This window comes from Streptomyces sp. NPDC058470, assembly GCF_042721055.1.
In the GTDB taxonomy this organism is placed as follows: Bacteria; Actinomycetota; Actinomycetes; order Streptomycetales; family Streptomycetaceae; genus Streptomyces.
In genome coordinates this window covers 1-57,353 of sequence record NZ_JBHXMF010000024.1, presented here as the reverse complement: position 1 = coordinate 57,353, position 57,353 = coordinate 1, and the positions used below count along the sequence as shown (strand labels likewise).

Here is a 57,353-nt window from a genome sequence, read left to right as displayed (position 1 = left end):
AGGCGGAGCGACTCAAGACCCTCCCGACCGGCTTTCCCGGCCTGAGCTACGGCCTCGGCATCTTCAATTCCGGCGGCTGGATCGGCCACAACGGCTCCATCCCCGGCTACGAGACCGTGACTGTCTACCTGCCGTCGCAGCACGCCACCTTGGTACTCATGATCAACACAGACATCACCTACGAGGGCCAGGAGCCGTCCTCCCTACTCGCCCGAGCCATCACCCAAATCGTGACCCCGAACAACGTCTACGACCGCCCGCTTCCCACGCGCCAAGAGACCAGGACGCCCGGCCTGCCCTCTCTCTGAGTCGGCGCTTTCACCCGCTCTGCCACTCGACACTCGACGTGACATAGAGGGTGGCAGCATCGGGGGGCCGGTTAACGCGCTCGCGCACGCCCTTGCGTCGCGGATTGTCGCGTTGCGGCATCGTCAATCGGTCCGGGTGCGGAGGCTCCGCGTCAGAGTGGGGATCATCACCGTCGCAGGGACGAGGTGTAGCCCGAGGAGGACGGTGGTGGTGGCGGTGTCTGCCCCGGAGAGGAGGGGCGGGACCATCGAGATCGCGGTCAGCGACACGGCCGTCCACACGAATCGCTTGGCGGGGTGAGCGCTCCAACGAAGAAGAGCGACGGCAATGACGATGCCCATGACCGAGAAGAAGCCGGTCACCACGGCGAACCCGGACAACGGGATCCTCTCGCCACCATCGGGGACCTCGAATTCGATGCCAACGGCGTGGGCAAGCGTCGCGGCGAGGGTGGTGGCCACCATCGCTGCGAGCGTGGCGATGAAGCCGGTGCCGGCGAGCCCGCGGAGTCGGTGGGTGTGGCTGGTCCGGCCCGATGCCGGGCCTGCGACGACCCCGGTGTCAGTCGTGCTCTTCATGTCGTTCCTCCATCATTCGGTAACTGACGTACGGGTGTTCCAGGTCTTGAGGGTGGCGACAGCGCGTTCGCCGCGGCGGATCCGGGCGTGGCCTTGTTCACTTGTTCATGGCCTTCTGCCGGCGCGACAGCTTCGGCCGGTAGTGGTGCCGCTTGAACGGGATACGCAGGGAACCGTCGGCGCCTTGATACGCCTTGTCCGCGAAGGTCATCACGTCAGCGTTGGCCAACGCGGCGATGATGCCGTGGGGTTCGCGCAGCAGCCAGGTCGTGTGCCGAGCCGGGAAGTGCCGCCGACGCCCAGGTGAGGCCTCCGGCCGCATCCGCGATTACCTGCACGTGGCTCTGCTCACGAGGACCGACAGCAGAAGTTCATCGATTTCGACAGCAGATGGCGGTTCGAGGGGATTCGAAGAGTCTGGGTCTGATGACGCGGGACAGATCTCCGGCCTAAGGTGTGCCGGTGATCTTCAAGAGGAAGCGGGAGGCTTCGGGTTTCGCCGCCGAGGTGTCCGAGTTGGAGGAGGCGGTTGCCGCTCGCGACGGCGACCGCACCGGGCGGGCCTTCACCGCCGTGATGACCGGTGTGCAGTCGGCGTCGGACGCTGAACGCGTCCTGGCAGGGCCACGGTTGGCGGCGCTACTCCCCGCCTTCCCCCCTACCGGCCCGCGGTCGATGCTGGCGATGGCAGCCGGCTTCTGCGTCGAGTGCGGGGCCGATCCGGTGGCCTGCGCTGAGCCGATTCTTGGCAGCGTCCACCAGGACCTGCTCGACGCCCTGGAGTTCGCCCGCCGCTGGACCGCGGTCAGCGCGGCCGATGACGAACTGCCGCAGCCGGACGAGAAGATCATTGACGAGCCGTTGCTGGCCCGAGTCGGCGGCGAGGTGCACGAGGCCACGCGGCTGGCGCTGGCCTGGTGCTCGGTCGAGGAGTGGCAGCCGCCCGCGCTGGCCGTGCTGTGCCGCAGCGCCGAGGTGCGCCGTCGGCACGCATCCGCGATCCTCCCCGCCTGCCGCGACCTGGCGGCCCTTGAGCGGCACGACCTCAAATGCCTGGCCTACGCGCTGGCGGTTCTGGACGACGAGCCCCTTGTGGTGCTGCACAAGCCCACCGGGGCCGGGTTCGAGGTGCGCATCGGCGGCATCGGGGACAACTTTCAGTTGCACACGCTGCTCGCCCACGTTCTCGTCGGCGGCGGCCACGTGCCCGGCACTACGCCTTCGGCGGAGAGCGTCCGCCTGGCCATGGACCCCGAGCCCGCCCAGGGACGCAGCCGGACCGTCACGACCGGGGCATTCGAACTCCTCGCCCCGGACGGCGAGCGGATTTGGAACGAGGGGCTGCCCGACGACATCCCCGTGGTGGAGGGACGCCGCCTGATCGTGCTCGACGAGCCGTCATACCAGCGCAGTTGGAACGCCGACCGGTTCTTCCCGCATCTCCCGGGCACGGCCGAGCTGACCCGCGTCCTGACGGCAGGCGAGACGCGGACCTGGTTCGCCCGCACGTCGACCGGCAACGGGATCAGCCGGCCTTCCTGACTCGGTGGACCAGACCGTCATCGCTCCGGGCGGGCGGCTGGTGGCGCCGGAAGCCGGAGCGCGGACATGGCCCCCTCCATCGAACAAGGATTGCGCCAGGGCGCTGTCGGAACTGCTGAACGTTTGCTGTTGGTTCTCGTGAGCAGAACCAGCACATCGAGGACCTGCATCGTGAGGACGAGTAACGGCACCTGATCGTGTCCGAGGGCCTCTCGGATCAGCCCAGGGGCCTCGTCGTTTGCCCTGCCCGTCAAGCAGACCGTGTGGCTTGGGCCTGTTCAGACGCGAGCAGGTGCTCAAGACTCCTCCGCTCGCTGTCGAGCGCGGCGAGCATCCGCGTGTGAGTGTGTTCGAAGTCGGGCTCGACCTCGACGCCGAGGTCATGGCGCAGAGTGACCCGCAGCAGGTACACCCCGTCGGACAATGGGCCGCTGAACCAAGCTTTGGCCCGGTCGTACGACCCGTCCGGGTCAGGACTGCGCGGCAACTGCTTTACGACGGAGTACCCGACTCCGAGCGCCCTGTTGAGGGTCGAGGCCATCTGATGGACATGCTTCGGCAGCGCCATCTGTGCCAAAGAGTATTGCTCTGACCATGCTTCCTTGGCTGTGTCGAGGGCTGCCGGCTCGATGCTTTCACCGCGCTCGGCTGCTCGGACTGCGTCTCGGGCAGCGACCCGATAAGCGCGCGCCGTGGTGTTCAGACGGGCATAGAGATCCCGTCTGGCTTCCTGCGCTCGGTCGTGGCGGTCCTCTGCCCGTTCACGATCGGCACGCCGGGTTTGCTCCCGGGTGACGCGCTGACTGAGCACTGCCCCGCCCAGAGTTCCGCCCAGCGTTCCTCCGACGCTGATGAGCGCGACGGCAAGTGTGGTCACATCCACGAGATCCCCCAACTCGTCCAATCAACTGCCCGTGGGCAGCGGGTGAAGGTGGTCCGCCGGTCCCCAGCAACGCTCAGGCTCCCCACCCACGGCACGGCCCAAGACCGGGACGACGATAAACGAGAAGTGGACCCACCGGACTCCAACGAGTCTCATCAACTGCGGGAACGCTCCAAGATCCCGTCCACAGCTCGTCCACGGACCCCGACGTACGGCCGCTTCGGGCGGCATACGCCTACCCAAACGCCAAGACCCCGTCCCCAGCGAAAGCGCTGATGGCGGGGTCTTCGGGCATCTCATACAGGGTGCCCCCGGCAGGATTCGAACCTGCGCACACGGCTCCGGAGGCTAGGTGACGCCGTGCGCCACTTGGGCCCCTGAGCTGCGGGGGAGCGGTAGCCATGGGGCCTGCTGAGCAAGGTCATTACGTCCCTATTACGTGGGCGGCCTGTCGAGCGGTAGGGCGGCGCCGTATGGTCGGAGGCATGATCTCGGGCAGCGGCGGGGGCCAGGACGGCGGCACGGAGTTCACGGCGGAAGCCCTTGGGGCTGTCCTGCGCGAGGCGTGTGGGACAGCCGGACTGGACCCGGACGGCGCCGAGTTGCTGCGGCTCGGCTCCAACGCCGTGTACCGGTTATCTACGTCGCCGATCATCGTCCGCATTGCCCGTGACCCCGATGTCCTGGAGGACATGGATCGGGCAGTACGGGTTGCCCGGTGGCTGGAGGCGGAAGACCTTCCGGCTACTCGGGTGCCGGCCGGAGTCACGCAACCGCTGGTGGTGGGCGGCAGGATCGTGACCTTCTGGGAGAGCGTGCAAGAGCACGAGGAGTACGCCACGGTGGGTGAGCTCGCCGACCTGCTCCGCCGACTCCACTGGCTTGAGGAGCCCGAGTCCCTGAGGCTCCCGTACTTTGAGCCGCTCGCGAAGCTGTCGGGCTCTATGAGGCAGATGAATGGCGTCTCGGAGGAAGACCGCACGTTCCTGGAGGAGCGAGCGGCAAGACTGAACAAGGACTATGACCGGCTTGACTTCGTGCTCCCCTTCGGGATGATCCACGGGGACGGGAGCATAGGAAACGTCCTCCGCCACCGGGACGGTCACGCGGTGCTGATCGACCTCGACGGCTTCGCGCTGGCCCCGCGCGAGTGGGATCTGATCCAGACCGCGATGTTCTACGACCGGTACGGCTGGCACACGAAGGCTGAGTACGCAGAGTTCGTTCACCGATATGGCTTCGACCTGATGAACTGGCCTGGCTATGAGACCTTGGCGGATCTCCGCGAACTGATGATGGTTTCCTGGCTCGGCCACCAGGTCGGTACTAGCGAGCGTTCTGCGGGGGAGTTCACGCGGCGCGTGCGGTCGCTGCGAACTGGCGAGGGGCGAGACTCGTGGGGCCCCTTTTGAGGTGTGGTCAGCGGCTGAGCTGCGTCTCCGAAGCAACCCACAATCTGTGTTCCTGAGCCTGCTCCGTGAAGTCCCGCGAGATCGCGCTGTCACCGGTGGCAGCAAGGTTCTGCCGGAACTCGGCGAGATAGCTGACGCAACGGGCGGACTTGAGCTGTTCTCCGAGGTCGAGGGCATCGAGTGCGACGCGGCAGGCTTCCTCGGCTTCTCCTGCTCGTAGGTGGGCGTCGGCGAGAACCATGGTCGCGAAGAAGTCGCTTCGTACGTGGCTTCCGCTCATGGCGTTCTCTGCATGGGCCACGGCCCGGCGGGCGCTGTTCACGTCGCGGAAGCAGTGCGCAGCTTCGGCGGCAAGCTCGGCCTCGTCGAAGTAGCTGATCCACTCGGGCTCGTCATCGTTGTTCCGGCTCTCCAGGGCCCTCGTCGCCGCGCTCAACGCGGCTTCGCACGCGCCGACATCACCGGCTCGTGCCAGGGCGCGAGCCTCCATGGCGTGGAATTGGGCGCGCAAGGTGGGTGTGGCTACGGGCGAAATGCCCATGAGAGCGGCGCGAGCGAGGGTGGCGGCCTGCGTGTACCGACCCAGGAACGTCGCCTGGTGGCTCATGGCGGAAAGGATGCTGCCTGCCAGCCGGCGGTCATTGGCGTCCTGGGCCAACCGGAGTGCCTGGAGGAAATACCGCTGGGCCAGACCGTGGTGGCATGAGTCGTACGACATCCAACCGGCAAGGAGAGTCGCCTCAGCGACGGTGGAGAAGAGGGCCCTGCCCACCTGCTCGGTATACCGGCCGCGCAGCATCGGAACGACGTCGTTACTCAGATACTGGATCACTGCGTGCCGCGCGTGATCTCCGCCGAACTGGTCGTCGAGATGGGCGAACATGTCCGCGGTGGTCTTGACGGCTGCCACATCGCCAAGACCTACGCGTGCACCGTCAGTACGGGGCCGGGGAATCGTCGGCTCGGGCGCGACCAACCACCTCAGTGACGCTTCGCTCCACGCCGGCTCGGACGGCTCGGTCTGGAGCAATGGCTCGTACCCGTTGAGATCGGCTCGCCATAGCTGCCCGACGGTCTGAATCGCTGCATCCGGGCTGGCGGGATAGGCAGCGTCCAAGAGGGCCGAGTCGTGCGCACCACCGTGGTTCAGCCCGAGTTCCGCGGCGCTGATGCCGAAAGCGTCGCACAGAAGCGGTCCGTAGAAGTCGTCAGGGGAACTGTGTCCGTTCTCCCAACTGGCAATGCGGCGCTTGACGCTGGCGTCTGAAGGCAGTTGATGACCGCGACGGGCGGCGGCCTGGCGTAACTCGCGTACCAACCTCGGCTGACTCCAGCCTCGGCCCGTGCGAGCCTCACGTAAGTGGGCGCTGGTCGACTGCATCGAAGACGTGACCGCTCACTCCCTGCTCGTGCGCCGATACGACAACGTTCCCGCAACTGAATGTACGCGCTGGTTATTACTTATTGCAGGGAGTAGTCGGAGAACGTCCTTGGACGATAGGAGACGGGGGATGACGCGCCAGACGTTTGCACGTCATCCCCCGTCACCTCACGTCATCTGCCCTGGCCAGTGCCTCGGCCCCGAGTCTGGACGCACGGCGGCATCGCGGCCGCAACGCAGTCTGACTGAGGTGAGATGACGTGCAGAGGATGACCAGGAGGGGTGTCGAGTGGCTCTCGGCCGCAGCTGACGATCCGGTGATGTGCCGGGCGGTTTGGGAGGACGACCCTCGCACCCCGTGCATGTTGCCGACGGGGCGCCTCTTCGACGTGGTGACGATCGAGCAGCGCACAGGACTGGAGACCTTCGACCAACTCGTACGCCGGGGGCTGCCGTTCGGCCCGGTCGTGGTAGATCACAAGGCCCGACGAGTGGGCTTCCTACTCAACTCCCGGAGCCACGAGAGCTTCGCGCACTTCCTCGCACGGGAGATGCAGACTCCGCCCTCGTACCGCTACCTGAGCCTCGGCTCCGTCGTCGTTGTCCCAGGCCCCATGCCTCTGCCCGGCGACCGCTACCAGTGGCTCCGCGCACCAGTACGCCGCCCAGAGGCCAATCCGCTGCGCCCGGTCGCTCTGGCAACCATGCTCGTAGCCGCATCCGAACTGCTGGCACGCGCCGACCGGTACGGCGAGAAGTACCCCTCTCCGGCTGCCGTGGAGATGGTCACCGCTGAGAGGCCGGCTGCCGATGCGTGATGAACCACGCGATCACCAGGACGCCGCCCAGTGGTCCCCCTTGGACAGCGACGGTTGGTACGCAGCCCGAAACGCGACGACTGCCCTGCGAGACGTTCTGACCGTCGCGGGCATGGAGAAGGATTTTCCCTACCTGCGAGCCGACCTCAACGCCTTCGGACACGGACTGATCGAACTCGGGCGCGTGTCACCGGCAACGGCGGAGCGCCTGGCCGAACTCCTTCGACTCGCGTTGTCGTCCGGGACGGACGGCGGCAGCGAACGCAATGGAGTCCCCGAACTACGGACGCGAGAGGACTGACGCTATGACCGACCGGCGAGGAGTTGTTGCTAGGCGTGCCGAGGACCTGATGCCTGGTGTCCCCTACGTCCGCGGCTGGACGCAGGCCCGGCGCAGCGCCGACATACTGGCCTCGCAACTCACAGACCTGGGACTGGAGTCCGACTTTCCTGGACTCACGGCCGATGTGAACGTCTTCGGTGAAGGCCTGGTACGCCTCGGCACGATACGCCCGGAGGCGGCGCTACTCCTGGCCGAACTGATTGCGTTGGGACTTGCTGCGGAGGCGGCTCACGCTACGGCTCCGGCCTGTTCAACCGATCCCCGCCGACAAGCGTCTGTTGCCTGACTGTCGGCGACGCCTGACCAGCCCCGTGCCCCGGTCGTTGCGGTCCGAGCTGCTCCCGTGACTGGCCGGCTAGAGGCCCTGTACGACGCCGCTGCCCGGCGACCGTCGTACAGGGCATCTACTTGCGCAGGGCGCTCTGCGCCCCGGTTGGCCCTGCCGTCCGGCCGGGACCGGCGCCCCAGCGCCGCAGCCCGGACGAGCGGCAGAGCCAACCGACAGGTTGGATGAGCTATCCGTAAGGAGATAGCTGAACACCGCTTTAGGAGTTCGATCCGACCCCGCTCCAGCAGCTGCCATCCACTGGTGCGATGGCCGGACAGAGACGCTGGCGTACGCCTCCGTCCGGCGTCGTTGATGTCAGCCTTGGATGTCAGAGAACTTCTGATCCGTAGCTCCCCGACCACAGGCAAGCGCCGGCTGCCGATTAGGACTCGCGTCTGTTCGCCTCGCAACGCTTGAAGAGGTAGTAGCCCACGGTCTCCCCCTTGATCGCGACGTTCTGACCGGATGACATGAACTTGTCGCGGCTCTGCTGGCCTTGCTCTACGAAGACGAATGAGCCGTTCACCAGCTCCCACCCCTCTCGACACACGGCGTTGAGGACGACTACGGCATCCGCCGTTCGCTGTGTGGTCGCACTTCCAACCATGGCAACGATGATCGCTTGCTGGCTCACAATGTCGATTGAGCACTGATATACGAGGTCCCCCCGCTCAAAGCACTGGCGGGCTTGACCCACGGGTGTGGCCAGGAACGCCTGTCTCTCGCGTTCGAGCCGCTCGGCCTGCTGCTTCTCTTCCGCCTCCTGCCGCTTGCGTTCCTTCTCCGCCGCTGCCTGGGCCTGTTGCTCTGGGCTCTTCTTCGAGATGAATGCCATGCCGCTCCCGTTCAGGTGTAACGGCCGTCACGCTAGCTTGCAGAGTTGCTCGATGGGGGCAGTTGCGACAACTGGGCGGCAACGTGCGCGTTGCTCCTTAAGGAGACACAAGGGGCCCGCTGGGCCAATGCCCCAACAGGCTTTCCAACTGTGTTGGTGGTCATGACCGACTCGTCCGGGGCCGTTTACCTGCGTTCATGGGCGGCCGGCCGTGTGCTCCGCCCCGGCCTCCGGTCCCGCCTGAACGGTCGTTGACGGTGCCGAGTGAGACGGAAGCTGAGACGGGGACTGGGCCGGGCTTGATGGCATCATCGCTGCTGGAGGGGGTGTCATGGCTCTGGGGCCGTCGGGGGTGGCGACGGATCGTTGTGGGCGGCACGGTCTACCGCTGGCGGCTGCGTGGGAGCGACGTACTTCCAGGGCCTGTCCTGGTCGCCGTGCATGTTCGCGGTTGACCATACGGACGCCCCGGGCATGACGCTCGTGGTCACCACCGACCTGCCGCATCCGAGCAACTGGATCGGCCGCGAGGCAGAGCCCTTACTACCGTCCGCTGTTGCTGCGTCCGCTCGGCTCGCCTTGCGCGAGGTTGGACTTCGACGGCTCCCGGCTCCGACTTCCACCTCGACCGGTCTGCCAGCTTCACACCCTCATCCTGAAGGCGCTGGACAGGATCGGATCAAAAATTCTTGAGAACGAGGCTGACCAGGAAGGGAGCGGATCGGCCCGGTTAGTCGGGTGCAGGCGTCCGCAGCGCGGTCCGACCCAGTAAGTAGCTTCGGAGCCCCTGAGGTTGAGACGATCGAGGCATCAACGGAGGCCGATATATGGCCCCAAGTCCCTGTGCCCATAGCACAGTTGAACCGTTGGTCCTTCACCTCAAATATGGAGCCGCATCATGTCCAGTTCTACTTCGCATACTGGTGCATTCACGACAATCACCTTCTGTTTCACCGGCTACACCGATGGGCGGTGGGTTACAACGCCAGTGGTGGTTGTGGTCGTAGTACTCGTGCTAGTGCTGGCTGCTCGCGCTGGGCTTGAAGGTATGGATCCCGGCGCCCTCGCAGTACTGGCCGCGACCATGGCCGACTTGCTGGTCGGACTTCGCTCTGGTGATAGCAGGGCAGACCAGGGCCTGTAACCATGGGCCGGCCCGTCTTGAACATCGACGCCAGTGCGGGTCCCCGGCTCCGGGAGCTAGTGGAATACCTGCGTGAGCTCAAGGCGACCAGCTGTGTCACTTACCGTGAGATGGCGAGGCGTACAGGGCTCAAGCCGTACTACTGCGGGGCGTCGACGCTTAGTCAAGCGGTTTCCGGTGCTCGGCTTCCCCGGCTTCAGGCTGTGGAAGCCTACGCTCGTACAGCCGGTGACCTCGCCGACCAAAATGCACGTCAGCGTCGTGTCCGACGCGCCCGGCAGCTGTGGAAGGCTGCGGCCATCGAGCAGGCGCATCCACTTCGGACTGGCCACGGACGCCGCCTCCGTCAGATCCGTACGACGGCAGCTCTTGGTGAGGGCCTAGCGCAGCTTCGCGCGCGGGCAGGCCAGCCTTCTCTGCGTGAGATCGAACGAGCGACCGCTGCTCACGGCCACCGAGTGCCACGATCGACGTGCCAGTTGATCTTGGGTGGCCAGGTCTTGCCCACCTCGGAACAGCTAAAGGCTTTCCTGATCGCCCTCGATGTCACCGAAGCTGCCTCCTCGGGCTGGCGTCTCGCGTTGCACCGCCTTGTGGTCAGAAGATCCCCCGAGCTGGTTTGGTCAGGTGGGTGTGTGTGCCCAGAGGGCGATCCTGCCGTGATGGCGTTCCTTGAACGTCGCGATCGGGACGAAAGGATCAAGCGAAGGACCGGCCAGCTACGCCAGGACGAGGACTACGACGAGTGGTTGGAGTCGCGTGTTGCCAGGGCCTTCTACCGGCGTCGATGGGACTACCTGGACGAGGACGAGCTGGCAGAGTTTGAATCGGGCGGATGACACGACGGGAGCCCGTCGGCGAGTAGTGACAGCCTGTGGTGAGCAGACCGGTTTCCCAACTCAGGCCTCAAACTAGCCCCGGGAGCCACACAGGCGCTCGCTAGATCGAGCGGATCAGGTCCCTGACCCGGTACTTCACTGGCGGGGTTGGCGGAATTGGGACCCAGGGCCAGTTCGTCCCGAAGCAACCGAGGCTCGTTCGGGCGAGGTCGGATGCCTGCCCACGCCGTTGACCAGAGCGAGCCGTGATGGCTGACCGTGAGCTCTCATCTTGGGAAGCTGTGAGCATTCGGGGGGCGGTTCGTTGGCTGACCTGGGCGAACCGTCGAGCGTGGTCCTCGGTGGATTCAGCTGCTCTCACCGTGGTTCCCCGCTTTTCCCCGCTCGATCGGGTGCAGTTGTGGTGCGGTGCTCAGACAAGGGTGCCGAGCTGCCACGTGGTGAGCGGCCGGTTGAGGGGCGGTCCGCTCGTCACTGCTTGATCGTGCTCCACGCCGGCCCAGTCAGCGTCGGACAGTCGCGTCGACCGCACCGATCGCAGTTCGTCACTTGCTGAGGGAACGAGTGATCCTGAAGCCATCCGTTTTGGCGGTTTGTGAGGTCAAAATGCGGGATACCTGCCCAAGTTGTGGCCAGCAGCCCTACCATCGTCTAAGCCGGAGGTTAGAGCTAGCGACTAGCTATGCAGACCCGGGCGAACGTTGTCGAGTGTTGGGAGCGTTGAATGAACCCTCTCATCAAGGGACTGTTTAAGAAGTTTCGCGAAGAGGAGGAACTCACCGAAATTAGTGACGCGGACGCTTTCGAGCTTTTTGCTGCGAGTCTAATTCTTCCGGAAGACCTCACGAGCCAAGTTCAAAAGTCCGACCTGCTTCTTGACCCGGGCGCAATCGGCATTGACGTAATCGCCCTTGACGTAAACGGACATCTAGCTTGGGATGTTGATGACGTTAAGGAGATTTGCGAAAACGCCGCCAAGGTGGATGTGAGCTTGCACTTCATTCAGGCTAAGCAGTCTGCCTCTGTATCTAGTACCGATGTTCTCAATTTTGGTGACACTGCTCGAAGATTTCTACAGGGGGAGAGTTTTTCTGCATACCCCCGCATGGATGCATTGGTCAAAGCGCTTGGTTCTGTGTTCGAAAACTATGCGAGTCGCCTAAAAGGCTCCCCCTCCGTTTATTTGTACTTCACCACTACGGCGCCGAAGCAAGCCATCGCGGCGGACCCGGTGAAAGAAAGGATCGCAACCGCGAGGGACTATATCGAAAATCTCGGCTTCCTTGGAAAGGTCACCGTTACAGTCCTCGGCGCTGATGATATCCATGACGCATGGGTTAGGAAAAACCATGCAAACGAAGTGGAAATCCAGTTTGAGAAGCAAGTAAACTTGCCTAAGATGCCTGGTGTTGATCAAGCGATTCTGGGCGTCGTGTCAGTAGCTGAGCTGCTTAAGTTGATCGAAATTGGCGATGCAAGGACTCTCGATGAACGCGTCTTCTATGACAACGTGCGAGGGTTCAAGGGGGAAGACAACTCGGTCAACAAGCAGATTATGAAAACTCTCGATTCGCCTGAGCGGAACCTCCTTCCTGTTCTCAATAACGGTGTAACCGTTGTTGCTGCGTCATACGCGCCCAAACCTGGAGATGCGGTTGCGTTGTCTGGGTATCAGATCGTCAATGGCTGTCAGACCAGTCACTGCCTGTATCTATCCAAGGAGTCACTTGGTGAGGCGCTTTCTGACGTCTACGTGCCGATCAGGCTGGTTGTGACTGGGGATGAAGAGGTCGCGACACAGATCATCCGTGCAACGAATTCTCAAACTGCCGTGCAAGAGAATGATCTAGTGGCGCTAAGTAAATTTCAGAAGAGGCTAGAAGACTTCTATAAGCTCGACGCCTCAGATATCAAGCTGACATACGAGCGGCGTTCGGGTCAGTTCTATAATAAAGAAGTTACCAAGAATCGGGTCGTCACAATTGGCGATCAGATGCGTGCCGTTTCATCGATGTTTCTAGATGCCCCACACGTGGCCGCTCGATATGCGAGCAGGCTATACGAGGATATCGGTGCAGCGATCTTTCGTGAGGATCATAAACTTCTTCCCTACATGGCGAGCGCATTCGCTGCCTACCGGCTAGAGAATGCTTTCAGGTCCGGCGGGCTAGAGGCTATCTACAAGCCGGCTCGATACCACATTCTCATGGCGTATAAATATCATGTACTTGGGGGCCAGTCGGCTTCTCTTGAGAAAAACAAGTCTGAAGAGCAGAGTGAGCAGATCATTGTAGCCTTGAAGCAGCATGACCTGATCTCAACATTTCGTGAACTGGCTCAGTCAGTCATCGCAGCTGGTGGCGGTCATATGCCCTCGCGAGACCGGCTTAAGCGACAGCAATTCACTCAAGACCTGGTCACTCAGTTGATGAAGCCGTCGGATTAGAGCTGTCGCACATCATAAGGTCGGCGGAGCGGCTTTGGGGTGGCGCTGCTTTGGCGCGAGTGATCATGGCCCCGTAAGCTTCCGGCGCGTCGGGCAGTCTGTGGACCTGCCCGTTAAAGCACGACGTTGGGGCCATGATCTTAGAGGCTCGCGCCAAAGTGGCTCCGTAAAGCCGTGGAGCCGACCGCCTCAGCCACGACGTACCCCTTCCCTGGCATCAGGTAGCTGCTTGCCTTGAGCGCGGCACGGGCGCCGGCCGGGCTGGAGCGGGGCGGAGACAGGAGTGCAGGCCCGGCCGGGGGCCGGGCCGCGCGCGGGGAGCGGAGCGAGCCGCCTTGAAACAGTGGAGAAGGTCTGAGCCAACTGGCCCCTCTGTTACAGCCTGAAGGACAGTTCCAGGTCGTCGCCTGGGAGGTGGAACTCTTCCAGGGCGAGCGGCTTTTCTGTCGCGGTCAGCGTCACGCGAATGATGTGCAGCAACGGGACGCCTTCGGGAAGCCGGAGGGCCTGGGCTTGGTCCGGGAGTGGCATGCGCGTGCGGATGTACTCCGTGAAGTGGAGTTCGTGGCCCAGTTCGGCGAGTGCTGCGTAGAGCTCCGGGGCCGGCGGGGGCGCTTCCTCTTCGTACTTGGTGTCGACCAACACGGAGAACGGCACGTAAGTGCGGTGGAGTTGGCGGAGGCGGCCGTTGTCGGCGGTCTGCAACGCGTCGTACGTGAACATCGGCTCGCCTGGCGGGATGCGCAACAGGTCGGCGAGTGCGAGGGGGGCGTCCGTGCGCGTGGCTACGGGGGGTTCCGCGTTGGCCCAACGGATGCCGTCGGCGTCGGCGTAGCCACCCTCCGGAGTGCGGCGGATGCCGCGCGGGCGCGTGAGGCTCGGGCGACTGTGGGGTGAACGGGCGAAGGTACCTCGGCCCATGATGACCTCGACGAGACCTGAAGCCCGTAGCTCCGTGAGGCCCTGACGGACCGTGGGGCGCGTCACACCGAACTGCTTGGCCAATGCCTCCTCGGAGGGGAGTGGCTGGCCGGCCGGGTAGGTGCCGTCCAGGATGCCTTGGCGCAGGTAGTCGGCGATCTGCCGGTACTTCGGCTGCGTGTTCTGTGGCGGCATGCAGGCCCTCCGTGGCCGTGTTTCTGGGCAGCTTGCCCAACTTCTTGGACAGCGTCCCCCATTGCGAGGCGGTTGACAACCCGTACTACGGGTCGCACTCTGGACCCATCACCCGTACTACGGGTGGTAAAGCAGTCCGGAGGATCGGCCTCCGGGCGCAATGGATGAGGAGTCCAACCAAGTGGCAAGCCTTCCGATCGACACCGCGAAGTTCACGGGGATCATCTGTGCCGTTCCCCCTGCTCCGCGGGTTGCCAACCGTGAGACCGGTCAACTCCGCGTGGACCGCGACACGGGCAAGACCGTGTACCAGGTCGGCCTGTGCCTGATGGCGGGCACATCGGCCGACGTCGTCACCGTGAACGTGCCTGGCGAACCCAGTGGCGTGCAGCTCGGCATGCCGGTGGCCGTCAGGGACCTGATCGCCACCCCGTGGGAGAACGAGGGGCGGCATGGAATTGCCTTCCGTGCGACGGAGATTCGGCCCCTGAACGCTCCGGCTCCGGCCGGGAAGGGGGCCGCGCAGTGATGATCCTGGCCTCCACCACCTCGGCCGGGACGACCTGGCCGAGCTGGTTCCTGGTGGTGGCCGCAGTGCTGGTGTCGGGCCTGCTTCTCGCAGGCCCGGCCCTGCGCCGCCGCTACCCCGTGGCCTGGTGGCTCTTACTCGGGTTTCCGGTCGCATGCTGCCGCGTCATCCGCACGTGGCGGCCGTTGATGGCCGGGTGCGGCCTGGCTGTGAGTCGTCGTCCTGCCCTGACGGTGGTGTCTGGGCTCGTCGGCAAGGGTGCTCCACCCCCTCAGCCGTTGGTGCCCCGGTTCGGGCTCATACGGCTGACTTTCGGCGGCTTCTGGCTGCTGGTGCGTCTTCTTCCGGGGCAGGTGCCGGAGGACTTCGTCAAGGCGGCGCCTGCCATGTCGGAAGCCTGGGAGGTGCACGCGGTCCGGGTCGCGTCGCGAAAGCCGGGCACCGTTCGGATCACGGCCTCGGTCACCGACCCACTGGCCTTCCCCCGCATACCCAAGCAGCGCGGGCCCGTTCACCTTCTCCGCGTAGCTGTAGGCGCGTTGGAGACCGGTGCCGCGTGGGTGATCGACCTGCGGCGTGTACCGCACTGGCTGATCGTCGGCGCCACCCGGTCCGGCAAGTCCACGCTGATCAACGCGCTCGTGGCGGGCCTGGCCCCGCAATCCGTCGCGCTGGTCGGCGTCGACTGCAAGGGCGGCATGGAACTGTCGCTCTACGAGCCGAGGTTGTCGGCACTCGCGACCAACCGTGAGCAGGCGGTCAGACTCCTGGCCGCGCTGGTTGATCTCACCCTCGACCGCATGACCGTCTGCCGGGCGGCGCGCGTACGGAACATCTGGGGTCTGCCGGAGCAGGCTCGGCCCGTACCGGTGGTCGTCATCGTCGACGAGATCGCTGAGTTGTTCCTCGTCGCGAGTCGGAATGAGAAGGACGAAGCGCAGGCGGCCGGTACGGCACTGATCCGGCTTGCCCAACTCGGCGCGGCACTCGGTGTGTTCCTCGTAGTCGCCGGCCAACGCGTCGGCTCCGACCTGGGACCCGGCGTCACGGCGCTCCGTGCCCAACTCGGTGGCCGGGTCTGTCACCGCGTCGCCGATCCCGGTACGGCGGAGATGGCCCTCGGCGACCTCAACCCGGACGCACTCAAGGCAGCGCAAGCCATCACACCGGAACAAGCCGGTACCGCGGTGCTGGCCTCCGGCGACGGCTGGGAACGTGCGCGCTCCCACCTGGTCACCGAAGCGGAGGCGGAAGCCATCGCGGCCGAGTTCGCGCACCTGACCCCGCACCTTCCCGAACTGCTGGACGCGAAGTGAAAGGGAACTGCAGTGCTCGTGTCCATGTCGGCGGTACTGCTGCTCGGCCTGTTGATCTGGTTCTTGCTGCGCATCCGCTACTTGCGCCTGGCCGACCTGCTGCTCTGCGGAGCCTTCGGCTTCTTGCTTGCCCGGACGACTGCCGCGCCCGTCGTGGCGACGGTCCTCGAAGGGGTGGGCGCCTTCCTCGGACAACTCCACTTCTGACCCATCCCGTACGGCCTGAGCTCGACAAGGCCGATACGACGGGCTCCCGACGGGGCGCGAAGTCGCCAAACCCGACCCCGTCAGGAACCCACTCCATCCGCCACGTGAGCAGTGAAAGGAGCACCCTCACTTTGTCCACCGCGCATCGTCCGCGCAAATCTCCTCCGCCCGAATGCGAGCTGAGGACCAGGGAACAGCCGACCTGCGTCGGGCGGGAACAAGTCGTTCTCGTCGGACTCGACGGCTTCGAACGCTGGCTCTGCCCGGCGCACGCCGCTGCCCTCTGGCTCACCGATCCGACACTTCGCTTCAGCGCGAAGACTCGACCGCAAGCAATCTCCGCCGTCATGTCGCAGGCGTTCGGCGGCGGTGGTCGTCAATGACCTCGCCTCCTGCCACTCTGCCGAAGGCCGTCTCCGCGCTGATCGACCAGGCCACAGAACCGGAGTTCGCGGCCTGGCGGCGTCAGATCGTCCGCCTCGGCGGCTGCACGAACCCGATTCACCTCGTCGGCAACGCGACCGTCGTCGACGCGTCGACCGGTGAGGCCCTGTTCTCGTACGGCTCGGACGTCTACGGCGGTCGCCTGCTCACCGCATGTGGCAACCGCAGGGCAACGGTCTGCCCGACATGCGCCCGCGTGTATCAGGCGGACACGTACCAACTGATCCGTGCCGGACTCATCGGCGGCAAGAACGTAGTGGAGAAGGTCGGCGAGCACCCTCGGGTGTTCGCCACCCTCACCGCTCCCGGCTTCGGCCCAGTTCACACCCGCCGCGAGCGCGACGGTCGCGTACGGGCCTGCCGACCCCGTAGGTCGGGCAACGCCTGCCCGCACGGCTCGCCGGCCGGGTGCCACTCACGCCACGCGGACGACGACCCGCGGCTCGGTGAACCGCTCTGCCCTCGCTGCTACGACTACGCCGGAGCCGCGCTCTGGCAAGCGCACGCAGGCCGACTCTGGCACCGCTTCGCTCTGGAGCTGCGCCGCGAGATCGGCCGGAGAGTCGGGCTCTCACGAAGCGAGTTCGCCGAGACGGTTCGGTTGTCGTACGCCAAAGTCGCCGAGTATCAGCGGCGCGGACTGGTCCACTTCCATGCCGTCATCCGCCTCGACGGACCGGAGGGACCGCACTCGACTCCACCGGGTTGGGCGACGACCGCGCTGCTCTCGGATGCTGTACGCCGTGCAGTTGGGAAGGTCCGGCTCACTGCCCCCGGCCGGGAGGTCATCGGGGCGCGTGCGCTGCAGTTCGGCGAGCAGGTCGACGTATGTCCCATCTCCGCCTTTGGAGTGGGGGAACGGCTGACCTCGGCGGCGGTGGCCGGTTACATCGCCAAGTACGCGACGAAGGGAGCCGAGTCAGCCGGCGCGGTGGACGGCCGTATTCACGGGGCGCGGGACCTGGTCATGTTGCCCGTACGTGCCCACGTGCTCCGCATGATCGGTACGTGCTGGTGGCTTGGCGGCCTGCCCGACTTCCAACCGCTCGGCCTGCGGCGTTGGGCGCACATGCTCGGCTACGGCGGCCACTTCTCCACCAAGTCCCGCCGCTACTCCACCACCCTGACCGCGCTTCGTCAGGCCCGTGCGGAACACCGCGCGGAGGAACAGCGAACAGCTCTTGGCATCGGCACGCGGTCAACCGTCGCGGTCGGCCAGTGGCGCTACGCCGGGCGCGGCTACTCGCCGGAAGCGGCGCTACTGGCCGCGTCGGTGCGGGAGGGCAGTGGTCCTCATGGCACGTGAGAAGGCGGCCGAACTACTCACTGTGCGGCAGGTGCTCGAAGAACTGGGCGGGATCTCCCGGCGCACCTTCTACCGCTGGCGGGAACTGCGGATCGCCCCTGCCTGTATCCGGTTACCGAACGGTGAGCTACGGGTCCGGCGGGACGTGCTCAACGACTGGTTGGAGAAGCGTGCGGAGGTGGCCGCGTCGTGAAGTCGTACAAGGTCTCCGTATGGAAGCTCTCCGTCAATCGGACAACCAAGAAGCCGACGTATCTCGTTCGCTGGGTTGTCGACGGACAGCCGTTCAGCGAGTCGTACAAAACAAAGGCACTGGCCGACCGCTTCCGGGCCAAGCTGCTGCGGGCTGTGGACAAGGGAGAACCCTTCGACACGGTCTCTGGTCTGCCCGACTCGCTGCGCGGTGGCAAGGCGGCGCTTTCGTTCCTGGAGTTGGCGCTCAAGTACGTCGATGCCCGATGGGCGGAGGTGTCGGCCAAGCAGCGGGACAGCATGACCGACTCTCTGGCGACGGCTGTCCCTGTATTGGTCAAGCCGGTACGGGGGCGGCCAACGCCGGAGCTCGTACGCCGCGCACTGCGCTCGTACGTCCTGCCTGTGCCCCGGCGAGATAGGGAGCGGCCGGAGGAGATCGCGTCCGCGGTGCGATGGATAGAGCGGGCGTCGCTGCCGGTGGCGGAGTTGCAGGAGATCGCTCGGGTTCATGAACTGATCGACGCACTCAGCCGGAAGCTGGACGGCAAGCCTGCCGCCACGCAGACGTACCGGCGGCGCCGGGCGGTCGTGTTCAACGCGCTTGAGTACGCAGTTGAGCTGGAGCTGTTGCCCTCCAACCCGCTGAGCCGGGTGCGGCGCAAGCGCGGGAAGCGGCCTGTGCAGGAGGTTGACCGACGCGTGGTGGTCAACCCCCGGCAGGCGCGGGAGCTGCTGGCGGCGGTGACGTACGTGGGTGGCTACGAGCGGGCAAGCGGTCGACGGCTGGGGGCGTTCTTCGGCTGCCTGTATTACGCGGCCATGCGGCCCGCTGAGGCGCTGGGACTTCGGCGCTCGGACTGCATTCTCCCGGCGAAAGGCTGGGGCCGTATCGAGCTGGCCGAGACGCGTCCGACGGCAGGCAAGGCGTGGACGGACTCCGGCGAAGCGCACGACCGAAGGGGCCTGAAGCAGCGGGCGGAAGGCGAAGTACGCATCGTGCCGATACCGCCGCCGTTGGTGCGGCTGCTCCGGGAGCACCTGAAGGAGTTCGGTACGGCGAAGGACGGCCGGCTCTTCGCCAGTGAGCGGGGCAACGTCGTAGCTGCGTCGTCGTACTCGCGGGTGTGGAAGCAGACGCGAGAGCTGGCACTCCTGCCGGAACAGGTCTCGTCCGTGCTCGCCTTCCGGCCGTACGACCTCCGGCATGCGGGCGTCTCGCAATGGCTCAACTCCGGAGTTCCGGCACCGGACGTGGCCGCTCGCGCGGGCCACTCGGTCGACGTGCTGCTCAAGATCTATGCGAAGTGCATCGACGGGCAGGAAGCCGAAATGAATGACCGCATCATGCAAGGACTCGGTGAGGCGGACTAGTTAATGCGAGCATGTCTGCTCGTGAAGGAGGGCGCCCTCAAGACTCTTGAGGGCGCCCTCCTTCACGTACGCGAGTCACGGGTTAAGTCATGGGAGCAGCTCTGATCCAACCGCGCTTGGGTATCCAGGCGATGGCCGGGCTGCGGCTGGCCGTGGTGGACAGCCACACTCCGTCGATCCCTTCTGGCAACTCAGGGGGATCACGAGGGAGTGGCCCTTCGTGGCTCAGGGGGACGGCCTCCATGTACTCCCAGCCGTAGATCAGGAAGGCGTGCCGCTCGTCAGTCTCAGCTGCGGCCAGTTGCCTTCGCAGCTTGGACATGCTCGGGCTGCTCACTAGCTCGCAGGCGGACGCGACAACGTGTTCCAACTCCGGGACGATCCCGCCCCATGACGCCTGCATCACGTAGTAGCCAGGCGGATGCTTCTCCGTGGAAGGTATGCAGGACAACGAGTCGATGCCAAGGCGTTCGAACTCGATGTACAGGTTGAAGTCGTGCTGCCAAAAGTAGGGCGCGGTTTCGGGGAGAACTCCGCGCTCTTCCAACTCAGACAGAAGCTTCGGGATGCGTGCCAGTGCGCGCTTCCAGCTCTTGTCTGGCGAGAGGTACACGAGCCATGTGTAGGTAAGGCCTGACTGGCGTATGTAGCCGAGCTGATTGGACTTGGTACCAGCGGCTCTGTGGCGCGGGTCCACCACGAGTTTGACCTCAACCGCGATGGTGCGTTCTTCGTGTGTGAGCACCAAGTCGTACGCACCTTGTCGGCCACCAGCATCGTTTGTGATGACTTCCACGCCCAGCGTGCTGCTGACGCACTTGCCCGCTAGGTGCGCGGCGGCATCGATCTTTTGACGGCCTTGCATGAGTCGACGGTACGGAGGTCGGGAGCCTCGGCGCAGCAGATTTATGGCTGGCTGATCTCTCAGCGCCGTCGGCGTCCCGGTCCCGGGGCTGGCAGTCGCAGCCGGCCGCGTTGCAAGCTGGCCTCTGGTGGGTTCCTTGCCTCTGAGGAGCAATGCTGACCTGCTGAGACGCTCCTCATGATCAACACGCTATTACAACGTGATCACTGTCATGGGGCTGCTTTCGGCGGCATCCGCCTGCACAAACGCCAAGACCCCGTCCTCAGCGAAAGCGCTGATGGCGGGGTCTTCGGGCACCTCATACAGGGTGCCCCCGGCAGGATTCGAACCTGCGCACACGGCTCCGGAGGCCGTTGCTCTATCCCCTGAGCTACGGGGGCGTGTCGGGCGCTTGGTGTGCGGCGACGGGTTGAACACTACCAGCTCTTTTGGGGGTGACTGGCATGGGTTTCGGTGGGGGGAGGGATGGGGTGTTGTGGGGGGAGGGGTGGGCTCAGGGTGGGTTGGAGGTGGGTCGTCCGGACGGGGTGGAAGTGGGGAAAACCGGGACGCGGCGGTGGGTGCGGTCCTACCCTCAAGTTGTGCCAGGCGCGTCGGGCCGGGTGCTTGTTGTGGACGACAACAAGGTCATCCGGCAGCTGATCAGGGTCAACCTTGAGCTGGAGGGTCTCGAGGTCGTGACCGCGGCCGATGGTGCCGAATGCCTGGACATCGTGCATCAGGTGCGGCCCGATGTGGTCACACTCGATGTGGTCATGCCCCGGCTGGACGGGCTGCGCACCGCCGCTCGCCTTCGGGCCGACCCGCGGACCCGGAATCTTCCCCTCGCCATCGTCAGCGCCTGCACTCAGTACGAGGTCGAGAGCGGGCTCGATGTCGGGGTCGACGCATTCCTTGCCAAGCCCTTCGAGCCTGCCGAACTCGTCAAGCTCGTACGGCAGTTGATGGAGCGTCGGGGGAGCGGCGGTGGTGATCGCGATGGCACCGGGGGCCTCTTTCCGGGTGTCTTTGGCGCCGAGGAAGCCGAGCGTGCCGAGCGCGCTGGACGTTCCGGTCACTGATCCATCGAGTCGGTCACCGATCCATCGATCGCCGATGTGTCAATTGCCGGTGCATGAGTCACTGACGCATCAGGCAGCGACGTGCCGCCGATGGGTTATTTTCGGGCCACCGAGACGGGCCACCGAGACGGGGGGTCGCCTACACCGTCGCCAGCCGCGTCGGCAGCCGTGTCATCACCGGCTCCGTCACCGGCTCCATCAACGCATTCATCGATACCTTCATCCATACCTTCGTCAACGTCGTCGACCGAGTCGCGACCCGTCTCCGCCCCCGGCGCCCCTCCCCCCAACAAGCCCCCGCTCGTCGAAGCCGCCGCGACGCGATCACCCCCCGCTCCGCCCCCAGACAGCACCGGGTTCCCCGGCCCTCGGCCTCGCCCAGCTCGTCCACATTCCGGACCACCCCCAAACTGACTCGCCTACCCACCCCCCTCCTCCCCTAGGCTTGTCCCGTGACCCCCGTTGAGCTCTCCCGTACCGTGCTGCGCGCGGTGCGTCGTGCCGTGGACGAGGGGGAGCTGAGCGTGGTGGTGCCGGCACGGGTCGTGGTGACGGTGCCGGGGGCCGGGGGGTGTGGGGACTACGCCACGAACATCGCGTTGCAGCTGGCTCGGCCGGCCGGGCGGGCGCCGCGACAGGTCGCCGAGATCCTCCGGCCGCATCTCAGCAGCGCACCCGGTGTCGCGGACGTCGCGATCACCGGGCCCGGGTTTCTGAACATCAGCCTCGACCAGGGCGCTGCCCCCGGCACGCTCGTGTCCGAGATCCTCCGAGAAGGCAGCCGGTACGGGTACGGCGACAGCCTCGCCGGGCAGGTCATCGAGCTGCGCGTGCCGTACGACCTCCGTGCCGAGGTCGTCGCCGACACGCTCGTACGGATCATCGCCACCCAGGGCGGCCGTGCCGAGGTGCGGCATGCCGAGCCGGTCAGTCTCCGGCCCGTCCCCGCCCCCGAGGACCCCGCCCCCCTCGGCCCCGACGCCGCCCGTTGGGCCCTGCTCCACCCCGCGCCCCATGACCGGCCCCGGATCACCGCGGATCACCTCGTCCAGCGCGAGACCAACCCGCTCTTCCGCATCCGGTACGCCCACGCCCGCACCCGCGCCCTCAGCCGCAACGCCGCGAGCCTGGGCGTCGACAGCGCCGCCGCCGACGTATCCCAAGCGCCGGAGCTTCTCACCGTCCTCGCCGACGTATCCCAAGCGCCGGAGCTCCTTACCGTCCTCGCAGACGTACCCCGAGTGTCAGAGCTCCTCACCGCCCCCGAAGACGTACCCCAAGCAAGCACCGGCACAGCCGCACCCCGAACCTCAGACCTTCTCGCCGCCCTCGCCGAGTACCCCCGCGCCCTCAGCGCCGCCGCAGCCCATCGCTCGCCCGACCGGCTTGCCCGGCATCTCGTGACCGTCGCCGATGTCCTCCTGTCCTTCCAGTACACCGTGCTGCCGCTCGGGGACGAGAAACCCTCGGCCGCCCACCGGGCCCGGCTGGCGCTTGCCGAAGCCGCCGGGGTGGTGTTGGCCGGCGGCCTGTCCCTGCTCGGCATCAGTGCACCCGAATACCTCTGACACAGCAGACGATGCAGCAAACGATGCAGCAGATGACTCAGCAGACGACAAAGCAGACGACAAAGCAGACGACACAGTAGAAAGCCCACAGACATGAGCCGTTCCGCACACCCCGCCGGGCCCCGTCACGCCGATGTTCTGACCGACGGGCACTACACCGCTCCGCCCGCGGATCTCAACGCCCTCGAACCGAAGGTCTGGGCGCACACCGTCACCCGTAACAGGGACGGAGTCGTCAGCGTCGGCGGGATAGATGTGGCCTCGCTCGCCGAGGAGTTCGGCACCCCCGCCTACTTCATCGACGAGGCCGACTTCCGGGCGCGGGCGCGCGCCTGGCGTACCGCCTTCGGGCATGACGCCGACGTCTTCTACGCCGGGAAGGCGTTCCTGTCCCGGGCCGTCGTGCGCTGGCTGGACGAGGAGGGGCTGAATCTGGACGTGTGCTCCGGTGGTGAGCTCGCCACCGCCCTCTCCGCCGGTATGCCCGCCGACCGTATCGCCCTGCACGGCAACAACAAGTCCACCGAAGAGATCACCAGGGCTGTCGAGAGCGGCGTCGGACGTATCGTCCTCGACTCCTTCCAGGAGATCGTCCGTGTCGCCCACATCGCGCAGTCCCTCGGCAAGCGGCAGCGGGTGCAGATCCGGGTGACGGTGGGCGTGGAGGCGCACACCCACGAGTTCATCGCCACGGCGCACGAGGACCAGAAGTTCGGGATTCCGCTGGCCGGTGGCCAGGCCGCGGAGGCCGTACGTCGTGCCCTCCAGCTCGACGGGCTCGAACTCATCGGCATCCACAGTCACATCGGTTCGCAGATCTTCGACACCTCCGGGTTCGAGGTGGCCGCCCATCGCGTCATCGGACTGCTCAGGCAGATCCGTGACGAGCACGGTGTCGAGCTGCCCGAGATCGACCTCGGCGGCGGCCTCGGAATCGCGTACACCAGCGAGGACGACCCACGCGAGCCGCACGAGATCGCCAAGGCGCTGACCGAGATCGTCACCCGCGAGTGCGAGGCCGCCAAGCTGCGGACGCCGCGGATCTCCGTGGAGCCCGGGCGCGCCATCGTGGGTCCGACCGCCTTCACCCTCTACGAGGTCGGCACCATCAAGCCGCTCGACGGGCTTCGGACGTACGTCTCCGTCGACGGAGGCATGTCCGACAACATCCGGACGGCGTTGTACGACGCCGAGTACAGCGTCTCTCTCGTCTCGCGCGCGAGTGACGCCGAGCCGATGCTCGTCCGCGTCGTCGGGAAGCACTGCGAGAGTGGCGACATCGTGGTGCGGGACGCGTTCCTGCCCGCCGACCTCGCGCCCGGTGACCTCATCGCCGTCCCCGCCACCGGCGCCTACTGCCGGTCCATGGCCAGCAATTACAACCACGCGCTCCGCCCGCCCGTCGTCGCCGTGAGCGACGGCGAGGCCCGGGTGATCGTCCGCCGTGAAACGGAGGAGGACCTGCTCCGTCTCGACGTCGGCTGAGAGACGCCGACCAAGATACGCCGCCCAAGGGACACCGGCCGAGAGACATCGACCGACAAGCGCCACCAGAGGCGGAAGATCTCCGGTCTTCCGCCCTCGTAGAAATGAAATGGACGTCTCACGATCCGGACATGGGATAGAAAGTCCCGTCCGGTGAGTGAGACTGGTCCAACCGTGACGTAACAGGAAACGAGGTCGGATGATGCGTACGCGTCCGCTGAAGGTGGCGCTGCTGGGCTGCGGGGTAGTCGGCTCAGAGGTGGCGCGCATCATGACGACGCACGCCGACGATCTCGCCGCCAGGATCGGGGCCCCGGTGGAACTGGCCGGCGTCGCCGTACGCCGCCCCGCCAAGGTCCGTGAGGGCATCGACCCCGGCCTCATCACCACCGACGCGACCGCGCTCGTCAAACGGGGCGACATCGACGTCGTCGTCGAGGTCATCGGCGGTATCGAGCCCGCTCGTACGCTCATCACCACCGCCTTCGAGCACGGCGCCTCCGTCGTCTCCGCGAACAAGGCGCTGCTGGCCCAGGACGGTGCCGCTCTGCACGCCGCCGCCCAGGAGCAGGGCAAGGACCTCTACTACGAGGCCGCCGTCGCCGGCGCCATCCCGCTCATCCGGCCGCTGCGCGAGTCCCTCGCCGGCGACAAGATCAACCGCGTGATGGGCATCGTCAACGGCACCACCAACTTCATCCTCGACAAGATGGATTCGACGGGCGCCGGTTACCAGGAGGCGCTCGACGAGGCCACCGCGCTGGGATACGCCGAGGCCGATCCCACCGCCGACGTCGAGGGCTTCGACGCCGCCGCCAAGGCCGCGATCCTCGCCGGAATCTCCTTCCACACGCGCGTACGCCTCGACGACGTGTACCGCGAGGGCATGACCGAGGTCACCGCCTCCGACTTCGCCTCGTCGAAGGCGATGGGCTGCACCATCAAGCTGCTCGCCATCTGCGAGCGGGCCGCCGACGGCGCGTCCGTCACCGCGCGCGTGCACCCGGCCATGATTCCGCTGAGCCATCCGCTCGCCTCCGTGCGCGGCGCGTACAACGCGGTCTTCGTCGAGTCGGACGCCGCCGGGCAGCTCATGTTCTACGGGCCGGGTGCGGGAGGCGCGCCGACCGCGTCCGCCGTGCTCGGTGACCTCGTGGCCGTCTGTCGCAACAAGCTCAGCGGCACGACCGGGCCCGGCGCCTCCGCGTACGCCCAACTGCCCGTCTCCCCCATGGGTGAGGTCGTGACGCGCTACCACATCAGCCTCGACGTGGCCGACAAGCCGGGTGTTCTCGCCCAGGTGGCCACCGTCTTCGCCGAGCACGGGGTGTCCATCGACACCGTGCGCCAGCAGAGCCGACAGGACGGGGGCGGCGAGGCCTCCCTCGTCGTCGTCACCCATCGTGCGTCCGACGCGTCCCTGAACGGGACCGTCGAGGCGCTGCGCAGCCTCGACACCGTGCGGGGTGTCGCCAGCATCATGCGGGTTGAAGGAGAGTAACCAGCAATGACCCACCAGTGGCGCGGAATCATCGAGGAGTACCGGGACCGGCTGCCGGTATCCGGCAGCACGCCGGTCGTGACGCTCCGGGAGGGCGGCACGCCGCTCGTGCCCGCGCAGGTGCTCTCCGAGCGCACCGGGTGCGAGGTCCACCTGAAGGTGGAGGGCGCCAACCCGACCGGGTCCTTCAAGGACCGCGGTATGACCATGGCCATCTCGAAGGCCAAGGAGGAGGGCGCGAAGGCCGTCATCTGCGCCTCCACCGGCAACACGTCCGCGAGCGCCGCCGCCTATGCCGTACGCGCCGGGATGGTCTGTGCCGTGCTCGTGCCGCAGGGCAAGATCGCGATCGGCAAGATGGGCCAGGCCCTCGTGCACGGCGCGAAGATCCTCCAGGTCGACGGCAACTTCGACGACTGTCTGACGCTGGCGCGCGCGCTGTCCGACAACTACCCGGTGGCGCTGGTCAATTCCGTCAACCCGGCGCGCATCGAGGGCCAGAAGACCGGCGCGTTCGAGATCGTGGACATGCTCGGCGACGCGCCCGACATCCACGTCCTGCCGGTGGGCAACGCGGGCAACATCACCGCGTACTGGAAGGGGTACAAGGAGTACGCCGCCGACGGCATCGCCGCGCGGACCCCGCGCATGTGGGGTTTCCAGGCCTCCGGTTCCGCCCCGATCGTGCGCGGCGAGGTCGTCAAGGACCCGTCGACCATCGCCACCGCGATCCGTATCGGCAACCCGGCGTCCTGGCAGTTCGCGCTGGCCGCCCGGGACGAGTCGGGCGGGTTCATCGACGAGGTGACGGACCGTGAGATCCTGCGCGCCTACCGCCTGTTGGCCGCGCAGGAGGGCGTTTTCGTCGAGCCCGCGTCCGCCGCGTCCGTCGCCGGTCTACTGAAGGCCGCCGAGCAGGGCAAGGTCGACCCGGGCCAGACGATCGTCTGCACGGTCACCGGAAACGGGCTCAAGGATCCGGACTGGGCCGTCGCCGGCGCTCCGCAGCCGGTGACCGTCCCGGTGGACGCCGTCGCGGCCGCCGAGAAGCTCGGTCTCGCCTAACACCTCGCGTAAACGGAGAACACCCCGAGGGACACCCGACGGGGGGTGCACGGGGGGCTTACGACACGCATCGTGCGCCTCCCGTGCGCCCTATGTCGCCACAGAACCTGTCTTCGATAGGCTGTACTGAACCCGCCCGCCGCATATGCCGCGGTGCCGCCCTCGTTGTGGCCTTCGGGTGCTGACGTACACGTCAGGTTCGTAGCGCAAACCGTCCCAACATCCGTATCGTCGGCCCGTTCCACCTCCGTACCGTCAGTCGCTCCACCGTCGTATAGCAAGTCGCCCCACGTTCGTCTCGCACGTTTTCGAGAATCTCGTACGTCAGGCAGTTCAAGGTCTCGTACATCACGCAGCTCAAGGAGAGTCATCGAGCGATGGCCGGTCCAGCCTTCCGCGCCGCCGCCGTCCGGGTGCGCGTCCCCGCCACCAGCGCCAATCTCGGGCCGGGCTTCGACGCCTTCGGCCTGTCACTGGGGCTGTACGACGACGTGGTCGTCCGGGTGGCGGACGCCGGGCTGCACATCGACATCGCGGGTGAGGGCAGCGAGACGCTGCCGCGCGACGAGGGCCATCTCCTCGTACGTTCCCTGCGCACCGCCTTCGATCTGCTGGGCGGACAACCGCGCGGCCTTGAGATCGTCTGCGCCAACCGCATTCCGCACGGCCGGGGCCTCGGTTCCTCGTCGGCCGCCATCTGCGCCGGCATCGTCGCCGCACGGGCGGTGACCATAGGCGGGGAGACGAAACTCGACGACACGGCCCTGCTTGAGCTCGCCACCGAGATCGAGGGGCACCCCGACAACGTCGCGGCCTGTCTGCTCGGGGGATTCACGCTCTCCTGGATGGAGACGGGCGCGGCGCGGGCGATCAGGATGGAGCCCGCCGATTCCATCGTTCCGGTGGTTTTCGTACCGGGAAAGCCGGTTCTCACCGAGACCGCGCGCGGTCTGCTTCCGCGCACGGTGCCGCATGTCGACGCCGCGGCGAACGCGGGCCGCGCGGCCCTGCTCGTCGAGGCCCTCACCCGGCGTCCCGACCTGCTGTTGCCCGCCACCGAGGACCGTTTGCACCAGGAGTACCGCGCCCCGGCCATGCCCGAGAGCATCGCGCTGGTGGAGCGGCTGCGGGCCGACGGCATCCCCGCGGTGATCTCCGGCGCGGGCCCCACGGTGCTGGCCCTGGCTGACGGGGCGTCGGCCGACAAAATCGCCGATCTCGCAGGTCAGGGGTGGGCTGCCAATCGTCTGGATCTCGACGCCACGGGTGCGAGCGTGTTGCCGCTCGCACCCTCCGGTATCCATTAGAAGCGCGCGGTTACCGGATTTCGAGAGGGGGAATGTTTGTTGGATCCGGTAGTGTTAATCTCAAGTCTGCACCCGACCTCACCATGGCGAGGTGCTTCACGTCCCCGTTCGGGACACCCATTCTTCCGGGAGCCTCCCAAACTGCTTTGTGCCATGCATTGGGTGCTACGTGCTGAGCAGTGTTGAGCACGCTCCGGAACCGGCGTGACCGAGCCGATGACACCGCAATTCAGTGCCTCGGCTCCGGAATCGTCATCACCAGTTATTTCTTCCGCCGCGTTGGCGGACCACCGCCCCGGCACGGTCCGTACCAAAAGGACCAAATCCGGACAGCAAAACCGGTCGCCGTGCCAGACAGGCCGACGTCCGCTCCAGGGAAGGACCCTTCGTGAGCGACACCACCGATCTGATGGGCGCACGTGTCGAGGAGACCGTTGCCGCGCCCGCCACGGACGCCTCAGCGGCGCCTGCCTCCGGTGCAGGCTCCCGGCGGCGCCGCGGTACCGGCCTTGACGGCATGGTGCTGGCCGAGCTTCAGCAGGTCGCGTCCGGCCTCGGTATCAGGGGCACCGCGCGGATGCGCAAGAGCCAGCTGATCGAGGTCATCAAGGAGGCGCAGGCCGGAGGAGGCAGCGCGTCGGCGAAGGCCGACGCCACCGCCGAGACCAAGCCGAAGCGCCGCGCCACCTCGAAGGCCCGTACGGGCGTTGAGGCCGTCGCGGCCGAGGCCAAGGCCGAGCAGCCCGCCGCCGAAAAGGCCGTGGCCCAGCAGCAGATCGACATTCCCGGCCAGCCCGCCGGTGGCCCCTCCCGAGCGAGCGAGGCCGAGGACGCCCCCGTGGGCGAGCGCCGTCGTCGCCGCGCCGTCGCCGAGGCCGGCAGCCCCGAGACGGTCACCGCCGAGGCGAAGAGCGAGCCGAAGACGGAGACCCTGGTCGAGGCCAAGGCCGACGCGGGTGACGGCGAGGGCCGACAGGGCCGCCGTGACCGTCGTGACCGCGACCGTGGTGGCCGTGACCGCGACCGCCGGGCCGGCAAGACCGACGAGCAGCAGGGCCAGGGTGGTCAGGCCCAGAGTGGCCAGGGACAGAGCGGCGGCCAGCAGCGCCAGGACCGTCAGGACCGGCAGCAGCAGAGCCAGGGCGGCCGTCAGGATCGCCAGGACCGGCAGCAGCGCGACAACGGCCCGCAGCGTGACAACGGCCCCCAGGACGACGACGAGTTCGGCGATGGCCGGCGCGGTCGGCGCGGCCGTTACCGGGACCGTCGTGGCCGTCGTGGCCGCGAGGACTTCGGCCCGAACGAGCCGCAGGTCGCCGACGACGACGTCCTGATCCCCGTCGCGGGCATCCTGGACATCCTCGACAACTACGCGTTCATCCGTACGTCCGGCTACCTGCCGGGTCCGAACGACGTGTACGTCTCCCTCGCCCAGGTCCGCAAGAACGGTCTGCGCAAGGGCGACCACGTCACGGGCGCGGTCCGCCAGCCCAAGGACGGCGAGCGCCGCGAGAAGTTCAACGCGCTGGTCCGCCTCGACTCCGCGAACGGCATGGCCGCCGAATCGGGCCGTGGCCGCCCGGAGTTCAACAAGCTGACGCCCCTTTACCCGCAGGACCGGCTCCGTCTGGAGACCGACCCGGGCGTGCTGACGACCCGCATCATCGACCTCGTCGCGCCGATCGGTAAGGGCCAGCGTGGTCTGATCGTGGCCCCGCCGAAGACCGGCAAGACCATGATCCTGCAGGCGGTCGCCAACGCGATCACCGTCAACAACCCCGAGTGCCACCTGATGGTCGTCCTGGTCGACGAGCGTCCGGAAGAGGTCACGGACATGCAGCGGTCGGTGAAGGGCGAGGTCATCTCCTCGACCTTCGACCGCCCGGCCGAGGACCACACCACGGTCGCCGAGCTCGCCATCGAGCGGGCCAAGCGTCTGGTGGAGCTGGGTCACGATGTCGTCGTACTGCTCGACTCGATCACGCGTCTGGGCCGTGCGTACAACCTCGCCGCCCCCGCCTCCGGCCGCATCCTGTCCGGTGGTGTCGACTCGACCGCGCTGTACCCGCCGAAGCGCTTCTTCGGTGCCGCGCGCAACATCGAGGACGGCGGCTCGCTGACCATCCTGGCCACCGCGCTCGTCGACACCGGCTCGCGCATGGACGAGGTGATCTTCGAGGAGTTCAAGGGCACCGGCAACATGGAGCTCAAGCTCGACCGGAAGCTCGCCGACAAGCGCATCTTCCCGGCGGTCGACGTCGACCCGTCGGGCACGCGCAAGGAGGAGATCCTCCTCAACCCGGAGGAGCTCGCCATCGTCTGGAAGCTGCGCCGGGTGCTGCACGCGCTCGACTCGCAGCAGGCCATCGAGCTCCTGCTGGACAAGATGAAGCAGACGAAGTCCAACGCCGAGTTCCTGATGCAGATCGCGAAGACGACGCCGGGCAACGGCAACGACTGATCCGAACCCTGCGGAACCCGAGGGCCGCCCCCGTCACTCCGGTGACGGGGGCGGCCCTGTGCGTGGCACCGGCCGACAGGCGATCAGCGAGATCTTTGCCACAGGAGCCGGGATCGGTGCCGATTTCGAACAGCACGGCTAATTCAGCTGAAATCGCAGGTGAGCGGGGGTTCCCATGGACTCCCCGGTGACCCACTGTGCCCGTATGCCCACAACTTGGGCACAGAGCGTCGTGCAACCCTTGCCCGAGTTTCCCCGTCTGACCGTACGGAGTGACCATGGAGGTGCATGTGTCACGACGAACGGGCCTGAGCCTGAAAGCAGGGGGTAACCGACCCGAACAAGGACTGAGGAGCACATGCCTGCCGAGAGCACGTCGGAACCCGGCATATCCGGGGAGTCCGGCACCAGCGCCCCGCGCCACCGCGCGAAGGGCCGCCGCCGCAAGGCCCGCAGCAAGCGCCGCAAGGGCCTGCTGATCACGGCCTGGGTCGCGGCGGGCATCGTCGTGCTGGGCGGCACCGGCGCCGGATACCTGTACTTCAAGCTCAACGGAAACATCAAGAGCGTCGACATCAACCAGGTCCTTGGCACGGACCGGCCGGCGAAGGTCGACAACGGCTCCGAGAACATCCTGGTCCTGGGCTCCGACACCCGCTCCGGCTCCAACGAGAAGCTGGGCGGCGGCACCGACGACGGCAGCGCCCGCTCGGACACCGCGATGGTCGTGCACGTGTACGAGGGCCACAAGTCGGCCAGTGTGGTCTCCATACCCCGCGACACCCTCGTCGAGCGCCCCTCCTGCACCGACGCCAACGGAGTCACGCACGACGCGGCCTCCGACGTCATGTTCAACTCCGCGTACTCCACCGGGGGCGCGGCCTGCGCCGTGAAGACCGTCGAGTCCATGAGCGGGATCCGCATGGACCACTACATCGAGGTCGACTTCAGCGGCTTCCAGAAGCTCATCGACGACCTGGGCGGCGTGAAGATCACCACCACCCAGGACATCAACGACCCCGACAGCCACCTGAACCTCACGGCCGGCACCCACACCCTCGACGGCGAGCAGGCGCTCGGCCTGGTCCGCACCCGGCACGGCGTCGGTGACGGCTCCGACCTCGGCCGGATCCAGCTCCAGCAGGCGTTCATCAAGGCCCTGATGAACCAGGTCAAGAGCATCGGCCTGCTGACCAGCCCGACCAAGCTGCTCGAACTCGCCGACACCGCCACCAGCGCCATCACCACCGACTCCGACCTGAAGTCCGTCAACGACCTGGTGTCCTTCGCGGGCGGCCTCAAGGGCATCAGCTCCTCGAAGATGACCATGGTGACGATGCCGGTCCAGTACGACAGCGCGAACGCCAACCGCGTGCTCATCGACGAGGCCAAGGACAAGCTGGTCTGGGACGCCCTGAAGAACGACCAGGTGATCCCGAAGTCCGCCACCGAGGGCACTGCCACGGGCACCGCGAAGGACGTCGTCAGCGCCGGCTGAGCTGCACCGGGAAGCTCCCGGGAATAGATCATGGCGCCCCCCGGTTTTGGGGGATGCGGCCAGTCCTGGCAGACTGGTACGTCGGCTCCGGTTCACGCACCCGCAATCCGCGGCGGCGACCCGGCGCCCTCCCGAAACTAGGAGACACCTTGAAGCGCGACATCCACCCCGAGTACGTCGAGACGCAGGTCAGCTGCACCTGTGGCGCGTCGTTCACCACCCGTAGCACGATCTCCAGCGGCACCGTCCGTGCCGAGGTCTGCTCCGAGTGCCACCCGTTCTACACGGGCAAGCAGAAGATCCTCGACACCGGTGGCCGCGTGGCCCGCTTCGAGGCCCGCTTCGGCAAGGCTGCCGCTGCCACGAAGTAGCGACCTCACAGCGCCGGTCTCCGGCGCCCCTGCACGGGGGCGTCGGGACCGGCGCTTTGCGGTGCAGCCCCCATTCGTTTTATCTACGTCCCCGAGCCCGTCACGGAGCCGGGGGCAGCCCATTGGAGCCGGAGATGTTCGAGGCGGTCGAGGAACTGATCGGCGAGCACGCCGATCTGGAGACGAAGCTCGCTGACCCGTCGGTGCACGCCGACCAGGCCAACGCGCGCAAGCTCAACAAGCGCTACGCGGAGCTGACCCCGATCGTCGCGACGTACCGCTCCTGGAAGCAGACCGGGGACGACATCGAGACGGCGAAGGAGTTCGTGGCCGACGACCCGGACTTCGCCGCCGAGGTCAAGGAGCTGGAGAAGCAGCGCGAGGAGCTGACGGAGAAGCTCCGGCTGCTGCTGGTCCCGCGCGACCCCAACGACGACAAGGACGTCATCCTCGAGGTCAAGGCGGGCGCGGGCGGCGACGAGTCGGCCCTCTTCGCAGGCGACCTGCTGCGCATGTACCTGCGCTACGCCGAGCGCGTCGGCTGGAAGACCGAGATCATCGACGCCACCGAGTCCGAGCTCGGCGGCTACAAGGACGTCCAGGTCGCCGTGAAGACCAAGGGCGGCCAGGGTGCGACCGAGCCGGGCCAGGGTGTCTGGGCGCGGCTGAAGTACGAGGGCGGGGTGCACCGCGTACAGCGCGTGCCGTCGACCGAGTCACAGGGCCGCATCCACACCTCCGCCGCCGGTGTGCTGGTCACGCCCGAGGCCGAGGAGGTCGACGTCGAGATCCACGCCAACGACCTGCGCATCGACGTCTACCGCTCCTCGGGTCCCGGCGGCCAGTCCGTCAACACCACCGACTCCGCGGTACGCATCACGCATATTCCCACCGGAGTCGTCGCTTCCTGTCAGAACGAGAAGAGCCAGCTGCAGAACAAGGAGCAGGCGATGCGTATCCTGCGCTCCAGGCTCCTCGCGGCGGCGCAGGAGGAAGCGGAACGGGAGGCCGCGGACGCCCGCCGCAGCCAGGTCCGCACCGTCGACCGCTCCGAGAAGATCCGTACGTACAACTTCCCGGAGAATCGCATCTCGGACCACCGGGTCGGCTTCAAGGCGTACAACTTGGATCAGGTCCTCGACGGCGACCTGGACGCGATGATCCAGGCCTGCGTCGACGCGGACTCGGCCGCGAAGCTCGCCGCCGCGTAAGAGTTCCACCCACCTCATGACAACAGCTCAGCCCGGAGGACCAGCGTGAACCTGCTGCTCGCGGAAGTGGCCCAGGCCACCCAGCGGCTGGCCGACGCCGGCGTGCCCTCGCCGCGTAATGACGCGGAGGAGCTCGCCGCCTTCGTGCACGGCGTGAAGCGGGGCGAGCTGCACACCGTCAAGGACACCGACTTCGACGCCCGTTACTGGGAGGTGACCGCGCGCCGCGAGGCACGCGAGCCGCTCCAGCACATCACCGGACGCGCCTACTTCCGGTACCTGGAACTCCAGGTCGGGCCAGGGGTGTTCGTGCCGCGTCCGGAGACCGAGTCCGTCGTCGGCTGGGCCATAGACGCCGTGCGCGCCATGGATGTCGTGGAGCCGCTGATCGTCGACCTGTGCACGGGCTCCGGCGCCATCGCGCTCGCCCTCGCGCAGGAGGTCCCGCGCTCCCGTGTGCACGCCGTGGAGCTGTCCGAGGACGCCCTCCAGTGGACCCGCAAGAACGTCGCGGGCTCCAGGGTCGACCTGCGCCAGGGGGACGCTCTGGAGGCCTTTCCCGACCTCGACGGCCATGTCGACCTGGTCGTCTCCAACCCGCCGTACATCCCGCTCACGGAATGGGAGTACGTCCAGCCGGAGGCCCGGGACTACGATCCCGAACTCGCCCTGTTCTCGGGGGAGGACGGCCTCGACCTGATCCGCGGCATCGAGCGCACCGCGCACCGTCTGCTGCGGCCCGGCGGCGTCGTCGTCATCGAGCACGCCGACACCCAGGGCGGGCAGGTGCCGTGGATCTTCACCGAGGAGCGGGGCTGGGCCGACGCGGCCGACCACCCGGACCTCAACAACCGGCCGCGGTTCGCGACCGCCCGCAAGGCGATGCCGTGAGCACGCGCATCGAGTTCCCCAGGCAGCAGTACGTGTACGAGGAGGACCGCTAAATGGCACGGCGATACGACACCAACGACGCGACCGACCGCACCACCGGTCTGCGTGAAGCCGCGTCCGCCGTCCGCCGTGGCGAGCTGGTCGTCCTCCCGACGGACACGGTGTACGGCATCGGCGCCGACGCGTTCTCCTCCGCGGCCGTCGCCGATCTCCTCGACGCCAAGGGCCGGGGCCGCAACATGCCCACCCCCGTCCTCATCGGCTCCCCGAACACCCTGCACGGCCTGGTCACGGACTTCTCCGAGATGGCCTGGGAGCTGGTCGACGCGTTCTGGCCGGGCGCGCTCACCCTCGTCGCCAAGCACCAGCCGTCCCTCCAGTGGGACCTGGGCGACACCCGCGGCACCGTCGCCGTGCGCATGCCGCTGCACCCCGTAGCCATCGAACTGCTCACCGAGGTCGGCCCGATGGCCGTCTCCTCCGCCAACCTCACGGGTCACCCCTCGCCTGAGGACTGTGACGCCGCGCAGGAGATGCTCGGCGACTCCGTCTCCGTCTACCTGGACGGCGGCCCGACCCCCGGCATCGTCCCCTCCTCGATCGTCGACGTGACCGGCAAGGTGCCCGTGCTGCTGCGCGAGGGGGCACTGTCGGCCGAGGAGCTCCGGAAGGTCGTACCCGACCTCGAGGTGGCGAATTGACAGCCCCTGACGCGGGGCGTGGCATAGGCACGGGGATCACGGGGGCCAACGGTTCTCCCAGGGGGTCCTTCCGCATCCTCCACGTCAGCACCGGGAACGTGTGCCGCTCGCCGATCACCGAGCGGCTGACCCGCCATGCCCTCGCGGACCGGCTCGGCGACCCCCTGTGGGGCGGTCTCATCGTGGAGAGCGCGGGCACCTGGGGGCACGAAGGCGCGCCCATGGAGACCAACGCCGCCACGGTCCTCACCGACTACGGCGCGGACCCCTCCGGCTTCGTGGGCCGCGAACTCCTCGACGACCACGTCATCCGCGCCGACCTGGTCCTCACCGCCACTCGCGACCACCGCGCCCAGGTCATCTCCATGGGCCACTCGGCGGGCCTGCGCACCTTCACCCTCAAGGAGTTCACCCGACTCGTACGGGCCATAGATCCCGCCACGCTCCCACCCCTTGAGGAGGGAGTGATCGAGCGCGCCCGCGCCCTGGTACGGGCCGCGGCGGCGCTGCGCGGCTGGCTCCTGGCCCCCACCGCGGAGGCGGACGAGGTCTTCGACCCCTACGGCGCCCCACTGCCGTTCTTCCGGTCCATCGGGGACGAGATCAACGAGGCGCTGGATCCGGTGGTGACGGCGCTCACGGGGGTACGTGCCCGTACGTAGGCCCTTGCCGGGGGCCCGCATGCCCCGGCGGACGCCGACACCGGGCGACCCATCGGTCCCGGTTCTACATTGGACGTAGCGCACCCCCACGCCGAGGTCCGGAGTCCACCATGCCGGTCACACACACGCTGGAAGCGGATGTTCTGCGTCGGCAGGACCCGGAGCTCGCCGAGATCCTGCTCGGCGAGCTGGCACGGCAGTCGACGACCCTGCAGCTGATCGCGGCCGAGAACTTCACCTCGCCGGCCGTGCTGGCCGCGCTCGGGTCGCCGCTGGCCAACAAGTACGCCGAGGGATATCCGGGCGCCCGCCACCACGGCGGCTGCGAGATCGTGGACGTCGCCGAACGGGTCGCGGTGGACCGCGCGAAGGCGCTCTTCGGCGCCGAGCACGCCAACGTGCAGTCCCACTCGGGGAGTTCGGCGGTCCTCGCCGCGTACGCCGCCCTGCTGCGCCCCGGTGACACCGTTCTGGCGATGGGGCTGCCCTTCGGCGGTCACCTCACGCACGGGTCGCCCGCGAACTTCTCCGGAAGGTGGTTCGACTTCGTCGGTTACGGCGTCGAGGCGGACACCGGCCTCATCGACCACGAGCAGGCGCGCGCGCTGGCCCGTACGCACCGCCCGAAGGCCATCGTCTGCGGATCCATCTCCTATCCCCGGCACATCGACTACGCGCTGTTCCGGGAGATCGCCGACGAAGTGGGCGCCTATCTCATCGTCGACGCCGCCCACCCCATCGGGCTCGTCGCCGGGGGAGCGGCCCCCAATCCGGTGCCGTACGCCGATGTGGTCTGCGCCACCACCCACAAGGTGCTCCGCGGCCCCCGCGGCGGCATGATCCTGTGCGGCGGCGAGCTGGCCGAGCGCGTCGACCGGGCGGTGTTCCCGTTCACCCAGGGTGGCGCCCAGATGCACACGATCGCCGCCAAGGCCGTCGCCTTCGGCGAGGCGGCGACCCCGGCCTTCACGGCGTACGCCCATCAGGTCGTCGCCAACGCCCGGGTGCTCGCCGGGGCGCTGGACGCGGAAGGGCTCGCGATCACCACCGGCGGCACGGACACCCACCTGCTCACCGTCGACACCGCGCCCCTCGGCGTCGACGGGCGCACCGCCCGCGGACGTCTCGCCGCCGCCGGGATGGTCCTCGACACCTGCGCGCTGCCGCATGGGGACGCGCGGGGGCTGCGGCTGGGTACGGCGGCGCTGACCACGCAGGGGATGGGGGAGGCGGAGATGGCGCGGGTCGCCGTACTCTTCACGAGTGTGCTGCGGGACGAGGCGGACGCGAAGGCGGTTCGTGACGAAGTCCGGGAGCTGACCAGCGGATTTCCGCCGTATCCCGGCTGATGCGGGGTAGACGGAACCTCGTGCACAGCCACTCGTGCAACCATCGTCGCTACCCGGAAGTCCCCAACCATATGCATGCATCGCTAAGGTGTGGGGCTCAGATGGCCAGCGAGACCTGTGGGGAAGCCCGTGCGTGAATACCTGCTGACGCTCTGCGTGACGGCCGCGGTGACGTATCTGCTGACAGGGCCGGTGCGGAAGTTCGCGATCGTGGCCGGAGCCATGCCGGAAATCCGTGCGCGTGACGTGCACCGAGAACCGACCCCGCGGCTCGGCGGCATCGCGATGTTCTTCGGGCTGTGCGCGGGCCTTCTGGTCGCGGACCACCTGGAGAACCTCAGCGACGTCTTCGCGAACTCCAATGAGCCGCGCGCCCTGCTCTCCGGCGCGGCGGTGATCTGGCTGATCGGTGTCCTGGACGACAAGTTCGAGATCGACGCCCTGATCAAGCTGGGCGCCCAGATGATCGCGGCCGGTGTGATGGTCGTGCAGGGTCTGACGATCCTGTGGCTGCCCATCCCGGGCGTCGGCCTGGTGGCGCTCACCTCGTGGCAGGGCACCCTGCTCACCGTCGCCCTGGTCGTCATCACCATCAACGCGGTGAACTTCGTGGACGGCCTGGACGGTCTGGCCGCCGGAGTGGTGTGCATCGCGTCCGCCGCGTTCTTCCTGTACGCCTACCGCATCTGGTACAGCTACGGAATCGAGGCCGCCGCCCCGGCCACGCTCTTCGCGGCGATCCTGATGGGTATGTGCCTGGGCTTCCTGCCGCACAACATGCACCCCGCGCGGATCTTCATGGGCGACTCCGGCTCGATGCTCATCGGGCTCGTGCTGGCCGGCGGCGCCATCTCCATCACCGGGCAGATCGACCCCGACGTGATGAACCTGTTCTCCGGTTCCGAGCGGAACACCGTGCACCAGACGGTGCCCGTCTTCATCCCGCTGCTGCTGCCGCTGACGATCATCGCGATCCCGGCCGCCGACCTGGTCCTGGCCATCGTGCGGCGCACCTGGCGCGGACAGTCCCCGTTCGCCGCGGACCGCGGGCACCTGCACCACCGCCTCCTGGAGGTCGGGCACTCGCACAGCCGCGCGGTCATGATCATGTACTTCTGGTCGGCGCTGATCTCCTTCGGCGCCCTCGCGTACTCGGTCAACTCCGGCGCCATGTGGATCGTGCTCGGGATCATGGGGCTCAGCGCGGTCGGTCTGGTCCTGCTCCTGCTGCCGCGCTTCACGCCGCGTACCCCGCGTTGGGCCGAGAGCTTCGTGCCGCCGCGCTATCGCCGTAGCAGGGTCGTAGCTGCCTCGCCCGAGGCAGCGGAGGCCGTGCCGGCCGGTGCCTTCGAGGCAGGGGTCTTCGCCGAGGAGGACGGGGCGCCGGAGGGCCGCACGCCGGTTGCTGCCGGAGTCTCAGGAGTCAACGGGGCGACGGCAATTGGCGCTCGTTCGCGCTTCCTGGATCGGCGTAAGGCCGGGTCGTCGCGCTGACGCCAAGGTAAGAATCTTGCAAGAGGTCCGCGCCCCCGCGCGTCGGCAAACTGCCCCAATACCAGACAAGTTGGCCAGTAAATTGCACAGACGCGCACCTTCACTCTCATGTGTGACAGCGAGCACACCAACCAGGTAAAGACCTCATCAAATAGTTTGTGATACGGTTCACGAGAACCCGGGACGGAGCCGAAGGACCTGAGAGAGATGGTCCCTTGGCGTGAGGTTCTCTCTCAGCCCGGGATTACGCTCGTCCATGACGACACCCTGCCCCCCTTAGCAAGCGGAGTTGCCGCCATGCCGTCCAATGACGCCCGGATTCTCCTTCAGGCCGCTGTGCCCACAGCTGTCGTCGGCGCGATTGCCGCCGTCGTCAGTGGTGTGGTCGCCGGTGGCAAGGGAGCAGTCGGGGCGGTCGTCGCGACGCTGGTCGTGATCCTCTTCATGGGTATCGGGCTCTACGTTCTGCAGCGCACTGCCAAATCGCTTCCGCACTTGTTCCAGGCGATGGGGCTCATGCTCTACATGGCACAGGTTCTTCTGCTGTTCATCTTTGTCGCCGCGTTCAAGAACACGACGTTGTTCAACCCCAAAGCTTTCGCGATCACGCTCGTCGCCACCACGCTCGCGTGGATCGGTGCACAGGCGCGTGCCCAAATGAAGGCCAAGATCCTCTATGTCGAACCCGAGTCTTCGAAGGGCGACAAGCCCGAAAAGACAGGGCACTCGTCGTGAGGGGTAGGGCCGGGATAAGTGCGCCTAGCAGACCCTGCTATCGTCCGGTGCCAACTGCGGCATCGCGGGCGCGGGCATCTGAGCTGACGCCTGCTCAAACGCGAGGCTTGATGCCCCACAGCCGCCCCCACATCCGTAACACCAGTCCAGTGCCGAACCGCGGCTGCGCGCCGCGCCGACACAACGAGGTTGCCGTACCTATGCGCCACGCTGAAGGAGCCCGCGGTGAGTGCTGACCCCCAGATGCTCGCCTTCGACGCAAGCTGTCACATCTTCACCGGTTGCGGCTTTCCGGCGCCGGGTCTCCATACGTTCGTGTACGAGCCCATCTTCACCGTGGCCGGCTTCGATTTCACGAAGCCGATGCTGTTGGCGCTCCTGGGTTGCTTTGTGGTCATCGGGTTCTTCTGGGCCGCGTTCAACAAGCCCAAGCTGATTCCCGGCAAGATTCAGATGGTCGGTGAGGCAGGCTACGACTTCGTACGCCGTGGCATCGTTTACGAGATCATCGGCAAGAAGGACGGCGAGAAGTATGTGCCGCTCATGGTCTCGCTGTTCTTCTTCGTCTGGATGATGAACATCTGGTCGATCATCCCGCTCGCCCAGTTCCCGGTCACGTCGCTGATTGCCTTCCCAGCGGGTCTGGCCCTGATCGTGTACGTCCTCTGGGTCAGCCTCACCTTCAAGAAGCACGGCTTCGTCGGTGGCTGGAAGAACATCACCGGTTACGACAAGTCGCTCGGCCCGATCCTGCCGCTCATCGTCGTCCTCGAGTTCTTCTCAAACCTGATCATCAGGCCGTTCACACACGCGGTGCGACTGTTCGCGAACATGTTCGCCGGACACCTGCTGATCGTGATGTTCTCGCTGGCCTCCTGGTACCTGCTGAACGGCATCGGCGTCGTTTACGCCGCCACCTCGTTCGTGATGGTCATCGTGATGACCGCCTTCGAGCTCTTCATCCAGGCCGTTCAGGCGTACGTCTTCGTCCTCCTGGCTGCCAGCTACGTCCAGGGTGCGCTCGCCAAGCACCACTGAGCCCCACCTGCTATCTCCTCCCCCAGACGCCCGGTGGCCAACCCCCACCGGGTCCTTGAAAGAGAAGGAAGAACCGGTATGTCCGAGACTCTCGCCGCTGTCACCGGCAACGTCGCCTCCATCGGTTACGGCCTTGCGGCCATCGGCCCCGGCGTCGGCGTCGGCATCATCTTCGGTAACGGCACCCAGGCTCTCGCCCGTCAGCCCGAAGCCGCGGCCCTGATCCGTACGAACCAGATCATGGGTTTCGCCTTCTGTGAGGCGCTCGCCCTGATCGGCATCGTCATGGGCTTTGTCTACCCGTCGTAAGACGGCCAGACAGCCCGTACCCCTTTCATGGAAGGCACTGATGTGAACGCTCTGTTCATTGCGGCGGCCGAGGAATCTCAGAATCCTCTGATCCCACATCTCGACGAGCTCGTCATCGGCCTGATCGCCTTCGTCATCGTCTTCGGCTTCCTCGCCAAGAAGCTTCTCCCGAACATCAACAAGGTTCTGGAGCAGCGTCGCGAGGCCATCGAGGGCGGTATCGAGAAGGCCGAGGCCGCTCAGACCGAGGCCCAGAGCGTGCTCGAGCAGTACAAGTCTCAGCTCGACGAGGCCCGTCACGAAGCCGCGCGGCTGCGCCAGGAGGCGCAGGAGCAGGGCGCCACGCTCATCGCCGAGATGCGTGCGGAAGGCCAGCGGCAGCGTGAGGAGATCATCGCCGCCGGTCACACGCAGATCGAGGCGGACCGCAAGGCCGCGGCTCAGGCGCTGCGTCAGGACGTCGGCCAGCTGGCCACCGCCCTGGCCGGCAAGCTCGTGGGCGAGGCCCTTGAGGACAACGCTCGGCAGAGCCGCACCATCGACCGCTTCCTCGACGAGCTCGAGGAGAAGGCCGAGGCGGCTCGATGACAGCGCACGGAGCGAGCCGCGAGGCAACCGCTGCCGCACGTGAGCGTCTCGACGCGCTGACGGACAACACGTCCGTGGACGCGGCGCAGCTCGCGGACGAGCTGGCCGCGGTCACCGCGCTGCTGCACCGCGAGGTGTCACTGCGTCGGGTCCTGACCGACCCGGCACAGCCCGGAGAGGCGAAGGCCGAACTGGCCGGGCGCCTGTTCGGCAGCCAGGTCAGCGGGTCGACCGCCGATCTGGTGGCCGGTCTGGTGCGCTCGCGCTGGTCGCAGTCGCGCGACCTCGTGGACGCCCTCGAAGAGCTGGCAAGCCTCGCCGACCTCACCTCGGCACAGCAGGCAGGCAGGCTCGACAACGTCGAGGACGAGCTGTTCCGGTTCGGACGGATCGTCTCTTCGAACACCGGGCTGCGTGCCGCGCTGACCGACCGCGCCGCGACGACCGCGGCCAAGAGCGCGCTGCTGCGCAGCCTGCTCGGCGGCCGGGCGGACGCGACGACCGAGCGTCTGGTGACGCGCCTTGTGACCGCGCCTCGTGGACGTAGCCTGGAAGCGGGACTCGAGTCCCTGTCCAAGCTCGCCGCCGAGCGTCGCGAGCGCATGGTCGCCGTCGTCACCTCCGCGGTTCCGCTGAGCGACGGACAGAAGCAGCGCCTCGGCGCCGCTCTGGCGAAGCTCTACGGCCGTCAGATGCACCTCAACCTCGACGTGGACCCCGAGGTCCTCGGCGGAATCCAGGTGCAGGTCGGCGACGAGATCATCAACGGTTCCATCGCGGACCGTCTCGCGGACGCCAGCCGCCGCATGGCCGGCTAGCCCCAACTTCATACGCAGTACGTACCTACGGCCCTCGTTGGGCCGTGCAGAGGATTCACCTCTTTACCGGGGGGAGTCCCCATCCCCCCAAGTGAAACTTCGGGCCCAACAAGGAGAGCAGGGAACCCAGATGGCGGAGCTCACGATCCGGCCGGAGGAGATCCGGGACGCGCTGGAGAACTTTGTCCAGTCGTACAAGCCGGACGCGGCCTCGCGCGAGGAGGTCGGTACGGTCACCGTCGCCGGCGACGGTATTGCCAAGATCGAGGGTCTTCCCTCGGCGATGGCCAACGAACTGCTGAAGTTCGAGGACGGAACCCTCGGCCTCGCGCTGAACCTGGAAGAGCGCGAGATCGGTGCGGTCGTCCTCGGCGAGTTCAGCGGTATCGAGGAGGGCCAGCCGGTGCACCGCACCGGTGAGGTGCTGTCCGTCGCCGTGGGCGAGGGCTACCTCGGCCGCGTCGTCGACCCGCTCGGCAACCCGATCGACGGCCTCGGCGAGATCGAGACCACCGGACGCCGCGCCCTTGAGCTGCAGGCTCCGGGCGTCATGATCCGCAAGTCGGTGCACGAGCCGATGGAGACGGGCTACAAGGCCGTCGACGCGATGACCCCGATCGGCCGTGGCCAGCGTCAGCTGATCATCGGTGACCGTCAGACCGGCAAGACCGCGCTGGCCGTCGACACGATCATCAACCAGCGCGACAACTGGCGCTCGGGCGACACCAAGAAGCAGGTCCGCTGCATCTACGTCGCCATCGGCCAGAAGGGTTCGACCATCGCCTCCGTGCGTGGCGCCCTCGAAGAGGCCGGCGCGCTGGAGTACACGACCATCGTCGCCGCCCCGGCGTCCGACCCGGCCGGCTTCAAGTACCTTGCGCCGTACACCGGTTCGGCCATCGGCCAGCAGTGGATGTACGAGGGCAAGCACGTCCTCATCATCTTCGACGACCTCTCGAAGCAGGCCGACGCCTACCGCGCCGTGTCCCTGCTGCTCCGCCGTCCGCCGGGGCGCGAGGCCTACCCCGGTGACGTCTTCTACCTGCACTCCCGTCTGCTGGAGCGCTGCGCGAAGCTCTCCGACGCCCTGGGTGCCGGTTCGATGACGGGTCTGCCGATCGTCGAGACCAAGGCGAACGACGTGTCGGCGTTCATCCCGACCAACGTCATCTCCATCACCGACGGCCAGTGCTTCCTGGAGTCCGACCTGTTCAACGCCGGCCAGCGTCCGGCCCTGAACGTCGGTATCTCGGTCTCCCGCGTCGGTGGCTCCGCCCAGCACAAGGCGATGCGCCAGGTGTCCGGCCGGCTCCGTCTCGACCTCGCCCAGTACCGCGAGCTGGAGGCCTTCGCCGCCTTCGGTTCCGACCTGGACGCCGCGTCGAAGTCGCAGCTGGAGCGCGGTCAGCGACTGGTCGAGCTGCTCAAGCAGCCGCAGTACCAGCCGATGCCGACCGAGGACCAGGTCGTCTCCGTGTGGTCCGGCACCACCGGCAAGATGGACGAGGTACCGGTCTCCGACGTCCGCCGCTTCGAGAAGGAGCTCCTGGAGTACCTGCACCGCAAGGAGCAGGGCCTCATGACCTCCATCAAGGAGGGCGGCAAGATGTCGGACGACACCATCACCGCCATCGCCGACGCCGTCGCGGAGTTCAAGAAGCAGTTCGAGACCTCGGACGGCAAGCTTCTCGGCGAAGACGTTCCGGCCGCGACCAAGTGACGACGGAAGGGACCTGACTCATGGGAGCCCAGCTCCGGGTCTACAAGCGTCGTATCAAGTCCGTCACCGCGACCAAGAAGATCACCAAGGCGATGGAGATGATCGCCGCCTCGCGCGTCGTCAAGGCGCAGCGCAAGGTGGCGGCCTCCGCGCCGTACGCGACCGAGCTCATCCGCGCGGTCACGGCGGTCGGTACCGGCTCGAACACCAAGCATCCGCTGACCACGGAGGCGGAGACGGCGACCCGCAGCGCGGTGCTGCTCCTCACGAGCGACCGCGGACTGGCAGGCGCCTTCAACTCCAGCGCCATCAAGGCCGCCGAGCAGCTGACGGCGCGCCTCGAGGCGGAGGGCAAGGAGGTCGACACGTACATCGTCGGCCGCCGCGGTCTGGCCCACTACAACTTCCGCGAGCGCAAGGTCGTGGAATCGTGGTCGGGCTTCACCGACGAGCCCACCTATGCGGACGCGAAGAAGGTCGCGGGTCCGCTGATCGAGGCCATCGAGAAGGAGACGGCTGACGGCGGCGTGGACGAACTCCACATCGTCTACACCGAGTTCGTCTCGATGATGACGCAGAACGCGGTCGACAGCCGACTGCTGCCGCTGCGCCTCGAAGAGGTCGCGGAGGAGGCGCCCAAGGGCGAGATCCTTCCGCTGTACGAGTTCGAGCCGTCGGCGGAGGACGTCCTTGACGCCCTGCTGCCGCGGTACGTCGAGAGCCGTATCTACAACGCGCTGCTCCAGTCGGCTGCCTCCAAGCACGCCGCCACGCGCCGCGCGATGAAGTCGGCGACCGACAACGCGGGAGACCTGATCACCACGCTCTCCCGTCTTGCCAACGCGGCCCGCCAGGCCGAAATCACCCAGGAAATCAGCGAGATCGTCGGTGGCTCCGCAGCCCTGGCCGACGCGACCGCGGGGAGTGACAAGTAATGACGACGACAGTTGAGACGGCCGTTGCCACGGGCCGCGTCGCCCGGGTCATCGGCCCGGTCGTCGACGTGGAATTCCCCGTCGACGCGATGCCGGAGATCTACAACGCCCTTCACGTCGAGGTGGCCGACCCGGCCAACGCCGGCGAGAAGAAGATCCTGACCCTGGAGGTCGCCCAGCACCTGGGTGACGGTGTGGTCCGCACCATCTCCATGCAGCCCACCGACGGTCTGGTTCGCCAGGCCGCGGTCACCGACACGGGCACGGGCATCTCCGTCCCGGTCGGCGACTTCACCAAGGGCAAGGTGTTCAACACCCTCGGCGAGGTGCTGAACTCCGACGAGAAGTACACGGGTGAGCGCTGGACCATCCACCGCAAGGCCCCGCGCTTCGACGAGCTCGAGTCGAAGACCGAGATGTTCGAGACCGGCGTCAAGGTCATCGACCTTCTCACCCCGTACGTCAAGGGTGGAAAGATCGGCCTGTTCGGCGGTGCCGGTGTCGGCAAGACGGTGCTCATCCAGGAGATGATCTACCGCGTCGCCAACAACCACGACGGTGTCTCCGTGTTCGCCGGTGTCGGCGAGCGCACCCGTGAGGGCAACGACCTCATCGAGGAGATGTCCGAGTCCGGCGTCATCGACAAGACGGCGCTTGTCTTCGGTCAGATGGACGAGCCCCCGGGCACCCGTCTCCGGGTGGCCCTTGCCGGTCTGACCATGGCGGAGTACTTCCGCGATGTGCAGAAGCAGGACGTGCTGTTCTTCATCGACAACATCTTCCGCTTCACGCAGGCCGGTTCCGAGGTCTCGACCCTGCTCGGCCGGATGCCCTCCGCGGTGGGCTACCAGCCGAACCTGGCCGACGAGATGGGTCTCCTCCAGGAGCGCATCACCTCGACCCGTGGTCACTCGATCACCTCGATGCAGGCGATCTACGTCCCCGCGGACGACCTGACCGACCCGGCCCCGGCCACCACCTTCGCCCACCTCGACGCGACGACGGTTCTCTCCCGTCCGATCTCCGAGAAGGGCATCTACCCGGCCGTGGACCCGCTGGACTCCACGTCCCGCATCCTGGACCCCCGCTACATCGCGGCGGACCACTACGCGGCCGCGATGCGTGTCAAGTCGGTCCTGCAGAAGTACAAGGACCTTCAGGACATCATCGCGATCCTCGGTATCGACGAGCTGGGCGAGGAGGACAAGCTCACCGTCCACCGCGCCCGTCGCGTGGAGCGCTTCCTGTCCCAGAACACCCACGTCGCCAAGCAGTTCACCGGCGTCGACGGTTCGGACGTTCCGCTGGAGGAGTCGATCACGGCCTTCAACGCGATCATCGACGGCGAGTACGACCACTTCCCGGAGCAGGCGTTCTTCCTCTGCGGTGGCATTGAGGACCTCAAGAAGAACGCCAAGGAGCTCGGCGTCTCCTGAACGGTCTCCTGACCGAGTACTGCTTCTTGGTGAGGGGGCGGGGCCGCACCTCGCGGGGTGCGTCCCGTCCCCTCACGTACGCCTACTAGACTTTGACCCAACACCCGGCGGCAAAGCCGGGTGGTGACCCGAGGAGCCCACCTTGGCTGCTGAGCTGCATGTCGAGCTCGTCGCCGCGGACCGCAGTGTCTGGTCCGGCGAGGCCACCCTGGTCGTCGCGCGTACCACGTCCGGCGACATCGGCGTCATGGCCGGTCACCAGCCGCTGCTCGGTGTGCTGGAGTCGGGCCCGGTGACCATTCGTACGAGTGAGGGTGGAACGGTCGTCGCCGCGGTGCACGGCGGTTTCATCTCGTTCGCGGACAACAAGCTTTCGCTGCTGGCGGAGGTCGCCGAGTTGTCGGACGAGATTGACGTCCAGCGCGCGGAGCGGGAGCTCGAGCGCGCGAAGGCGGACGGTGACGCTTCCGCCGAGCGTCGCGCGGACGTCCGTCTGCGAGCGGTGTCGACGAGCTGAAACCAGCGCGCGACAAGAAGTGACTCAGCCGCGGCCAGGACCGGAGCTTGCTCCGGACCGGGTCGCGGCTGAGGCGATGCGGGTGCTTTTTTCCGTTTCATTACCTGCTTTACCTAGGAGACGAGGAGGTCGGTGTCGATGGTCCTCGCTCTGACTGTGTGCGGGTTGGTAGTGGCGTTCGTAGTGATCGGCCTGTTCGTCTTCGGCCTGCGCCGCCGACTGATCCAGCGCTCCGGCGGAACCTTCGACTGCAGCCTGCGCTGGGACGTGCCCGAGAAACCCGACACCAACGGCAAGGGCTGGGGCTACGGCGTCGCCCGCTACAACAGCGACCGCATCGAGTGGTACCGCGTCTTCTCCTACGCCCCCCGCCCGCGCCGCGTCCTTGAACGTTCGGCGATCGAGGTGGCCGGACGGCGTGCCCCGGAGGGCGAGGAGGAGATGGCGCTGCTCTCGGACGCGATCATCCTCGCCTGTCTGCACAGGGGTACGCGTCTCGAACTGGCGATGAGCGAAGACGCGCTGACCGGGTTTCTCGCGTGGCTGGAAGCAGCCCCGCCCGGTCAGCGCGTCAATGTGGCCTGACTTTCCTACTTAACTTTCTTAGCCGAGACCGTTCTTGATGGCGCTCACGAGTTCACCGTTCGCGGTGTCACCGCTGAACTCCCAGAAGAACGCGCCACCCAGGCCCTGGGAGTTGGCCCAGGCCATCTTCGTACCGATGGTGGCCGGGGTGTCGTAGCTCCACCAGTTGTTGCCGCAGAACGCGTACGCCGTGCCGGCGATGGTGCCGGTGGACGGGCAGGTCGTCTTGAGGACCTTGTAGTCCTCGATGCCTGCCTCGTAGGTGCCCGGTGCCGCGCCGGTCGCCGTGCCACCCGGGGTGGCCTGGGTGACTCCCGTCCAGCCGCGGCCGTAGAAGCCGATGCCGAGCAGCAGCTTGTTGGAGGGCACGCCCTTCGACTTGAGCTTGGCGATCGCGTCGGCCGAGTTGAAGCCGGCCGTCGGGATGCCGGTGTACGAGGTCAGCGGGGAGTGCGGGGCGGTCGGGCCGGTGGGGTTGAAGGCGCCGAAGTAGTCGTACGTCATCACGTTGTACCAGTTGAGGTACTGGGCGGCGCCGCCGTAGTCGGCCGCGTCGATCTTGCCGCCGGAGGAGCCGTCGGCGGTGATGGCCGCGGTCACCAGGTAGCTGCTGCCGAACTCCGTGCGCAGCGCCGAGGTCAGCGTCTTGAAGGAGCTGAAGCCGGAGGTGTCACAGGTGAGGCCGCAGGCGTTGGGGTACTCCCAGTCGATGTCGATGCCGTCGAAGACATCGGCCCAGCGCGGGTCCTCGACCAGGGCCTTGCAGGACTGGGCGAAGGCGGTGGGGTTGGCCGCGGCCTGGGCGAAGCCGCCCGAGTAGGTCCAGCCGCCGAACGACCACAGCACCTTGATGTTCGGGTACTTGGCCTTCAGCTCGCGCAGCTGGTTGAAGTTGCCGCGCAGCGCCTGGTCCCAGGTGTCGGCCACGCCGCTGACGGAGTCGGCGGCGGTGAACGCCTTGTCGGTGGCGGCGTAGGAGTCGCTCATCACGCACTGCCCGTTCGTGACGTTCCCGAACGAGTAGTTGATGTGCGTGATCTTCGACGCGGAGCCGGAGGTGTCCAGGTTCTTGACCTGGTAGTTGCGGCCGTAGATGCCCCACTCGGTGAAGTAGCCGAGGTTGACCTTGCCGCCGGCCGGCGGGGTCGTGGTGCCGCCGGTGGTGGTCACGGAGACCGCGCCGCTCGCCGGACCGGTCTGGTCGGCGGTGTCGCGGGCCTTGACCGTGTACGAGTAGGTGGTGCCGGCGGTCAGGCCGGTGTTCGCGTACGAGGTGCCGGTCACCGTCGCGACCGTGGCGCCGTCGCGTAGGACGTCGTAGTTCTTGATGCCCTTGTCGTCGGTGGCCGCGGACCAGGACAGGTTCACCGAGGTGTTGGTGAGGGCTGACGCGGTCGGGGTGCCGGGCGCGGAGGGCAGCGCGTCGCCGGGGACCGGCGGCGGCGTGGTGCCGCCGTCACAGGTGCCGCCGTTGACGAGGCAGTTGGAGGGGGCGCCGGTGCCGGCTCCGTTGAAGCCGAAGGAGACGGAGGCGCCGGCCGCGAGGGTGCCGTTGTAGGACTTGTTCTTCGCGGTCCAGTGAGTGCCGGAGGACGTGACGTCGGCTTCCCAGGCCGAGGTCACGGACGTGCCGGCGGGGAAGTCCCACGTGACCGTCCAGGAACTGATGCTCGTGGTCCCGGTGTTCTTGACGGTCCACTTGCCTTCGAAGCCGGTGCCCCAGTCCTGGGTCTTGGCGTACGTGGCGGTGGCACTGGTGGCTGCCTGGGCGGGGCTCGCGAGGCCGACCATGGCGGCGAACGGGAGCAGCAGGGTGGTGAGACCTGCCACGACCCTCTGTCTGGTTCGGTGTCTGAAGCGCATCCGCGGTCCTCCGGGGGATTTTTGATGAGGTGCGCAGGACAATAGAAAGGTCTGGACCATAGGTCAATAGGTCCAGACCACTGAAGCGGATGCGCGGGGTTACTTGTTACACGCCCAACTCCTGAGCCAGCACCGCCGCTTGGACCCGGCTGCGGAGCCCCAGCTTAGCCAGGAGGCGGCTGACGTGGGTCTTCACCGTCGCCTCCGCCATGTCGAGACGGGTGGCGATCTCCGCGTTGGACAGCCCCTCGCCGAGGCGGCAGAGCACCTCGCGTTCCCGCCGGGTGAGGGCTTCGAGGACCGTCGGGTCGGCCCCCGGACCCCGTACGGGCTTCGCGGCGAACTCGGCGATCAGCCGACGGGTCACCGTGGGGGAGATGAGCCCCTCGCCCCGCGCGACCGTGCGGACCGCTTCGAGGAGGTCGCGCGCCTCGGTGTTCTTCAGCAGGAACCCGGCGGCGCCCGCGCGCAGCGCCCCGAAGACGTACTCGTCGAGGTCGAAGGTGGTGAGGACGAGTACGTCGGCCAGCTGCTCGTCGACGACCCGGCGGGTGGCCGAGACGCCGTCGAGCCGGGGCATCTGGACGTCCATCAGGACCAGATCCGGCCGGAGTCGACGGGCGAGCGCGACCGCCTGCTCGCCGTCCGCGGCCTCGCCGACCACCTCGATGTCGGGCGCGCTGCGCAGGATGAGGACGAGTCCGGCCCGTACGGCGGCCTGGTCCTCGGCGACGAGCACGCGGATCATTCGCTTCCTCCACGGGTGCGCTGGTTGCTCTGGGTTCCCTGAGTTCTTCGGGCGATCGGCAGGGTGGCCCGTACCCTCCAGACCTTGGTACCGCCCGAGTCCTCGGGGCCCGCCGCGAACCTGCCGTCCAGTAGGGCGACCCGCTCCTCCATGCCGATCAGACCGGCCCCCGAGCCGGGCGCGCGTGGCCCGTCACGGTCGCCGCACGGGCTGGTCACCCGCACGGCGAGGGAGCCGTCGAGCTGGGCCACGGTGACGGTCACGCGGCCGGGAGAGGCGTGCTTGAGGGCGTTGGTCAGGGACTCCTGGACGATCCGGTACGCGGCGAGTTCGACCGGGGCGGGGAGCCTGGCCTCGTGGGTGGCGTCGAGAGTGACGTCGAGCCCGTTGGTGCGGGCGCCCTCCGTCAGCGCTTCGAGACCGTCCAGGGTGGGAGCGGCGGACGGCTCCAGGTCGCCGCTCTCGTCGCGCAGGATCCCGATCAGCCGGCGCATCTCGGCGAGACCCTCGACGCTGTTCTCGCGGATCACGGCGAGCGCGTCCTGCGAGGTCTTCGGGTCGTCGAGGGAGAGCGCGGCCGTGGAGTGGATGGCGATCGCGGAGAGGTGGTTGGCGACCATGTCGTGCAACTCACGTGCCATCCGGGCACGTTCGGCCGTGACCGCCTGGGCCCGGTCGATCCCGGCGAGCAGGGCGGTCTGTTCGGCACGCAGGCGCTCCGCGACGGCGGCGTCACGGTGGTTGCGGACGATCCAGCCGGTCGCGGCGGGCGTCAGCGCCACCAGGCCTACGCCCACCCCGACCAGCAGAGCCTCCGGCACGTGCCAGACCGCGACGGGTACGACCGTGGCGGCCACGGTGATCAGCCCGGTGATCCAGAGGATGCGCCGGGCGGCGGCCGCGTGACCGTAGAGCACCGCCGCGTACATGAGGTCGGTGAACATCAGGACGGTGGCCAGGCTGCCGCGCGTGAAGAGGTCGACGGTCACCGCGACCGTGCCGATCAGCAGGGCCGTACGCGGCTTGGTCCGGCGCAGCAGCTCGCAGCCCGCCGTCACGACGAGCGGCAGGAGCAGCACGCGGCTGTCGGGCCACAGGACGATCGGCTCCTCCGCAGGCCGGACGCCGAGGCCGACGGCGTACAGGAGGAGTCCGCCGAGCAGGCCGGAGAGCGCGATCCACACGTCGTCTCGATGGGGGCGGGGGAGTCGTACGGCCATGACTCCATCCAACACGGCGTATGTGCTCGGCGCCTGATCCCGGGGGACGGTCCGCGGCTACATCGAAAGATGCAGCGCGACTTCGTCAATGGCGACGACGATCCGGGCGGGGCCCGACGGGAGCCTTGAAGGGTGACCGAAGGGAGCCGAACGTGATCGTCACGTTGATCATCGTCTGCGAGGCGGCCTTCTGGGTGCTGCTGGCCCTGGGCCTGGCCGTCCGCTACCTGCTGAAGTGGCGCCGTACGAGCGTGGTGCTGCTGCTCTGCGAGCCCGTCCTTGAACTGGTCCTCTTCGTCGTGACGGCGATCGACCTGAGGAACGGCGCCGAGCCGAGCTGGGAACACGGCCTGGCGGCGCTCTACATCGGCTTCACCGTGGCGTACGGCCACTCCACGATCCGCCGGCTCGACGGCCACGCAGCCCACCGTCTGGCCGGGGCTCCACGCCCGCCGAAGCCCCCGCGCTACGGAGTGGCGCGCGCCCGCCACGAGGGCAGGCTGTGGCTCCGTACGGTCCTGATGGCGGCGGTCGCCTGCGCGCTGCTGCAGGCCGCGATCCGGTACGTCGGCGACGGCGACACCTCGTCGCTGCGGTCCTTCCAGTGGATCTCGCTCAGGACCGCCGGCATCCACGGCGTCATCGCGCTGACGTACACCATCTGGCCGAAGAAGCCGCCGGAGTCAGCGCTCTCCGCCCGGGACCCAAAGCACGTCCCCGACCTCCTTGTTCGCCGTCCTGGCAAGGATGAAGAGTAGGTCCGACAGCCGGTTGAGGTAGGTCGCGGTGAGCGGGTTCATGACCTCCCCGTGGACCTCCAGCGCCGTCCACGTCGACCGCTCGGCACGTCGTACGACCGTGCACGCCTGGTGCAGCAGAGCCGCGCCGGGCGTGCCGCCGGGCAGGATGAAGGAGCGGAGCTTCTCCAACTGCTCGTTGAAGCGGTCGCAGTCCGCCTCCAGCTTGTCGATGTAGAACTGCTCGACCCGCAGTGGCGGGAACTCGGGCTCCTCGACCACGGGGGTCGCCAGGTCCGCGCCGACGTCGAACAGGTCGTTCTGTACGCGGGTGAGCACCTTGACGACCTCCGCGTCGAGCCCGCCGAGCGCGATCGCCGTCCCGACCACCGCGTTCGCCTCGTTGGTGTCCGCGTACGCGGAGATCCGCAGGTCGGTCTTGGCGACCCGGCTCATGTCGCCGAGAGCGGTGGTGCCCTGGTCGCCGGTCCTGGTGTAGATGCGCGTCAGATTGACCATGAGGCCCAATTTACCTGCGCACTCTCCGTGTTCGATCCCGTGCAATTGTTCTTGCTTCGCACCGGTGTCCTGATCTCGGGAATGGCGTTAGTGAGACGGGGTGACCTTCCGCTGGTCCCGGCCCGTCGGTGGTGCGGTGAAATCGGCCACCATGACCCGTGACGGCAGACACTGGTACGTCAGCTTCATCACCTCTGGCGCGGCTGAGCGTTACCGGAGGCTTCAGCAACGGCATGTGCGGACTCGGAAGGGGGCCAAGCGTTGGCACTCCGGCACTCCGGCCCGCGGGCATACGGGTCACAGGGTGTGGAGACCTCGGCGTGAGCCGGTCCGTGAAGCGCCAACCAGCGTGAACCCGCAAGGAATTGGCGCTCCGACCACGGAGGTCGGAATTCTCTCGGTCTCGGCCGCGGGGAGGATCGCCAAGTCCGTCTGTTGAGACGTGACCACCGTCTCACGCCGTGAGACGTGACACGCATTACTAAGCCGTCATCCAGGCCCTCGTGAGCGCTAGGGTCCGCCGGAGAGGCAACTTGAACAGGGTGTTAAGGGGAGTCGGAGTGGCACGGAAGCTCGCCGTCATCGGGGCCGGACTCATGGGGTCCGGTATCGCCCAGGTCTCCGCGCAGGCGGGCTGGGACGTCGTCCTGCGCGATGTCACCGACGAGGCGCTGAAGCGTGGCATCGACGGCATCAGGACCTCGTACGACAGGTTCGTCAGCAAGGGCAAGTTGGAAGCCGCGGACGCGGACGCGGCGCTGGCCCGCATCACGGTCACCACCGATCTGGAAGCCGCCGCGGACGCCGACATCGTCGTCGAGGCGGTCTTCGAGAAGCTGGAGGTCAAGCACGAGATCTTCCGGACGCTCGACAGGATCGTCCGCGACGACACGGTGCTCGCCTCCAACACCTCCGCGATCCCGATCACGAAGATCGCGGCGGCGACCGAACACCCGGAGCGGGTCGTCGGCGTGCACTTCTTCTCGCCGGTGCCGATGATGCAGCTCGTCGAGCTGGTCCGCGGCTACAAGACGAGCGACGAAACCCTCGCGACCGCGCGGGGGTTCGCCGAGTCCGTCGGCAAGACCTGCATCGTCGTCAACCGTGACGTGGCCGGCTTCGTGACGACCCGTCTCATCTCGGCACTCGTCGTCGAGGCGACCAAGCTGTACGAGTCGGGTGTGGCCAGCGCCGAGGACATCGACCTCGCCTGCCGGCTGGGCTTCGGCCACGCCATGGGACCCCTGGCCACCGCCGACCTCACGGGCGTCGACATCCTGCTGCACGCCACCGGCAACATCTACACCGAGACCCAGGACGAGAAGTTCGCGCCGCCCGAGCTGATGCGCCGGATGGTTGACGCCGGTGACATCGGGCGCAAGAGCGGGCAGGGCTTCTACAAGCACTGAAGATCAAGTACCACCCGTCTGCGCTCACCACTGAAACCGCACGTGCCTCTGGGGCATCACCCCTTGAGGTGAATTCGGTATCGGTTCGCTTACAAGCAGCAACCACACTGCCCTTCGGGCAGTCAGACGGGGCACAGACAGACGCGGAGTACGAGAAGCACTCTCGGGGAGCGCATATGTACATCAGGGGCGACCACGCCGAGCTGGTCGTCGGGGGCCGCCTCGACGTACGCAGCGCGGCGGACGCCCGCACGGTCCTGCACTCGGCCGTCGACGACGGAGCCGGCGACCTGGTGCTCGACCTGTCCGAGCTGGACTCCTGGGACGCCACCGGACTCGGTGTCATCATGGGGGCCCACCGACGCGCCGGGCGGTGCGGCCGACGGCTCGTACTGCGCGACGTTCCACCGCAGATGCAGCGCCTCCTCGTGGCCACCCGGCTGCACCGGATCCTGGCGATCGAGGGCGGCATCGGCGTGGAGTCACTGCCCCGGGTGTGAGCCGCGCAACGGTACGTACGGCATCACGCGCACAATCCTCACGAAGCTGTGACGTCTCGGACGGCGCGGTACCCCGGCCGTTCGTAGATACTGTGCGAAGGTTTAGGGTTCGCCTGCCTGCTGACTGAAACCCTGGAGCAGGCACCGGACCAGAAGCGACAGCGCAGTGTGCGGCAAGGCCGGGAGGGGCCCGAGTGCGCCGGAAGTCCGGCGACACCACCCGCACACGACGCTTTTGGGGGGCTTGGAACATGGACCCGAACAACCGCGGACCCGAAGAGTACGGCCATGACGACGACGGCCAGGCGCCTCGCTCGCGCCCGCCGCGCGAACCGCTCACGACCGACTTCGGGCACCACACACCGGCGCTCGCCCGCACGGTTCAGCTCGTCTCGGGCGATTTCCTGCTCACGGTCAACCCCGTCGACGGCAGCGAGATAGAAGCCTGCCCGCCGGGTGAGCGGCCACCGCGGCCGGTGAAGTACAGCGCGGCGGACCGCGCCGACCTGAGCCGCGCGACCCAGCCGCCGATCCCGCCGGGCCCGGCCCAGCCACGCCTGCCGCTCCTGGAGCGCCAGGAGGAGCGCGAGCGGCTCGTACGCCTCCTGGCGCGGGGGCGCTCGGTACGGCTCACCGGAGCCGCGGGCTCGGGCCGCAGCAGCCTGCTCGACGCCGTCGCCGACGACTGCGCGGACCTCGCACCGGACGGTGTCGTACGCCTCTCCGGATACCGGCGCACGGCGAACGATGTGCTCCACGACCTCTTCGGCGCCGTCTACGAAGCGCCCCTGTACCGGCCGCAACGGGACGAACTGCTCCGCCTCGTCAACGAGATCGGTGCGGTCGTCGTCCTCGACGACGCGGAGTTCGGCGGTGCCGCGCTCGACGAACTGCTCGACGCCACCCCCGAGTGCGCCTTCGTGATCGCCGCGACACCCGACGTGGCCGCGCCGACCGCCGACTCCCTCCTGGAAGAGGTGTTCCTCGGCGGCCTCGACCGCAGTGGCGGCCTCGAACTCCTGGAGCGGGCCGTCGGACGCGTGCTGACCGAGGAGGAGTCGAACTGGGCGGGCGACCTCTGGTTCGAGTCCGAAGGACTGCCGCTGCGCTTCATGCAGGCCGGGGCGCTGCTGCGGCAGCGTGACCAGCTGAGTGCCAGTGCGGGCGCCGTCGAGGGGTTCGGCGTCTTCCAGGACGTGCCGGTCGATGCCGCCTTCGACGCGGCCGACCACGACGAGGTACCGCTTCCCTCGCTCGCCGAGGGCGCCGCGCCCGCCTCGCTGCTCGCGTCCCGGCTCAGTGAGTCGGCGCGCGCGACCCTGCGGTTCGCGATCGCGCTGGGCGGCGAGGTGCCGCATCAGGCGCATCTGCCCGCGCTCGTCGGAGACACCCACGCGGATGCCGCGCTCGCTGAACTGGCGGGCTGCGCGCTGGTCTCTCCGGTCGGCTCCCGCTACCGGCTCGCAGCCGGTGTGCAGGCCCAGCTGGAGGCCGCCGGATATGCGGACCGCGCCGAGGAGCAGGCGCTCGCGGCGGCCCGGCACTACACCTGGTGGGCCGGGCACCCCTCGGTGACCCCGGAGCGGGTCTGCGCCGAGGCCGACGCCCTGCTCGCCGCGCTCACCGTCCTGGTCCCGCTCACCGCGCCCCCGCTCGACGAGCAGGACGAGAGCATCGCCGTACAGCTCGCGCGTACGGCCGCGCCCGCGTTCGCCGGCGGTCTGCACTGGAGCGCCTGGGAGCGCGCGCTGCGCTCCGGCGCCGAGGCCTCCAGGCTCTCCGGCGAGGTGTCCGAACAGGCCTACTTCCACCACGAGTTGGGCATCCTCGCGCTCTGCGGCGGCCAGCTGGACCGGGCCCGCGCCGAGCTGGAGGCCTCCATCGGGCTGCGCGGCGCCCTCGCCGACAAGCGCGGCACGGTCGCGGGCCGCCGCGCCCTCGCCCTGGTCACCGACCGCTCCGGAGCCGTCGTGTCCGGCGCCGGCACGGCGGCCGGTGAGGAGGTGTCCGAGTCGCGGTACGAGGAGTCGGCGTCGCCTCCGGGAGGCGTACCGGCAGCCTTCCTCGCCGAACAGCCGGGCGAGCCCTCGACGTTGGTCACCCACCGCTCCGGGCCGGGCCCCGACCACAAGCGCGCCGGCATCGCGAGCCGACTGGTGAGCGGCACCCGGCGCAACCTGGTGGCCGCGGGCGCGGGCGTTCTGCTCGTCGCGGTCCTGGGCACCGTGGTGACGCTCGGCGCGACCTCGGACGGCAACACCGGAGCCCCGGCCGAGCAGGTCGGCGTCAACCCGTCGGCCAGTCAGGGCGCCGACGACGACAGCCTGGGCGCGGACAAGGCGAAGAAGGGCGACAGCGACTCCGGTACGGGATCCGTGAGTACGCCGACGGATCCGGGCCCCGACGGAACGTACGGGACGTCGGACGACCCGACGCCGCCGGAGACGGGGCAGCCGTCGGACAACCCGAGCGGCACGCAGGGCACCGGCAGCCCTTCGGCGTCGCCGTCCAAGTCGCCCACGAAGTCGCCGACGGGCAAGCCGCCGACGACCCCGAAGCCGTCGGACACCCCGCCTTCCGAGTCGCCGTCGTCGTCGGAAACTCCGACGACGCCCCCGGCTTCGCCCAGCACGTCGACGTCGCCGACCTCTTCGACCTCCGCAAGCGGCCCCAGCTCCAGCGCCCCGGAGACCGTCATCAGCAGCGCTCCCGCGAGCAGCAGTGAGGCCGGGTCGCCCAGTGCCCCGGTGATCTGAGGCAAGGAGCACGCGAGAGGGCCGGGTCCGAAGACGGACGCTGTTGGTTAATCCCGGGCCCTGATACTTCGCCCCGTCGTCATGCGGC

At 67.5% G+C, this 57,353-nt stretch carries 52 protein-coding genes, 1 tRNA gene and 2 pseudogenes (1 of these 55 running past the window's edge); 43 read left to right on the top strand and 12 right to left on the bottom strand.

The window, feature by feature from the left end:
- A protein-coding gene (locus tag ACFWP7_RS19340) for a serine hydrolase domain-containing protein (RefSeq protein WP_384382743.1) crosses the window boundary here: on the top strand, positions 1–308 show its 3' end. 928 nt of this gene lie to the left of the window's left edge; the window shows 308 of its 1,236 coding nt (coding positions 929–1,236); its start codon lies off the left edge, out of view; the stop codon is at positions 306–308.
- A 123-nt stretch (positions 309–431) separates the two neighbouring features.
- Here the strand turns inward: ACFWP7_RS19340 and ACFWP7_RS19335 are convergent, their stop codons facing one another.
- Entirely contained in the window at positions 432–887 is a 456-nt protein-coding gene (locus ACFWP7_RS19335) for a DUF6069 family protein (RefSeq protein ID WP_384382742.1), read from the bottom strand.
- A gap of 39 nt (positions 888–926) precedes the next feature.
- Positions 927–1,228: pseudogene (locus ACFWP7_RS19330) on the bottom strand (transposase family protein); the annotation flags it as partial.
- Between the two features lie 121 nt (positions 1,229–1,349).
- On the opposite strand from ACFWP7_RS19330, the gene ACFWP7_RS19325 reads away from it, so the two are divergent.
- Complete coding sequence (locus ACFWP7_RS19325; protein WP_384382741.1) at positions 1,350–2,429, top strand: hypothetical protein; 1,080 nt, start codon at positions 1,350–1,352, stop codon at positions 2,427–2,429.
- Between the two features lie 250 nt (positions 2,430–2,679).
- Here the strand turns inward: ACFWP7_RS19325 and ACFWP7_RS19320 are convergent, their stop codons facing one another.
- Complete coding sequence (locus tag ACFWP7_RS19320) at positions 2,680–3,306, bottom strand: hypothetical protein (protein WP_384382740.1); 627 nt, start codon at positions 3,304–3,306, stop codon at positions 2,680–2,682.
- A 491-nt stretch (positions 3,307–3,797) separates the two neighbouring features.
- On the opposite strand from ACFWP7_RS19320, the gene ACFWP7_RS19315 reads away from it, so the two are divergent.
- Complete coding sequence (locus ACFWP7_RS19315) at positions 3,798–4,724, top strand: phosphotransferase family protein (RefSeq protein ID WP_384382739.1); 927 nt, start codon at positions 3,798–3,800, stop codon at positions 4,722–4,724.
- A gap of 7 nt (positions 4,725–4,731) precedes the next feature.
- Here ACFWP7_RS19315 and ACFWP7_RS19310 read toward each other — a convergent pair whose 3' ends face one another.
- Complete coding sequence (locus ACFWP7_RS19310) at positions 4,732–6,105, bottom strand: hypothetical protein (RefSeq protein ID WP_384382738.1); 1,374 nt, start codon at positions 6,103–6,105, stop codon at positions 4,732–4,734.
- A 269-nt stretch (positions 6,106–6,374) separates the two neighbouring features.
- On the opposite strand from ACFWP7_RS19310, the gene ACFWP7_RS19305 reads away from it, so the two are divergent.
- Both ACFWP7_RS19305 and ACFWP7_RS19300 read left to right on the top strand, forming a co-directional pair.
- A complete protein-coding gene (locus ACFWP7_RS19305; protein WP_384382790.1) occupies positions 6,375–6,923 on the top strand; it encodes a bifunctional DNA primase/polymerase in 549 nt (182 codons plus the stop codon).
- 112 nt (positions 6,924–7,035) lie between these two features.
- Positions 7,036–7,224, top strand: a complete 189-nt coding sequence (locus ACFWP7_RS19300) for a hypothetical protein (RefSeq protein ID WP_384382737.1) — start codon at positions 7,036–7,038, stop codon at positions 7,222–7,224.
- Positions 7,225–7,976: 752 nt separating this feature from the next.
- On the opposite strand, the gene ACFWP7_RS19295 is transcribed toward ACFWP7_RS19300, so the two are convergent.
- Entirely contained in the window at positions 7,977–8,429 is a 453-nt protein-coding gene (locus ACFWP7_RS19295; protein ID WP_384382736.1) for a hypothetical protein, read from the bottom strand.
- Between the two features lie 1,146 nt (positions 8,430–9,575).
- Here ACFWP7_RS19295 and ACFWP7_RS19290 point away from each other — a divergent pair.
- The 3 genes and pseudogenes from ACFWP7_RS19290 to ACFWP7_RS19280 all read left to right on the top strand — a co-directional run.
- Positions 9,576–9,788: pseudogene (locus ACFWP7_RS19290) on the top strand (helix-turn-helix domain-containing protein); the annotation flags it as partial.
- 285 nt (positions 9,789–10,073) lie between these two features.
- Entirely contained in the window at positions 10,074–10,412 is a 339-nt protein-coding gene (locus ACFWP7_RS19285) for a hypothetical protein (RefSeq protein ID WP_384382795.1), read from the top strand.
- A gap of 724 nt (positions 10,413–11,136) precedes the next feature.
- The gene (locus tag ACFWP7_RS19280; protein ID WP_384382735.1) at positions 11,137–12,858 is read left to right on the top strand and encodes an AIPR family protein; all 1,722 of its coding nucleotides are present in this window, start codon (positions 11,137–11,139) and stop codon (positions 12,856–12,858) included.
- A gap of 375 nt (positions 12,859–13,233) precedes the next feature.
- On the opposite strand, the gene ACFWP7_RS19275 is transcribed toward ACFWP7_RS19280, so the two are convergent.
- On the bottom strand, positions 13,234–13,974 hold the full coding sequence (locus ACFWP7_RS19275; RefSeq protein WP_384382734.1) for a GntR family transcriptional regulator: 741 nt from the start codon (positions 13,972–13,974) through the stop codon (positions 13,234–13,236).
- Between the two features lie 181 nt (positions 13,975–14,155).
- Here ACFWP7_RS19275 and ACFWP7_RS19270 point away from each other — a divergent pair, with 181 nt between their 5' ends.
- The 6 genes from ACFWP7_RS19270 to ACFWP7_RS19245 all read left to right on the top strand — a co-directional run bounded on the left by ACFWP7_RS19270 (position 14,156) and on the right by ACFWP7_RS19245 (position 19,342).
- Positions 14,156–14,503, top strand: coding sequence for a hypothetical protein (locus tag ACFWP7_RS19270; RefSeq protein ID WP_266832582.1), 348 nt, complete (start codon positions 14,156–14,158; stop codon positions 14,501–14,503).
- Positions 14,503–15,819, top strand: a complete 1,317-nt coding sequence (locus ACFWP7_RS19265) for an FtsK/SpoIIIE domain-containing protein (protein WP_384382733.1) — start codon at positions 14,503–14,505, stop codon at positions 15,817–15,819. Before ACFWP7_RS19270 ends, ACFWP7_RS19265 begins: the two co-directional genes overlap by 1 nt.
- A 12-nt stretch (positions 15,820–15,831) precedes the next feature.
- Positions 15,832–16,026 (top strand): hypothetical protein, encoded by a 195-nt coding sequence (locus ACFWP7_RS19260; RefSeq protein ID WP_384382732.1) that lies wholly within the window; start codon positions 15,832–15,834, stop codon positions 16,024–16,026.
- Between the two features lie 379 nt (positions 16,027–16,405).
- Complete coding sequence (locus tag ACFWP7_RS19255) at positions 16,406–17,776, top strand: replication initiator (protein WP_384382731.1); 1,371 nt, start codon at positions 16,406–16,408, stop codon at positions 17,774–17,776.
- The gene (locus ACFWP7_RS19250) at positions 17,766–17,969 is read left to right on the top strand and encodes a helix-turn-helix transcriptional regulator (protein ID WP_384382730.1); all 204 of its coding nucleotides are present in this window, start codon (positions 17,766–17,768) and stop codon (positions 17,967–17,969) included. Before ACFWP7_RS19255 ends, ACFWP7_RS19250 begins: the two co-directional genes overlap by 11 nt.
- Positions 17,966–19,342 carry a tyrosine-type recombinase/integrase gene (locus ACFWP7_RS19245; protein WP_384382729.1) on the top strand — a complete coding sequence of 459 codons (1,377 nt, stop codon included), beginning with the start codon at positions 17,966–17,968 and terminating at the stop codon, positions 19,340–19,342. Before ACFWP7_RS19250 ends, ACFWP7_RS19245 begins: the two co-directional genes overlap by 4 nt.
- A gap of 82 nt (positions 19,343–19,424) precedes the next feature.
- Here the strand turns inward: ACFWP7_RS19245 and ACFWP7_RS19240 are convergent, their stop codons facing one another.
- Positions 19,425–20,207, bottom strand: a complete 783-nt coding sequence (locus ACFWP7_RS19240) for a hypothetical protein (RefSeq protein WP_384382728.1) — start codon at positions 20,205–20,207, stop codon at positions 19,425–19,427.
- Between the two features lie 308 nt (positions 20,208–20,515).
- A tRNA-Arg gene (locus ACFWP7_RS19235) sits at positions 20,516–20,587 on the bottom strand.
- 222 nt (positions 20,588–20,809) lie between these two features.
- Here ACFWP7_RS19235 and ACFWP7_RS19230 point away from each other — a divergent pair.
- From ACFWP7_RS19230 to ACFWP7_RS19110, 25 genes are all read left to right on the top strand, one after another.
- Complete coding sequence (locus ACFWP7_RS19230) at positions 20,810–21,268, top strand: response regulator (protein ID WP_384382789.1); 459 nt, start codon at positions 20,810–20,812, stop codon at positions 21,266–21,268.
- Positions 21,269–21,720: 452 nt separating this feature from the next.
- On the top strand, positions 21,721–22,836 hold the full coding sequence (gene nrtL / locus ACFWP7_RS19225) for an ArgS-related anticodon-binding protein NrtL (RefSeq protein WP_384382727.1): 1,116 nt from the start codon (positions 21,721–21,723) through the stop codon (positions 22,834–22,836).
- A 93-nt stretch (positions 22,837–22,929) separates the two neighbouring features.
- Positions 22,930–24,321 (top strand): diaminopimelate decarboxylase, encoded by a 1,392-nt coding sequence (gene lysA / locus ACFWP7_RS19220; RefSeq protein ID WP_384382726.1) that lies wholly within the window; start codon positions 22,930–22,932, stop codon positions 24,319–24,321.
- A gap of 202 nt (positions 24,322–24,523) precedes the next feature.
- Positions 24,524–25,822, top strand: a complete 1,299-nt coding sequence (locus tag ACFWP7_RS19215; protein WP_384382788.1) for a homoserine dehydrogenase — start codon at positions 24,524–24,526, stop codon at positions 25,820–25,822.
- Positions 25,823–25,828: 6 nt separating this feature from the next.
- On the top strand, positions 25,829–26,887 hold the full coding sequence (gene thrC, locus ACFWP7_RS19210; RefSeq protein ID WP_384382725.1) for a threonine synthase: 1,059 nt from the start codon (positions 25,829–25,831) through the stop codon (positions 26,885–26,887).
- A gap of 377 nt (positions 26,888–27,264) precedes the next feature.
- On the top strand, positions 27,265–28,194 hold the full coding sequence (gene thrB, locus ACFWP7_RS19205; protein ID WP_384382724.1) for a homoserine kinase: 930 nt from the start codon (positions 27,265–27,267) through the stop codon (positions 28,192–28,194).
- A 388-nt stretch (positions 28,195–28,582) separates the two neighbouring features.
- Positions 28,583–30,655: a transcription termination factor Rho gene (rho, locus tag ACFWP7_RS19200; protein ID WP_384382723.1), complete on the top strand. Its 2,073-nt coding sequence runs from the start codon at positions 28,583–28,585 to the stop codon at positions 30,653–30,655.
- Positions 30,656–31,013: 358 nt separating this feature from the next.
- Complete coding sequence (locus ACFWP7_RS19195; RefSeq protein ID WP_384382722.1) at positions 31,014–32,153, top strand: LCP family protein; 1,140 nt, start codon at positions 31,014–31,016, stop codon at positions 32,151–32,153.
- A 149-nt stretch (positions 32,154–32,302) separates the two neighbouring features.
- Positions 32,303–32,524, top strand: a complete 222-nt coding sequence (gene rpmE / locus ACFWP7_RS19190) for a 50S ribosomal protein L31 (protein ID WP_365441023.1) — start codon at positions 32,303–32,305, stop codon at positions 32,522–32,524.
- Between the two features lie 134 nt (positions 32,525–32,658).
- Complete coding sequence (gene prfA, locus ACFWP7_RS19185; protein WP_384382721.1) at positions 32,659–33,735, top strand: peptide chain release factor 1; 1,077 nt, start codon at positions 32,659–32,661, stop codon at positions 33,733–33,735.
- Between the two features lie 45 nt (positions 33,736–33,780).
- Positions 33,781–34,626, top strand: a complete 846-nt coding sequence (gene prmC, locus ACFWP7_RS19180; RefSeq protein WP_384382720.1) for a peptide chain release factor N(5)-glutamine methyltransferase — start codon at positions 33,781–33,783, stop codon at positions 34,624–34,626.
- Positions 34,627–34,679: 53 nt separating this feature from the next.
- Complete coding sequence (locus ACFWP7_RS19175) at positions 34,680–35,327, top strand: L-threonylcarbamoyladenylate synthase (RefSeq protein WP_384382719.1); 648 nt, start codon at positions 34,680–34,682, stop codon at positions 35,325–35,327.
- Positions 35,324–35,989, top strand: a complete 666-nt coding sequence (locus tag ACFWP7_RS19170; RefSeq protein WP_365441015.1) for a protein-tyrosine-phosphatase — start codon at positions 35,324–35,326, stop codon at positions 35,987–35,989. The genes ACFWP7_RS19175 and ACFWP7_RS19170 overlap by 4 nt, the downstream gene beginning before the upstream one ends.
- Before the next feature lie 110 nt (positions 35,990–36,099).
- Positions 36,100–37,338 (top strand): serine hydroxymethyltransferase, encoded by a 1,239-nt coding sequence (gene glyA, locus ACFWP7_RS19165; protein WP_384382718.1) that lies wholly within the window; start codon positions 36,100–36,102, stop codon positions 37,336–37,338.
- A 129-nt stretch (positions 37,339–37,467) separates the two neighbouring features.
- Complete coding sequence (locus tag ACFWP7_RS19160; RefSeq protein ID WP_384382717.1) at positions 37,468–38,832, top strand: MraY family glycosyltransferase; 1,365 nt, start codon at positions 37,468–37,470, stop codon at positions 38,830–38,832.
- A 297-nt stretch (positions 38,833–39,129) separates the two neighbouring features.
- Positions 39,130–39,567, top strand: a complete 438-nt coding sequence (locus ACFWP7_RS19155; protein ID WP_384382716.1) for a hypothetical protein — start codon at positions 39,130–39,132, stop codon at positions 39,565–39,567.
- A gap of 225 nt (positions 39,568–39,792) precedes the next feature.
- A complete protein-coding gene (gene atpB / locus ACFWP7_RS19150) occupies positions 39,793–40,605 on the top strand; it encodes a F0F1 ATP synthase subunit A (protein ID WP_384382715.1) in 813 nt (270 codons plus the stop codon).
- A gap of 78 nt (positions 40,606–40,683) precedes the next feature.
- Positions 40,684–40,914, top strand: coding sequence for an ATP synthase F0 subunit C (atpE, locus tag ACFWP7_RS19145; RefSeq protein ID WP_384382714.1), 231 nt, complete (start codon positions 40,684–40,686; stop codon positions 40,912–40,914).
- 42 nt (positions 40,915–40,956) lie between these two features.
- A complete protein-coding gene (locus tag ACFWP7_RS19140; protein WP_384382713.1) occupies positions 40,957–41,502 on the top strand; it encodes a F0F1 ATP synthase subunit B in 546 nt (181 codons plus the stop codon).
- Positions 41,499–42,320: a F0F1 ATP synthase subunit delta gene (locus ACFWP7_RS19135; protein ID WP_384382712.1), complete on the top strand. Its 822-nt coding sequence runs from the start codon at positions 41,499–41,501 to the stop codon at positions 42,318–42,320. Before ACFWP7_RS19140 ends, ACFWP7_RS19135 begins: the two co-directional genes overlap by 4 nt.
- 130 nt (positions 42,321–42,450) lie before the next feature.
- Entirely contained in the window at positions 42,451–44,040 is a 1,590-nt protein-coding gene (gene atpA, locus ACFWP7_RS19130; protein ID WP_384382711.1) for a F0F1 ATP synthase subunit alpha, read from the top strand.
- Positions 44,041–44,060: 20 nt separating this feature from the next.
- Positions 44,061–44,975, top strand: coding sequence for a F0F1 ATP synthase subunit gamma (locus ACFWP7_RS19125; protein ID WP_384382710.1), 915 nt, complete (start codon positions 44,061–44,063; stop codon positions 44,973–44,975).
- Positions 44,975–46,411 carry a F0F1 ATP synthase subunit beta gene (gene atpD, locus ACFWP7_RS19120; protein ID WP_384382709.1) on the top strand — a complete coding sequence of 479 codons (1,437 nt, stop codon included), beginning with the start codon at positions 44,975–44,977 and terminating at the stop codon, positions 46,409–46,411. The genes ACFWP7_RS19125 and atpD overlap by 1 nt, the downstream gene beginning before the upstream one ends.
- Positions 46,412–46,553: 142 nt before the next feature.
- Positions 46,554–46,928 carry a F0F1 ATP synthase subunit epsilon gene (locus tag ACFWP7_RS19115; RefSeq protein WP_384382708.1) on the top strand — a complete coding sequence of 125 codons (375 nt, stop codon included), beginning with the start codon at positions 46,554–46,556 and terminating at the stop codon, positions 46,926–46,928.
- Positions 46,929–47,066: 138 nt separating this feature from the next.
- Positions 47,067–47,513, top strand: a complete 447-nt coding sequence (locus ACFWP7_RS19110; RefSeq protein ID WP_384382707.1) for a DUF2550 domain-containing protein — start codon at positions 47,067–47,069, stop codon at positions 47,511–47,513.
- Between the two features lie 18 nt (positions 47,514–47,531).
- Here ACFWP7_RS19110 and ACFWP7_RS19105 read toward each other — a convergent pair whose 3' ends face one another.
- From ACFWP7_RS19105 to ACFWP7_RS19095, 3 genes are all read right to left on the bottom strand, one after another.
- Positions 47,532–49,376, bottom strand: coding sequence for a glycosyl hydrolase family 18 protein (locus ACFWP7_RS19105; RefSeq protein WP_384382706.1), 1,845 nt, complete (start codon positions 49,374–49,376; stop codon positions 47,532–47,534).
- Positions 49,377–49,482: 106 nt separating this feature from the next.
- Complete coding sequence (locus ACFWP7_RS19100; RefSeq protein WP_384382705.1) at positions 49,483–50,124, bottom strand: response regulator; 642 nt, start codon at positions 50,122–50,124, stop codon at positions 49,483–49,485.
- Complete coding sequence (locus ACFWP7_RS19095) at positions 50,121–51,344, bottom strand: sensor histidine kinase (protein ID WP_384382704.1); 1,224 nt, start codon at positions 51,342–51,344, stop codon at positions 50,121–50,123. Before ACFWP7_RS19095 ends, ACFWP7_RS19100 begins: the two co-directional genes overlap by 4 nt.
- 152 nt (positions 51,345–51,496) lie before the next feature.
- On the opposite strand from ACFWP7_RS19095, the gene ACFWP7_RS19090 reads away from it, so the two are divergent.
- Complete coding sequence (locus ACFWP7_RS19090) at positions 51,497–52,102, top strand: hypothetical protein (RefSeq protein ID WP_384382703.1); 606 nt, start codon at positions 51,497–51,499, stop codon at positions 52,100–52,102.
- Here ACFWP7_RS19090 and ACFWP7_RS19085 read toward each other — a convergent pair.
- Positions 52,028–52,600 carry a cob(I)yrinic acid a,c-diamide adenosyltransferase gene (locus tag ACFWP7_RS19085; RefSeq protein WP_384382702.1) on the bottom strand — a complete coding sequence of 191 codons (573 nt, stop codon included), beginning with the start codon at positions 52,598–52,600 and terminating at the stop codon, positions 52,028–52,030. The two genes, ACFWP7_RS19090 and ACFWP7_RS19085, sit on opposite strands and share 75 nt — an antisense overlap.
- Before the next feature lie 560 nt (positions 52,601–53,160).
- Here ACFWP7_RS19085 and ACFWP7_RS19080 point away from each other — a divergent pair.
- From ACFWP7_RS19080 to ACFWP7_RS19070, 3 genes are all read left to right on the top strand, one after another.
- Entirely contained in the window at positions 53,161–54,009 is an 849-nt protein-coding gene (locus ACFWP7_RS19080) for a 3-hydroxyacyl-CoA dehydrogenase family protein (protein ID WP_384382701.1), read from the top strand.
- Between the two features lie 176 nt (positions 54,010–54,185).
- Positions 54,186–54,509, top strand: a complete 324-nt coding sequence (locus tag ACFWP7_RS19075; RefSeq protein WP_020136551.1) for an STAS domain-containing protein — start codon at positions 54,186–54,188, stop codon at positions 54,507–54,509.
- Between the two features lie 251 nt (positions 54,510–54,760).
- The gene (locus tag ACFWP7_RS19070; protein ID WP_384382700.1) at positions 54,761–57,265 is read left to right on the top strand and encodes an ATP-binding protein; all 2,505 of its coding nucleotides are present in this window, start codon (positions 54,761–54,763) and stop codon (positions 57,263–57,265) included.
- Positions 57,266–57,353: the final 88 nt, after the last annotated feature.

Coding starts and splice junctions, on each gene's coding strand:
- ACFWP7_RS19335 (WP_384382742.1), bottom strand. CDS start 887: ATGAAGAGCACGACTGACACCGGGGTCGTCGCAGGCCCGGCATCGGGC.
- ACFWP7_RS19315 (WP_384382739.1), top strand. CDS start 3,798: ATGATCTCGGGCAGCGGCGGGGGCCAGGACGGCGGCACGGAGTTCACG.
- ACFWP7_RS19310 (WP_384382738.1), bottom strand. CDS start 6,105: ATGCAGTCGACCAGCGCCCACTTACGTGAGGCTCGCACGGGCCGAGGC.
- ACFWP7_RS19305 (WP_384382790.1), top strand. CDS start 6,375: ATGACCAGGAGGGGTGTCGAGTGGCTCTCGGCCGCAGCTGACGATCCG.
- ACFWP7_RS19300 (WP_384382737.1), top strand. CDS start 7,036: ATGGAGAAGGATTTTCCCTACCTGCGAGCCGACCTCAACGCCTTCGGA.
- ACFWP7_RS19295 (WP_384382736.1), bottom strand. CDS start 8,429: ATGGCATTCATCTCGAAGAAGAGCCCAGAGCAACAGGCCCAGGCAGCG.
- ACFWP7_RS19280 (WP_384382735.1), top strand. CDS start 11,137: ATGAACCCTCTCATCAAGGGACTGTTTAAGAAGTTTCGCGAAGAGGAG.
- ACFWP7_RS19275 (WP_384382734.1), bottom strand. CDS start 13,974: ATGCCGCCACAGAACACGCAGCCGAAGTACCGGCAGATCGCCGACTAC.
- ACFWP7_RS19265 (WP_384382733.1), top strand. CDS start 14,503: ATGATCCTGGCCTCCACCACCTCGGCCGGGACGACCTGGCCGAGCTGG.
- ACFWP7_RS19255 (WP_384382731.1), top strand. CDS start 16,406: ATGACCTCGCCTCCTGCCACTCTGCCGAAGGCCGTCTCCGCGCTGATC.
- ACFWP7_RS19250 (WP_384382730.1), top strand. CDS start 17,766: ATGGCACGTGAGAAGGCGGCCGAACTACTCACTGTGCGGCAGGTGCTC.
- ACFWP7_RS19240 (WP_384382728.1), bottom strand. CDS start 20,207: ATGCAAGGCCGTCAAAAGATCGATGCCGCCGCGCACCTAGCGGGCAAG.
- lysA (WP_384382726.1), top strand. CDS start 22,930: ATGAGCCGTTCCGCACACCCCGCCGGGCCCCGTCACGCCGATGTTCTG.
- ACFWP7_RS19215 (WP_384382788.1), top strand. CDS start 24,524: ATGCGTACGCGTCCGCTGAAGGTGGCGCTGCTGGGCTGCGGGGTAGTC.
- thrC (WP_384382725.1), top strand. CDS start 25,829: ATGACCCACCAGTGGCGCGGAATCATCGAGGAGTACCGGGACCGGCTG.
- thrB (WP_384382724.1), top strand. CDS start 27,265: ATGGCCGGTCCAGCCTTCCGCGCCGCCGCCGTCCGGGTGCGCGTCCCC.
- ACFWP7_RS19195 (WP_384382722.1), top strand. CDS start 31,014: ATGCCTGCCGAGAGCACGTCGGAACCCGGCATATCCGGGGAGTCCGGC.
- prfA (WP_384382721.1), top strand. CDS start 32,659: ATGTTCGAGGCGGTCGAGGAACTGATCGGCGAGCACGCCGATCTGGAG.
- ACFWP7_RS19175 (WP_384382719.1), top strand. CDS start 34,680: ATGGCACGGCGATACGACACCAACGACGCGACCGACCGCACCACCGGT.
- glyA (WP_384382718.1), top strand. CDS start 36,100: ATGCCGGTCACACACACGCTGGAAGCGGATGTTCTGCGTCGGCAGGAC.
- ACFWP7_RS19155 (WP_384382716.1), top strand. CDS start 39,130: ATGCCGTCCAATGACGCCCGGATTCTCCTTCAGGCCGCTGTGCCCACA.
- atpE (WP_384382714.1), top strand. CDS start 40,684: ATGTCCGAGACTCTCGCCGCTGTCACCGGCAACGTCGCCTCCATCGGT.
- ACFWP7_RS19135 (WP_384382712.1), top strand. CDS start 41,499: ATGACAGCGCACGGAGCGAGCCGCGAGGCAACCGCTGCCGCACGTGAG.
- atpA (WP_384382711.1), top strand. CDS start 42,451: ATGGCGGAGCTCACGATCCGGCCGGAGGAGATCCGGGACGCGCTGGAG.
- ACFWP7_RS19125 (WP_384382710.1), top strand. CDS start 44,061: ATGGGAGCCCAGCTCCGGGTCTACAAGCGTCGTATCAAGTCCGTCACC.
- atpD (WP_384382709.1), top strand. CDS start 44,975: ATGACGACGACAGTTGAGACGGCCGTTGCCACGGGCCGCGTCGCCCGG.
- ACFWP7_RS19110 (WP_384382707.1), top strand. CDS start 47,067: ATGGTCCTCGCTCTGACTGTGTGCGGGTTGGTAGTGGCGTTCGTAGTG.
- ACFWP7_RS19105 (WP_384382706.1), bottom strand. CDS start 49,376: ATGCGCTTCAGACACCGAACCAGACAGAGGGTCGTGGCAGGTCTCACC.
- ACFWP7_RS19100 (WP_384382705.1), bottom strand. CDS start 50,124: ATGATCCGCGTGCTCGTCGCCGAGGACCAGGCCGCCGTACGGGCCGGA.
- ACFWP7_RS19095 (WP_384382704.1), bottom strand. CDS start 51,344: ATGGCCGTACGACTCCCCCGCCCCCATCGAGACGACGTGTGGATCGCG.
- ACFWP7_RS19085 (WP_384382702.1), bottom strand. CDS start 52,600: ATGGTCAATCTGACGCGCATCTACACCAGGACCGGCGACCAGGGCACC.
- ACFWP7_RS19075 (WP_020136551.1), top strand. CDS start 54,186: ATGTACATCAGGGGCGACCACGCCGAGCTGGTCGTCGGGGGCCGCCTC.
- ACFWP7_RS19070 (WP_384382700.1), top strand. CDS start 54,761: ATGGACCCGAACAACCGCGGACCCGAAGAGTACGGCCATGACGACGAC.